This window comes from Methanobacteriaceae archaeon (assembly GCA_013403005.1).
Taxonomy (GTDB): Archaea; Methanobacteriota; Methanobacteria; order Methanobacteriales; family Methanobacteriaceae; genus Methanobacterium.
Genome location: JACBOA010000001.1, coordinates 346029 through 390000, shown reverse-complemented (window position 1 = coordinate 390000; position 43972 = coordinate 346029). Strand labels below are relative to the sequence as shown.

The 43972-nt window shown below is 37.9% G+C and carries 41 protein-coding genes (2 of these 41 only partly in view); 23 read left to right on the top strand and 18 right to left on the bottom strand.

Annotated elements, in window-relative coordinates:
* A protein-coding gene (gene alaS / locus HVN35_01850) for an alanine--tRNA ligase (GenBank protein ID NYB51298.1) crosses the window boundary here: on the top strand, nucleotides 1–2665 show its 3' portion. 62 nt of this gene lie to the left of the window's left edge; the window shows 2665 of its 2727 coding nt (coding positions 63–2727); the start codon falls outside the window, past its left edge; it ends in the stop codon at nucleotides 2663–2665.
* A gap of 161 nt (nucleotides 2666–2826) precedes the next feature.
* The gene (locus HVN35_01845; protein NYB51297.1) at nucleotides 2827–4080 is read left to right on the top strand and encodes a methanogenesis marker 16 metalloprotein; all 1254 of its coding nucleotides are present in this window, start codon (nucleotides 2827–2829) and stop codon (nucleotides 4078–4080) included.
* A gap of 155 nt (nucleotides 4081–4235) precedes the next feature.
* Here HVN35_01845 and HVN35_01840 read toward each other — a convergent pair whose 3' ends face one another.
* From HVN35_01840 to HVN35_01830, 3 genes are all read right to left on the bottom strand, one after another.
* Nucleotides 4236–4766, bottom strand: a complete 531-nt coding sequence (locus tag HVN35_01840) for an NTPase (GenBank protein NYB51296.1) — start codon at nucleotides 4764–4766, stop codon at nucleotides 4236–4238.
* A 104-nt stretch (nucleotides 4767–4870) separates the two neighbouring features.
* The gene (locus HVN35_01835) at nucleotides 4871–5452 is read right to left on the bottom strand and encodes a zinc ribbon domain-containing protein (GenBank protein ID NYB51295.1); all 582 of its coding nucleotides are present in this window, start codon (nucleotides 5450–5452) and stop codon (nucleotides 4871–4873) included.
* A gap of 167 nt (nucleotides 5453–5619) precedes the next feature.
* Complete coding sequence (locus tag HVN35_01830; GenBank protein ID NYB51294.1) at nucleotides 5620–6288, bottom strand: heme-binding protein; 669 nt, start codon at nucleotides 6286–6288, stop codon at nucleotides 5620–5622.
* Between the two features lie 293 nt (nucleotides 6289–6581).
* On the opposite strand from HVN35_01830, the gene heR reads away from it, so the two are divergent.
* Both heR and HVN35_01820 read left to right on the top strand, forming a co-directional pair.
* On the top strand, nucleotides 6582–7403 hold the full coding sequence (gene heR, locus HVN35_01825; GenBank protein NYB51293.1) for a heliorhodopsin HeR: 822 nt from the start codon (nucleotides 6582–6584) through the stop codon (nucleotides 7401–7403).
* Between the two features lie 263 nt (nucleotides 7404–7666).
* Nucleotides 7667–8401 (top strand): alpha/beta hydrolase, encoded by a 735-nt coding sequence (locus HVN35_01820; GenBank protein NYB51292.1) that lies wholly within the window; start codon nucleotides 7667–7669, stop codon nucleotides 8399–8401.
* 141 nt (nucleotides 8402–8542) lie between these two features.
* Here the strand turns inward: HVN35_01820 and HVN35_01815 are convergent, their stop codons facing one another.
* From HVN35_01815 to hypD, 5 genes are all read right to left on the bottom strand, one after another.
* On the bottom strand, nucleotides 8543–8770 hold the full coding sequence (locus HVN35_01815) for a hypothetical protein (protein ID NYB51291.1): 228 nt from the start codon (nucleotides 8768–8770) through the stop codon (nucleotides 8543–8545).
* A 133-nt stretch (nucleotides 8771–8903) separates the two neighbouring features.
* Nucleotides 8904–9857, bottom strand: a complete 954-nt coding sequence (locus tag HVN35_01810) for a radical SAM protein (protein ID NYB51290.1) — start codon at nucleotides 9855–9857, stop codon at nucleotides 8904–8906.
* Between the two features lie 246 nt (nucleotides 9858–10103).
* A complete protein-coding gene (locus HVN35_01805; GenBank protein ID NYB51289.1) occupies nucleotides 10104–11408 on the bottom strand; it encodes a TldD/PmbA family protein in 1305 nt (434 codons plus the stop codon).
* Nucleotides 11405–12070: a phosphoglycolate phosphatase gene (locus HVN35_01800; protein ID NYB51288.1), complete on the bottom strand. Its 666-nt coding sequence runs from the start codon at nucleotides 12068–12070 to the stop codon at nucleotides 11405–11407. The genes HVN35_01805 and HVN35_01800 overlap by 4 nt, the downstream gene beginning before the upstream one ends.
* Before the next feature lie 140 nt (nucleotides 12071–12210).
* Nucleotides 12211–13269, bottom strand: coding sequence for a hydrogenase formation protein HypD (gene hypD, locus HVN35_01795; GenBank protein NYB51287.1), 1059 nt, complete (start codon nucleotides 13267–13269; stop codon nucleotides 12211–12213).
* Between the two features lie 519 nt (nucleotides 13270–13788).
* Between hypD and HVN35_01790 the strand changes: the two genes are divergently transcribed.
* The 3 genes from HVN35_01790 to HVN35_01780 are packed head-to-tail and all read left to right on the top strand — an operon-like array spanning nucleotide 13789 to nucleotide 16947.
* The gene (locus tag HVN35_01790) at nucleotides 13789–15012 is read left to right on the top strand and encodes a UDP-N-acetylmuramoyl-L-alanine--D-glutamate ligase (GenBank protein ID NYB51286.1); all 1224 of its coding nucleotides are present in this window, start codon (nucleotides 13789–13791) and stop codon (nucleotides 15010–15012) included.
* A 39-nt stretch (nucleotides 15013–15051) separates the two neighbouring features.
* Nucleotides 15052–16236 (top strand): hypothetical protein, encoded by a 1185-nt coding sequence (locus HVN35_01785; GenBank protein NYB51285.1) that lies wholly within the window; start codon nucleotides 15052–15054, stop codon nucleotides 16234–16236.
* Between the two features lie 45 nt (nucleotides 16237–16281).
* Nucleotides 16282–16947 (top strand): NTP transferase domain-containing protein, encoded by a 666-nt coding sequence (locus tag HVN35_01780; GenBank protein ID NYB51284.1) that lies wholly within the window; start codon nucleotides 16282–16284, stop codon nucleotides 16945–16947.
* A gap of 174 nt (nucleotides 16948–17121) precedes the next feature.
* On the opposite strand, the gene HVN35_01775 is transcribed toward HVN35_01780, so the two are convergent.
* The 5 genes from HVN35_01775 to HVN35_01755 form a co-directional block, all read right to left on the bottom strand.
* Entirely contained in the window at nucleotides 17122–17799 is a 678-nt protein-coding gene (locus HVN35_01775) for a DUF169 domain-containing protein (protein ID NYB51283.1), read from the bottom strand.
* Nucleotides 17800–17971: 172 nt separating this feature from the next.
* Nucleotides 17972–18709, bottom strand: coding sequence for a geranylgeranylglyceryl/heptaprenylglyceryl phosphate synthase (locus HVN35_01770; GenBank protein NYB51282.1), 738 nt, complete (start codon nucleotides 18707–18709; stop codon nucleotides 17972–17974).
* Nucleotides 18710–18916: 207 nt separating this feature from the next.
* A complete protein-coding gene (locus HVN35_01765) occupies nucleotides 18917–19063 on the bottom strand; it encodes a 50S ribosomal protein L40e (protein ID NYB51281.1) in 147 nt (48 codons plus the stop codon).
* Between the two features lie 3 nt (nucleotides 19064–19066).
* Nucleotides 19067–19582, bottom strand: coding sequence for a DUF367 family protein (locus tag HVN35_01760; GenBank protein ID NYB51280.1), 516 nt, complete (start codon nucleotides 19580–19582; stop codon nucleotides 19067–19069).
* A 304-nt stretch (nucleotides 19583–19886) separates the two neighbouring features.
* Nucleotides 19887–23903 (bottom strand): PAS domain S-box protein, encoded by a 4017-nt coding sequence (locus tag HVN35_01755; GenBank protein NYB51279.1) that lies wholly within the window; start codon nucleotides 23901–23903, stop codon nucleotides 19887–19889.
* 200 nt (nucleotides 23904–24103) lie between these two features.
* Here HVN35_01755 and HVN35_01750 point away from each other — a divergent pair, with 200 nt between their 5' ends.
* Complete coding sequence (locus HVN35_01750; GenBank protein NYB51278.1) at nucleotides 24104–24622, top strand: hypothetical protein; 519 nt, start codon at nucleotides 24104–24106, stop codon at nucleotides 24620–24622.
* A 201-nt stretch (nucleotides 24623–24823) separates the two neighbouring features.
* On the opposite strand, the gene HVN35_01745 is transcribed toward HVN35_01750, so the two are convergent.
* Nucleotides 24824–25678, bottom strand: a complete 855-nt coding sequence (locus tag HVN35_01745) for a VWA domain-containing protein (GenBank protein NYB51277.1) — start codon at nucleotides 25676–25678, stop codon at nucleotides 24824–24826.
* A 23-nt stretch (nucleotides 25679–25701) separates the two neighbouring features.
* On the bottom strand, nucleotides 25702–26775 hold the full coding sequence (locus HVN35_01740) for an ATP-binding protein (GenBank protein NYB51276.1): 1074 nt from the start codon (nucleotides 26773–26775) through the stop codon (nucleotides 25702–25704).
* A gap of 208 nt (nucleotides 26776–26983) precedes the next feature.
* Between HVN35_01740 and HVN35_01735 the strand changes: the two genes are divergently transcribed.
* From HVN35_01735 to HVN35_01725, 3 genes are all read left to right on the top strand, one after another.
* Nucleotides 26984–27139 carry a hypothetical protein gene (locus HVN35_01735; protein ID NYB51275.1) on the top strand — a complete coding sequence of 52 codons (156 nt, stop codon included), beginning with the start codon at nucleotides 26984–26986 and terminating at the stop codon, nucleotides 27137–27139.
* Nucleotides 27140–27449: 310 nt separating this feature from the next.
* Nucleotides 27450–27929, top strand: coding sequence for a hypothetical protein (locus HVN35_01730; GenBank protein NYB51274.1), 480 nt, complete (start codon nucleotides 27450–27452; stop codon nucleotides 27927–27929).
* Nucleotides 27930–28135: 206 nt separating this feature from the next.
* Nucleotides 28136–28840, top strand: a complete 705-nt coding sequence (locus tag HVN35_01725) for a DUF116 domain-containing protein (protein ID NYB51273.1) — start codon at nucleotides 28136–28138, stop codon at nucleotides 28838–28840.
* Between the two features lie 133 nt (nucleotides 28841–28973).
* On the opposite strand, the gene HVN35_01720 is transcribed toward HVN35_01725, so the two are convergent.
* Nucleotides 28974–29447: a response regulator gene (locus HVN35_01720; GenBank protein NYB51272.1), complete on the bottom strand. Its 474-nt coding sequence runs from the start codon at nucleotides 29445–29447 to the stop codon at nucleotides 28974–28976.
* Nucleotides 29448–29858: 411 nt separating this feature from the next.
* On the opposite strand from HVN35_01720, the gene HVN35_01715 reads away from it, so the two are divergent.
* From HVN35_01715 to HVN35_01705, 3 genes are all read left to right on the top strand, one after another.
* Nucleotides 29859–31334, top strand: coding sequence for a cryptochrome/photolyase family protein (locus tag HVN35_01715; GenBank protein NYB51271.1), 1476 nt, complete (start codon nucleotides 29859–29861; stop codon nucleotides 31332–31334).
* A 183-nt stretch (nucleotides 31335–31517) separates the two neighbouring features.
* Nucleotides 31518–32417 (top strand): alpha/beta hydrolase, encoded by a 900-nt coding sequence (locus tag HVN35_01710; protein NYB51270.1) that lies wholly within the window; start codon nucleotides 31518–31520, stop codon nucleotides 32415–32417.
* Nucleotides 32418–32605: 188 nt separating this feature from the next.
* Entirely contained in the window at nucleotides 32606–33364 is a 759-nt protein-coding gene (locus HVN35_01705; GenBank protein NYB51269.1) for a SagB/ThcOx family dehydrogenase, read from the top strand.
* 114 nt (nucleotides 33365–33478) lie between these two features.
* Here HVN35_01705 and HVN35_01700 read toward each other — a convergent pair whose 3' ends face one another.
* On the bottom strand, nucleotides 33479–35182 hold the full coding sequence (locus tag HVN35_01700; protein ID NYB51268.1) for a PQQ-binding-like beta-propeller repeat protein: 1704 nt from the start codon (nucleotides 35180–35182) through the stop codon (nucleotides 33479–33481).
* A 621-nt stretch (nucleotides 35183–35803) separates the two neighbouring features.
* Between HVN35_01700 and HVN35_01695 the strand changes: the two genes are divergently transcribed.
* The 3 genes from HVN35_01695 to HVN35_01685 all read left to right on the top strand — a co-directional run bounded on the left by HVN35_01695 (nucleotide 35804) and on the right by HVN35_01685 (nucleotide 37662).
* Complete coding sequence (locus HVN35_01695) at nucleotides 35804–36370, top strand: flavodoxin family protein (GenBank protein ID NYB51267.1); 567 nt, start codon at nucleotides 35804–35806, stop codon at nucleotides 36368–36370.
* A 152-nt stretch (nucleotides 36371–36522) separates the two neighbouring features.
* Complete coding sequence (locus HVN35_01690; protein ID NYB51266.1) at nucleotides 36523–37260, top strand: methyltransferase domain-containing protein; 738 nt, start codon at nucleotides 36523–36525, stop codon at nucleotides 37258–37260.
* 69 nt (nucleotides 37261–37329) lie between these two features.
* A complete protein-coding gene (locus HVN35_01685; protein NYB51265.1) occupies nucleotides 37330–37662 on the top strand; it encodes a dinitrogenase iron-molybdenum cofactor biosynthesis protein in 333 nt (110 codons plus the stop codon).
* A 65-nt stretch (nucleotides 37663–37727) separates the two neighbouring features.
* Here the strand turns inward: HVN35_01685 and HVN35_01680 are convergent, their stop codons facing one another.
* Nucleotides 37728–38198, bottom strand: a complete 471-nt coding sequence (locus tag HVN35_01680; GenBank protein NYB51264.1) for a hypothetical protein — start codon at nucleotides 38196–38198, stop codon at nucleotides 37728–37730.
* Between the two features lie 217 nt (nucleotides 38199–38415).
* Here HVN35_01680 and HVN35_01675 point away from each other — a divergent pair, with 217 nt between their 5' ends.
* The 6 genes from HVN35_01675 to HVN35_01650 form a co-directional block, all read left to right on the top strand.
* Nucleotides 38416–38847 (top strand): hypothetical protein, encoded by a 432-nt coding sequence (locus HVN35_01675; protein ID NYB51263.1) that lies wholly within the window; start codon nucleotides 38416–38418, stop codon nucleotides 38845–38847.
* A 343-nt stretch (nucleotides 38848–39190) separates the two neighbouring features.
* Entirely contained in the window at nucleotides 39191–39781 is a 591-nt protein-coding gene (locus HVN35_01670) for a 30S ribosomal protein S3ae (GenBank protein NYB51262.1), read from the top strand.
* Nucleotides 39782–39793: 12 nt separating this feature from the next.
* Nucleotides 39794–40471, top strand: coding sequence for a TIGR00297 family protein (locus HVN35_01665; GenBank protein NYB51261.1), 678 nt, complete (start codon nucleotides 39794–39796; stop codon nucleotides 40469–40471).
* 4 nt (nucleotides 40472–40475) lie between these two features.
* Nucleotides 40476–41702, top strand: a complete 1227-nt coding sequence (locus tag HVN35_01660) for a 2,3-bisphosphoglycerate-independent phosphoglycerate mutase (GenBank protein ID NYB51260.1) — start codon at nucleotides 40476–40478, stop codon at nucleotides 41700–41702.
* 2 nt (nucleotides 41703–41704) lie between these two features.
* Nucleotides 41705–43177, top strand: coding sequence for a phosphoglucosamine mutase (glmM, locus tag HVN35_01655; GenBank protein NYB51259.1), 1473 nt, complete (start codon nucleotides 41705–41707; stop codon nucleotides 43175–43177).
* A gap of 258 nt (nucleotides 43178–43435) precedes the next feature.
* On the top strand, nucleotides 43436–43972 hold the 5' portion of the coding sequence (locus tag HVN35_01650; protein NYB51258.1) for an NTP transferase domain-containing protein. It continues 744 nt past the right edge of the window; only the first 537 of its 1281 coding nucleotides appear in the window; its start codon is at nucleotides 43436–43438; its stop codon lies beyond the right edge, outside the window.

Sequence of the window (43972 nt, the reverse complement as noted above, 5' to 3'; positions counted from 1 at the left end):
TTTCTGGTCCATAGGAGAACGTGAAACGTGTGGAGATGCACCCTGTGATGAATACCAGTTCATTGGAAACCCAGCCACACCACAAAAATATGATTTATTCTCAATCCATGATCTATTCACCCGCTTCTTCCAGGAAAGAGGCCACAAACCCATCAGAAGATATCCAGTACTTGCAAAAAGATGGAGGGATGATGTTTTCCTGGTGGGAGCATCCATATATAACTTTCAACCCTGGGTAACCTCTGGACAGGTCAAACCCCCAGCAAATCCCCTGGTAGTAGCCCAACCCTCAATACGTCTCAATGATGTGGATAATGTGGGACGAACTGGCAGGCACATGACCTGTTTCACCATGGGAGGACACCATGCCTTTAATTCTGAAGATGAACAGATTTACTGGGAAGATGAGACTGTTAAATACTGTCATGACTTTATAACTCATCTGGGTATAAATGAAGAAGAAATAACCTTTATCGAGTCCTGGTGGGAAGGTGGAGGAAACTCCGGACCATGCTATGAAGTGTGCGTGAGGGGAGTGGAACTGGCCACCCTGGTATTCATCCAGTACCGAACCTTACCCGGTGGAGATAAGGAAGAAATTCCTCTGAAAATTGTGGATACTGGTTATGGGCTGGAAAGGTTCGCCTGGATAAGTCAAGGCACACCAACTGCCTATGACGCTTCATTTGGACCAGTAATAGAAGAATTGCAGGAAATGGCTGGCGTTGAACTAAACCATCGCATCCTGGGAGAAAACGCTCAGGTCGCAGGGATGATGGACATTGAAGATATCGCAGATTTAAAGGTACTACGCAGCAAGGTGGCAGAGAGACTGGGAATCACCATGGAAGAGTTGAAAGAAGCCACCGAGCCCATGGAAGCCATCTACGTTATTGCTGATCATACCCGGTGTCTGGCATTCATGCTGGCCGATGGAGTCATACCTTCCAATGTAAAAGAAGGTTACCTGGCTCGCCTAATCCTCAGAAGAACCATCCGATTCATAAAAAAATTAGACTTAAAACAGTCCCTGGGAGATATAATGCATATTCAGCTTAACTTCCTCTCCCAGACTTATCCAGAGATCCGTAATCATCAGGAGCATATTTTAAGAGTAATTGAACTGGAAGAAAAACGTTACCAGAAAACCATCCGCAAAGGAAAACAAATGGTTAAAAAAACCGTTAAATACCTTAAAAAAGATAATAAAGATGAAATGCCCCTGGAAACCCTTGTTAAACTCTATGACTCACAGGGTCTGCCACCGGATACTGTAGAAGAGATTGCCAAAGAACTTCACTTCTCAGTGAATGTCCCAGATAATTTCTACACCCTGGTAGCAGCTCAACACTCTGAAGAAGAGATTGAAGAGGAGATCCCACTAGAACTGGATTTTGCAGAAACTAATCTATTATTCTATGATGAACCTCAGGAAACAGAGTTCAATGCCAAATTTCTGGGAACACATGAAAATAACATCATTCTTGACCGCACCCTATTCTATCCGGAAGGAGGAGGCCAACCGTCAGACATAGGTTTCATAGACACCGGCCAAGAGAAAATCAGGGTTTTACATGCTGAGAAGGTAGACGGGATTGTTCTGCACAAAGTGGAAGATGAAAAACTTGCGAAACTAAAACACCGGACTGGTTCAACCCTTAAAGGAATTATTGACTGGAATAGGCGCATTGCCCTGGCCCGTAATCATACTGCCACCCACCTTCTAGTTGCAGCAGCACGAAAGGTGCTTGGAGATCATATATGGCAGGCTGGAGCTCAGAAGGGTGTTAAAAAATCGAGAATAGACTTATCACATTACCAGCGCATTAGTCAAGAAGATTTGAACCAAATCGAAATCATTGCCAACCGATGGGTTATGGAAAATATCCCTGTAGAAACTCAATGGATGAACCGTGCTGAAGCCGAGAAAAAATATGGATTTATCCTCTACCAGGGAGGGGTGGTTCCCGGGACCAGTATCAGAGTAGTTCAGATTCCGGGTGTGGATGTACAGGCCTGTGCCGGGACACACTGCCAACATACTGGACAGATAGGTTTGATTAAAGTAAACCGGACAGAAAGGATTCAGGATGGAGTGGAACGCTTAGAATTTTCCGCTGGAGAAGCAGCAGTGGAGCACATGCAAAAGCAAGATGCCCTCTTACACAAAAGTGCTGCTGTGTTCAAAGTTGAAGCCAGCCAACTGCCTAAGACCAGTGAAAGGTTCTTCACAGAATGGAAATCTTTCAAAAATGATATTAAACGCCTGCAAGACCAGTTGGCCAAACTTAAAACTGAATCTCTCATACATCAGACTGAGAAAATCGATTCATTAAGCTTTCTATCTGATACTGTAGATGCAGATATAGGTGAACTGGTCCAAATGGTCACCCAACTCACCGATACTGGTGAAGTAGACCTGGTTGTCCTGGGAAACTCTGAAGGGAAGATTGCTGGCGCTGCATCAGCCCAAGCTATGAATAGGGGTGTTAAAATCAATGAAATCATCAAAGAAGCCGCAAAAGTTATGGGTGGTGGAGGTGGTGGAAAGCCAAACCTGGCCCAGGGAGCAGGAAAAGACCCTGATAAACTAGAAGAAGCACTGGAATTTGTTCGGGAAACTCTGAAGGATAAATTGGCTCAGAAAAGTCTTAACGGATTTTAACCATAAATCTAACAGAGTATAACTAAATAAAAAGGGGAAAGAACTGGGCATTTCATGTATTAATATTTCCTCATTGTAGTTTTGATTATTATTTCAGATTGTTTTAGGTTCGAATTATCTATGACCCATGCACATGGATTTATTTATGTAGGTGGATTTAGTTGAAAAAAAGCATCCAGCAAATTAATCAAAAAATCAAAGATGGTGAAGCAACAGTCCTTACTGCAGAAGAAGTTACTCGTCTGGTTATGGAAGGTGAAGAACCCACTGCAGAAGATATTGATGTGGTAACCACTGGAACCTGTGGCATAATGTCTGGAACAGCAGCCATCTTCCACATACCTGTTTCAGAACCAGGAACCTTTAAAAAAGCTAAAAATATCCTTTTAAATGGTGTTCCTGGCTTCCCAGGGCCCTGTCCCAATGAATGGTTGGGGTCGGTTGATTTAATGGTTTACGGCACTGCCCACAGTCTATATCAAACCCAGTACGGGGGAGGGTTCCTTTTCAAAGATATCCTGCGAGGTGAAGAAATAGAAATAGAAGTGGAAGATTATCAGGGGAATATTATCAAATCCACTGCGACTCTGGATGATTTTAAAACTGCACAGATGATTGGGACACGTTTTGCCTTTAAAAATTACACTGCTTTCATAAATCCATCTCCTGAACCTGTTTCTTCCATATTCAATGCAGTGGACATGGAAGGACCATTCAAGGGAATTTCATTTTCTGGTTGCGGAGAACTCAACCCACTCCAGAACGACCCTCAACTTAAAACAATCCTTAAAGGTAGTAAATTACTTATTAACAACTCTGAAGGACTATTCATCGATACAGGGACTAGAAGCACCCCTGAAAAGCCTAATATGATGATCACCGCTGATATGAAGAAGATGGATCCTCATTATCTGGGTGGTTTCCGTACAGGGGCAGGCCCTGAAGTTTACAATAGTGTGGCCACTGCCATACCGGTCCTGGATGATGAAATACTTCAAAAAACCTTCATAAAAAATGAGGATATAACACTGCCTATTGCAGACATCAGAGGACGGCACAGTGTCTTAAGTCACACCACCTATGAAGTGTGGCGGAATGTTGATGAAAGACCAACCTATGAAAAGGAATTCTGTCAAAACTGTGGAACCTGTGTGGTGGAGGAGAGATGCCCCACCAGAGCCTATGAGAACCACCAGCTAAACCAAGCTCGGTGTTTTGGATGTGGGATGTGTGCCTATTCCTGTCCCTTCGGCACCTTCCACATGGAAAGAGGGAAGGTGACAATTGATTGGGAAGGTGAGGAAAAATCTTTAGAAGTTAGCTGCCGTCAGTCTGATATTAAACGTGCACGCGAACTGGCCAGTGAACTAAAAAAAAGGATTGAAAACGGAGAATTTCTACTAAATATCTTTTAATTTCTTTAACTACTTCAACTACAATTTTATAATAATATTTCCTAGGAATATTAATTTTATATGAATATTTTTTATAGATATTTGTTCAAATCCATTGAATCTGTTTTGTAAAATTAAATAGTAATTTTTAGTTTTTTTAAGGTTATTATCTCAATTTAATCCAATAATCCGAGTATTTCTTCAAGGATGGAATCCCTGTTTTGCAATGTAATTTCAAAAATAATCACATCCTCCCTATTTTTAACCTTCAAAATAAAAGGATGCTGTGAGTGCTGGTGAATAACTGCAATAACTGGTTTCTGGCTTTCCATCACTTCCCACACTGCACTTGAAAATGAACTGCTTTTCAGTTCCATGGGTGCAATTTCATCTATGAATACAAAATCTGCAGTTTCAAGAGCATTTTTCAAGGCAGGTATTGCAATTTTCCTGATATCATTCAAATTAACTTTATATTTACCCACCATTGGACCACTGGGACGGTTATTGTTGTGTACACTGGACAGAATTCCTTTTTTCCCAGAACTTATGTCAATAATATTGAAACCTGTTCGCATACCTTTTTCCCGGATTTCTGGACAGTAAACTCCACCAACAGAATATCCTCTATTTTTAATATGTTTTTTAATTTCCTGTAAGATGGTGGTTTTACCCACACCAGGTGGACCGGTTATTAAAATATTCATAATATCACCAAAATCAAAAGGGCAAAAAGGGCAAAAAGGAATTAACTCAAAAGAAGATTCTTTTTAACACTCCATAGTTTATTTTCTGACTAAGAGAGGGTAAGTTAATGGAATATGTTCTGGATTCTGCCTGAAAAGAAAATGAATCCCATCACAAATCCCATGAGCAATGCCACTACTAAAAACAGGATTACTGTTGTCCAGATAGAACCCGATTTTGGTTCTGAGTCAAAATATTCATCATCAAGATCATAACCCCGAGTAAGATATTTTTTCTGTTTAGGGTAATTTTTCTTATACTTTCTTCTGGAACGATTTTTGTGATTGTATCTGTTATTATAATCCTTATCTTGGTGGTAATCTTGATCATAGCCTTGATCACTATATTTCCTAGTTTTACCCCTATTTCGACCTTCGTCTTCATCATATTCCTGTGTAAAATCAGGATCATAATCATCCCAATTTTGGTGTGGTTCAGCGTAGGGTTTCTTTTGATATTTATCCTCAAAATAGTCTTCATCTTCCAAGTTATATGGCTTAACTGTAACTTCTTCCACATCCCGATATTCACCTCGAAGGAACTTCTGTTGCAGGGGTTTATGTTCAGAACTGATCAGATCCATCCCACACTTAGGACAGTAAGTTTCCCATTTGGAGATTTTAGCCCCACAATTTTCACATATCATTCTCGAACCCCTTATATTCTACTTCTCGACCCATAATGTTTTACCATTCTGAACCATTTTACCATTCAAAAAATTTCAGTTTAAACTCTTTAATTTAGAAATGTAATATTTTAATCTGAATTTTGCAGGGAAATTGTTATGAAATTCAACAGGATATTAATTAGAGGTTATATTTCAACCATAATTTCATTTCTTCTGAGAAAACCTGGAACCGCAGGATGATTATATTGTGCAACTATAAAATTTGATTTTGGCTTAATATTATTTGTTTTCAGCCATCTTTTTAACTCATTCATTTCTTCTTCAGCTAATTTATGATTAACCCTTCCTTTAAATCTTAAAACAGCCATTCTTTGATTAACGACTTCTTTAAATTTAATACGATCATCTTCAGGAATGGGTAAAGTATCCAGAGTATATTCAGAAGGCATGGTAAAGGATATTCTGTAAATATGAGACTCTGAATTCTTTCGAGTTAGCGGATAGTTTTTGGGTTTTTCCCAGTCTTTAACTGATTCTTCAGTAACTGGAGCAGTCATATGGATCTTTTCTGATTCATTAAAATCTTTATCCACAGCTTCCTCAGTTACGGGGGTTGTCATGGGGATTTTTTCAGAAACAGATATGTTCTCTCCAGATACTGGCACCGTCATTGCGATTTTAGAACGTTTTGTATTAGCCCCAAAAATATAGTTGGCCAGTATGGAAAATCCCACACTAATAGCCTCATCATAATCTGCTTCCACATCGACCTGGGCTAGAATATAACCTGGGTAAAACCTGACTTCAATATTATTATCCTTACCTTCAACAGTATATGTTGGGCTTTCAGTAATTTTAACAGTCCCCCTCATTGATAAATATAGAATAATTTGTCTATTATTATCTTTAAACTTACATAAATCATTTTCCAGTAGAAATAAAGAAATTATCCTTTAAATTTATGGGTATAATGTTAATCAAAAATTAATGTGTAGAACTCTATAAATTTTGTACATATATCTGCATAAAATTCGCAGCCCATGTTAACCTAAGATTTTCATGAATTAGTATCCATTAATTAGTAATTTTAATCCAACAATTTAATAACATCTTCCAACATATATACACATATTAAGGGGGTATGATAATGGATAATGAAATGAGAAGGGAATTTATTGCCAAGTCACCCATTACTTTTGAGGGGTTGAGAAAACTTAACATTGCTGCGGGTTCACTGCACTTTATACAGGGAATCATAATGATCATCCTGGGTTTGTGGTTGACCTGGACCCAGGATATCTACACTTTTTATCTTAAATTTAATATAATATCTGTTAGGCCTTTTGAAGCTCAGATCGTGCCCGATCCAACGGTTGCATTTACTGTTGGTTATTTGGGAGTGATTCTATCTTCATTCCTGCTGATATCCGCCATTGCCCATTTCACCATTGCATTTGTGAAAAACAAAAACTACAATGAGAACCTGAAAAAGGGTATGAACCCCTACCGCTGGTATGAATATTTCTTCTCCAGCTCCATCATGCTGGTAATAATTGCCACTTTCGTGGGAGTATGGGATCTGTGGTCACTGGTGATGATCTTCGTACTCAATGCTGTGATGATCATGTGCGGATATTTAATGGAAAAGATCAATTATTACACCAAAGAAACTGACTGGTCTGCCTATCTAGTGGGATGCCTATCAGGATTCGTTCCCTGGATAGTCCTGGCAGCCTACTTCATTGCTGCACTGGGATCCACCGAGACCAACCCGCCCGCCTTCGTATACGCCATACTCGCCATTTACTTCATCATGTTCAACACATTCTCTATCAACATGATTCTACAGTACAAGGGTGTTGGTAAGTGGAAGGACTACCTCTATGGTGAACGGGTGTACATAATACTCAGCCTCATTGCAAAAACTGCCCTGGCCTGGCTAGCATTTTTGGGAGTTTTCGCACCTTGAAAGAAGTTCAAAATCGGGAAAAAAAGTGTTCTGCAGAGTAACTCAATCTGAGGGAATTTGATCTCTTAGTAAATCTGATGGTAATTTCAGGAATTAAATCTTCATAAGTAATTTCTGATACTAGTTTACATTCCCTTACATTCCCTCTCCCCTTTATTTTTCAAAATAATCGTTGCATGAACCTATAATGCATTATAAATTATCCTGTGTAACCAAAAAAGTTTTAGTTCTATATGAATAATAGATGCTAATTTGGTGAAATTATGCCATCTAAAAAGCGAATAATATTAATCGCTCTATTAGCTGTTTTTTTAATAGTAGCTGCTGGTTTTACATATTATGTTTCTGACTATTATCATGCCGATGCAAAGGCAATGGCAGCACTGAATTCAACCAATTCTTACATTGTAGAGAATACTGCTGATTTCATCACCTTCACACCCATTCTTAACCAGAGCAGCACAGGGATAATAATTTATCCCGGTGCAAAAGTAGAAGCAGAATCTTACTCAGTGATAGCCTCCCATCTGGCTGAGAATGGTTATACCACCATAATTGTGAAAATGCCCTTTAACTTAGCATTTTTTGGGACAAACAAAGCAGATGATGTTATTAAAAATCATCCAGAAATTGATTCATGGGTAATTGCCGGTCATTCACTGGGAGGTGTTTTCGCCTCTGAATATGCAGTTAAAAATCAGGAGAAAATCAAAGGAGTGATCTATTTAGCTGCTTATCCCTCCTCCAATGCATCAAATGCCTCTTTTAAAGCATTATCCATTAGGGGTTCACTGGATAATTTGACCTTGCCTGATGATATTTCTGCAAATTTTGATAAATTCCCGGTAAACACTACCTTCCTGACCATTGAAGGTGGTAATCATTACAACTTTGGTGATTACGGAATACAGGCTCAAGATAACAACAGCACCATCACCCGCGAAGAGCAACAACAACAAACTATAAACGCCATAATCCAGTTTATTAAAAAACTCTGATATTAAAAACAATGAAAATGAGATAAAAATCTGTAATGAAACCAAAAAAAAGTATTATGATCTTAATAAAGTTAAATTAACAGCAATTGAAAGCTTAAATCTCAATCTACAGCATATATTGTATAATTTGTATGGTAGTGATTAAGGTATCACCCTCAGGTAATGGGCTTCCTTAGCCCCTGCATTGAATTCAATACTGGTAACCTCTTCCATCCAGTCCTCGAATATTCTCCATAGTAGCTCATCAGAGGCATATATACGAAAAACTGTTTCTTCTTCATCTTCCATAACGACTTCCTCCACCTCCCCATAATCCCTTTTTATATCATTGTAAATTTCACTAGCCAGATCCTGATTAACATTTTCCATAAAAATCACATCCATTACTTATTTTTCTATAAATCATGCAAATTCATCGAAATAATTTAATCAGACCTATTTAAACCAAAAACATCCTAATACAACCAATTCAATCATAATTATTTAGATTAATCCCTTAGATTTAAACCAGATTATTAAACCCTAAATCATGAGCATAATGAATCACTTCGCTTATTTCACTGGAAGAAGGAAGTCCTGATATTTCTACATGATCCTGGGCCTTGTAAACTGGATGATACTGACCCATGATGTTCAAAACTGGTTTTAAGCCTAAATTTTTGGATATCCACTCCAATAACGGTTTTGAGCAACACTCCACATGATTTGGAAGAACTAGATGTCTGATTATGATATCCCCTGCATGAAATGCCATTCTATGGTTTCTACCCACCACTTCCATATAACTGGGGATGTTTGAAAGTCTCTGGGCACATTCATCATTACCATACTTAAAATCTGTCAGGTAAAGGTCAACAAACCCATCCAGTAGTTGCATGGCTTCTGTGGAGAGGTACAGGTTACTGTTCCAGACTAGGGGGATGTTATCCCTTACCAGTTGCATGGTGCCTAGGATGTAATGGAGGTTGGGTGTGGGATCACCACCGACAAAATTCACATTTCGAGAACCCTGCCTTCTGCGATTTTCTATGATTAATGCCAGGTCTTTCTCACTTAATCTTATTCCCCTATCTGGATTTTGACTAATATCCCAGTTCTGGCAGTAAACACAGTTGAAATTACATCCGGAGAAGAAAATCGTGTGGCTGGGAACCAGTGGTGGTTCTTCACCTACATGTAAAAACTCTGATGATATATGTGAACCATCAACTCCACATTCACCCTTTTCAAATCTCCTATCAACTCCACAAGCCTTTTCACAGAAATTACAGTGCTGGAACATTCTTGTTGCAATTTTAATCTTTAAATCCAAAAATGAAAATGGGGGTTTTTTTACAGTCCCCTGGGCTGGGTCCCTATTGAGTAGGCCCCTTTGGATCCGATTATTCTTTGATTTATCCAGATTATTCCCATCTAGATTATTATTACCTTCTAGATTATTCCCAAATTCCACCATATCCCTGATGATATTTTTATTTTCCCTGTAAATTCGTCTGAAATCATTTCTCAGTCGTTCGTGTTCAGTCCAAAGAAGATCATAATCACTGCCAGGGTCCTTTGCTTCTATCATAGATGTTATCTTACACCGGGATAACTGCTGGTTGGTCATAACCCTCAGATAATCTGATAGAAGATGTTCTATTGTTTGAATGGTCATTTTTTTAACTGCCATCAGCCGTTAAACTTTTATAAGCATTAATGATTATCCCACCACCCTTAAACTGGAAATAGTTAAGGGTGGTACAATAAAGGGTCCTAACTGGCGGGTTTTACGAGAAGCTGCTTTGACTTCTTTCAAGATGGAGAATATGTTACCTGAAAGCATGGCCTTTTTTACCGGTTCAATAATTTCCCCATTCTTGATTATAAAGGCATTCATGGCCTCTACTGAAAAATCTCCAGATATGGGATTGGCTGTATGGGCACCTAAAACATCAGTGACCAAAAGCCCCTCCCCTATTTCAGAAAGACTTTCAAATTCAGCAAATTCCAATATCAGGTTCGAAAGACCTACTCCGGGCATGTCATTGAATGATGAACGCATTCCATTCCCTGTACTTTGAACATTACCCTTGTTAGCAGTATGTATATCATACAAAAAGTTTCTTAGAACACCATTTTCAATTAAGGTTGTTCTTTGACTGGGTGTTCCTTCACCATCCCCTCGAGAAGAATTTAATCCTCCCTTGACAGTGCCATCATCATAGATGGTTAATGAGGAAGATGATACCTCCTGATCAATCTTATCAGCATATATGGATCTGCCTCTTTGAACATTATCCCCATTTATTGCCTGGGAAAACGTTGAAAGAAGGCTGGAGGATGCATGATAATCCAACAATATTTTCATGTCCTTGGTTTCTACCTGCACACCTCCCCTTGAATTTAAAGCAATCTCACATGCTTTATTAGCTATTTCTTCCGGATTTAAGTCCAGTCTTCGGGATGAATCAGATTCACTGGCAGTTGAAACTCCATCTCCATCAGGAACATTAACTGCAATGAAACCAGAAATATGGGTGGCCCTGTCTTCACACCATGCACCTTCTGAGTTGGCTATTAGGGTCCTAGAATAACTGGTTGAAACTCCACCAGATGTGGGTTGGCATTTGCTTTCCAGAACTGTACCAATCATGGTTTTTCCCAATTCTATGGTTTCTGTCAGGTCCATGTTCTCTATTTTCCCATCATAAATTCCTTTAACATGAGGATAATCTGATTTAGAGGCAAAAGCAAAGTTTTCATCTGCCTGGTTGGCTTGGGCATTGGTAATTGCCTTATCCACAGTTGCCTGTAACTGGTCGGCTTGGGTTGTGTAAGAAAAGCCCATTTTATTATTCTGGATCACTCTAATACCCATGCCCAGGGAGTGAGACTCCTTAGCAAAGTCCACCTGGTCATTCTGTATGGTGGCATCCACACTTTCAGTGCTTTCTATGTATATTTCAGCGTGATCAGCATGTTTCAGAGCATAATCCAGTGTTAATTTAGCTAAATCATTCATCATGGTAGAAACCTCTCTAATGCCTCTTTAACTCCATCTCCATAGGGTTTTTCAGTAACATAATCAGCTATCGCCTTAAGTTTCGGATCTGCATTGGCCACTGCCACCTTCAAACCAGCTACTTTAAGAAAATCAAGGTCATTTTCACTGTCACCCACTGCCAGAACCTCTTCAACATCAATACCCCTTTCTCTTAACAGCTTAATTAGGGATGAACCTTTATTCACTTGGGGATCTGTGAGGTGCACTGCAAAACCTGAATCATATATTTCCACGTCAAAGTTTTTCAAAGCTTCTTTTATTAGATCAGAAGGCAGGTTACGTTTGAGTGCTATTTCAGAAACCCTTTCAAAGGAGTATTCAACCTTTTCAACTGGATAATGGTTTTTTAAATACTCATATGCCTTTTGGCTCTTTTTAATATCTCCTAAAACTATTTCTTCATCATTGCACTGGATAACTCCACCATTTTCAGCAACTAAACCCCCGGTTGTTCCCAGTAGCATGGAAAGGAATCTGGTAAAGGCAAGAAGATTTCCAGTTACTATAATAACTGGAATCCCACAACTTTCCGCATAATTTATGGCTTCAAGAGAACTTGGACATAATTTCCTTTTTTTATCAGTAATTGTTCCATCAACATCCAATGCTACGGCCTTTATCAAGGGATCACCAGTCTATGTCAATAAAATATATATTAGGGGAGTTTTAGACCTTTCTAGAGATTAATTTTTATTAATTTCTATTTCTAACCCACCTTACCTATTCTGGCATATTATGAAATTATTATTTGATTGGGTGGTGACTAATCTTCATCCAGGAATGATCCATATCTATATGCAATATTGCAGGTTCCTTCTTTACTTACCATACAGGCACCCACAGGATTGGTGGGGTTACATTCCTTCCGGAATAGTTTACAATCTTCAGGACGGGCCACTCCCCTTAAAATTGCTCCGCAGATACAGCCAGTCACTACTTCTGGTGTTTCCCCTACATCAATATCAAACCTTTCACGGGCATTCACATCACCGAATTCAGCCTTTATTTCCATTACAGAGTCTGGTATAGGTGGGAATCCCCTCCATTCTTTAGTTGTGATGTAGAAAACTTCTTCTAGTAATTTTTGTGCTTTCAGATTCCCTTCTTCCCGAACTGCACGTTTATACTCATTTTGAACTTTTGCCTGGCCATCATTTAATTGTTTAAGTATCATGTAAACTGCTATGAGCACATCCATTGGATTGAATCCAGTTACCACTTGAGGAATGCCATATTTTTCTGAAAACAGTTCATAAGGCCTGGTACCTATTATGGTTGAAACATGCCCCGGTTCTATCAGAGCATTGAGATTTACTTCCCCTGATTCAATGAGGAATTTTAAAGCAGGAGGAATTAATCTGTGGCAGGATAACACTGAAAAGTTTTCAGGTGGGTTGGATACGATCTCGGCAGCGGTTGTTGGTGCGGTGGTTTCAAATCCTGCTGCCATGAACACCACTTCATTATCAATTTTTCGAGCTATTTCAACAGCGTTATTCACTCCGTAAACGATCCTAACATCAGCCCCATCTGCTTTAGCATCAGCCAGAGTTCCTGTCCCACCCGGCACCCTTAGCATGTCCCCGAAGGTTGCTATGGTTACCCCTTGCCTGGCTAAATCAAGGCATTCTTCTACTTCTCGTGCAGGAACGCAACATACCGGACATCCCGGGCCTGCAACCACTTCCACCTCTTTAGGTAACAGGGTTCTTATCCCGTGTTGCATTATGGTGTGTTCGTGTGACCCACAGACATGCATTATCTTTACAGGTTGGGAGATTTTTTCTATGCGTTTGACAACTTCTTGAGAGATATCTTTCATTGTAGTCATGATTGCCACCAGATTCTATTTTAGAATTCATAAATAAACCAATAATAAGAATTAGCTTTTCTGAAGTTCTAATTACTTAAATTGTTGCTTAAATCATCTTCATTAAATATTTTCAATAAATAAATTTTGATCTCTTTATTATGATTATTCATGTATCCTTTTTCATGTATCCTTTGAAGATATTGTTTTTGATGTTATATGATTATGGGATGTGTAACATTAAAAAAATTTTTAGTTAAAAAATCCAGGCAAAGGATTATGAGGTCTACCCTACAACCATAAAAAAATTATCATATTATATTTATTAATTTACTAAATTACAGATAAATAAAGATTTTATCCCGAATATAAAAACTTTTTAAATCTTAAATAAACGTATGGAGCGTTAAAATGTTTATTGGGCAATTAAGGAGAATTATTAGTTATAGTTATATAGTAAATTATCAAAGTTATATTTAAGGACCAGTAATAAGTGATTGATCTGGAAAGTAATATGAAATGGTTTTTAAAATGAAGATTGCTGTGATTGGGCTGGGTGTAGAGGGCGTTAATGCCGTTGAATCACTATTAAATCACGGTTATGAAGTTTATGCTTCTGATATTAATCATGAAATTGAATTATCCCCTGGTGAAAACTTAGAAGTTGATCTAGGCTTTCATGATTTCAACAAAATAGAGAATTCCGATGCTGTGGTTATAAGTCCTGGTTTATGGAATCACCGGGCTTTCCAAAAATTTATATCTGATAAAAAACTTTTATCAGACATTTTAAAACCCAAAAAACCTGCCTTCACCATAGGAGTCACTGGCACCAATGGCAAAACCACCACCACCATGATGCTAAGAGATATATTAGAAAAAGCCGGCTTTAAAGTTCTTACTGGTGGGAATGCAGGAGGTGGTTTTAGGGGTTACACTGAAGTCATGTTAGAAGCTGCTTCAGGTGAATATAACCTGGTCCTGGTTGAAGTCTGCGACATGACCCTTGATTTCTGTAAACATAATTTTGACTTTGACCTGATTCTATTAACCAATATTGGTAGAGATCATCTTGAAGTTCACCAATCAATGGAAAACTATCTTAAATCACTGAAAAATTTCATCAAAGGAAAAAGGGTTCTTTTAAACAAGGAAAGTGAGAAAATAGGACAATTTACTGATGTAGCTGAGGAAATTCATTTTTTCAGCAAAATCCCCTATGAATTGAATTTATTTGGAGATTTTAACCTTGAAAATGCAGCTGCAGCGGCTAAAGCTGCAGAAATAGTAGGGATATCTGATAACATCATTGAAGATTCTCTTAAACAATTCAATGCTTTACCAGGCAGATCCACTGTAATCAATCTCCCCCATTCCAGAATAGTGGTGGGGAAAACTGATAATGCTGATGCCACTGCTGCTGTGTTGGATGAAGCAGAATTTCCGGTTATAATCTTGGGAACTCCACGTAAAGGAGAACTTTGCCGTTTTGAAGTTTTTAGAGAGGTTTCAAAGACAAATTCTGAAATAGTGGCCCTTTTCCCTGGGCTTGATGACACCTGTGAAGATGCAAGATGTATTTTAAAAGAAGAAAATTTTAGGGGCGATGTTATTAAACTCACGGATGTGGGTGAAGTGGTTGAATTTGCACTTAAATGTTCAGAAAAGTATCCTAATGTATTTATTGGCGGTAATGGTCAGCTTAAAATTATAGAAATAACTGAAAGTTTAAAACAGGCCATCTCTGCAAAATAATAATTATAGCCATAATAATGTCAATTTGGAGGATGTAAAATGCGTAAATCATTGTTAAACCCGATACTGGCCTTTGGTGTTTTAATCATAATGATGGTTGGTTTTCTTTATTTTGGAAACACTGTGGAAGGTTATTATCCCCCTCAAAAGCCAGAAGAAATCACATCAATGCCCATTGGAGACACTGTGGTGTCAGGCATGAAAGTGGTTGATGACAGTAAGATCAGGAAAGTGCCTGTTTTATATCATGCAGATTATTTAAATAAATTATTACAGGAAGGCAAATATATTCAGATAATTAGTGGACTGTTAACTGGAGCAGTGGAAACACCCCTCTCTCAGATAGCCAATGGCAGCATATCATATCAGGGAGTAGCTCAGGGATTCGAAGGACCTGGCTTTTTAAGCGTGCACGGGCAGTATTTAGTGGTTAATCCTCCGCAAACATTTGTGTGGGGTTTTAAAACTGGATACACCGTGGGAGTGAAAACCAGTAAAGGTCTTGAAATCAGGGAAGGGGGTAAAAATGGTAAACTAGTAAAAACAGTATCATCATCGGATATTAACAATGAAACCATCCCCCATGACTATGTTAGCATTTCCACTACCAAAAAATGGTATGAAAATGCCAAGGTTGGAGATTACATAAATCTTGATTACTCCCTAGCAGGTTTCAATGATGGCCGCAACCAGGTCCCCCCGGACAAAATTAAAACCTTTTTCGGAGATTCGGTAGTTAGTTATATGAAAGATTATCCTTCGGGTTCTCCAGTTATGGCTTATATGGGCCCACATAGTGAAAATGTGACTGCGAGTTATGCTGAGTCTTTAGGTTCTCACCCCGAATATGGGGATGCGGCCCGGGCTTACAATGCCATGCAATTTGCCCGAGCATGGAACGGTACTATAATACCTCCTAAAACGGGTTCCAATGGGAAAGAAAATATAGGTTTTGATCCCTGTCCTGACCCTAATGCCACTGGTGGATCTGCAGTCCATGGAGTTTGCCCTGCTGCCAGGTCAATCAGAGGTGCTACCGCAGCTGCGGGATTACCAACACCCATAGGAATCAGATGGGAAGAATTGGCCATAGCCTATGATACCAGCCCCACCCAAGGAGTGAAAATATACAACAATCAGAATTACCCTATAAAAATTATTATGTACACCCAGGGAAGTGGATCCGGACTGGTAATCTACTCTAGAATAGTAAAGCTCAGTTAAAAACTAATTCTTCCATTTCCCTTACTTTTAGGGAGTGTTAAACTCATGAAAGGAGTATCAGGCATTATTACTGCAGCCGGTAAAAACAGGCGAATGAGGGAAGACCTTAAGAGTAAGGGGATGGAAATAAAACATAAACTCCTTTTAAAAGTTAATGAAAAACCCATAATAAATTGTACCATAGAAAAAGCACTTCAAACAGACGTTAAGGAGTGCATTGTTGTTCTTGGACATTTTATGGACGAGTTATACCCTGCACTGGAGGAAATAAATGACTCAAGACTCCGTATCATTGAAAACCAAGATGTGGATGTTGAATTATCGCAAACACTTCTAAACGGTGTTTTGAACACGGAATATAATTACTGTCTTTGCCTTGCCGGGGACCAGCCCACTGTTACCATTCAAACCATGCAGAATTTGATTAATCATCTTTTAAATAGTTCTGATCCAGATAAAACAGTTTCAGTTCTCTCCCGTGGAAAAACAGGATACTTGAATAGTGCCCGAGGCTTAGGAATGCCTTTCGCATGTAGTTCCTCACTTTTAAAACATTACCTCCATGGAGAAGAAGATAATCTTAATCCCATATTAAGAAGAATGGTTGCTGACGGTGTTTCATTGTATGGGATAGAAGCACAGAATGAATTGGAACTAGTAAATATCAATCGCTACAACGATTATCTCAAGGTTTTAAAGGATCTAGAATAAATAGAATGGAAATTAAATCTTTTAAATTGAATACTCCGGACTTTTTTTAGGATTATACTCAAGATTATCATGGCATTTTAAGAAAAAAACATAATTAAAAAAAAAAAAGTGATTTTAAAATATTAAATATTAAAATATTAAATATTTTTTTAAACAAAGGCTGGAGATATTTTTTTAACTCATATTCTCCAGTGCATTGATGAGGCATCCAATATTTTCACCAGTAAGGCCTATAATAACCTCATCATCTTTTATATCGGCGTATTGTCGGGACCCACTGCAACCCAAGGTTATATTAGGTTTGCGGCGTGTGAATGGCCCTGCAACAGCATCTGCACATATTGATTGAATACCAGCAAAATCTGCCTCCACCCTTCCACCCATGGTGTAAACAAGGGCTTGAGAAACTTTCATAGCCTGAGCAGGGTTAGCTATGATTAAAATAACATCTGGGTCAAAGTTAGCCTTCTCCAGAGGAGCGTAAATCAAGGCATACATAATATTATCTATTTTAGGTATGGATTCCATGGTTTTTTTGGCTGATCCTATACTGGAGAACCTTCCCAGACCATAGTAAAATTCTCCTGTTCTCACCTTTTCTGGTGCTTCTTCAAGACCAAGAGCTGCTGAGCCGCCTTTACACATCTGTTCTTCTGCTGTGGCATAAAAAACATCCCCATGACTGGCTTTCTGCACCAATTCACAATGGCGCATTTTTCCATCTGCCTTGGCTATGCCTTTAGGAATGTCTTCTTCTCTTAAAACAAATTTAATGGCAACTGGAGATTTTTCTAAATCAAGGTGTTCTTTTAACTTATCACTTATGAAATCATATCCATCTGACTCGCACATACTTTTTCACCTCTATATTTGTTTAGGTTTTATAGAAAAATAATTTTTTCTATTTATGGGTATGGGAGCTATAGGTGCTGAAGGAAAAAGATGATGAACATAATTATACATCAAATAAATTGAAAATAAATATGAATCTACTAAAAAGGAAAAAATTTTAAAAAAGAGCTATCTAAACTGATTTAATACCTTCTACAATCTCAGAAATCTTTTCTTTTATATTTGAGGTGTTCTCAACCACAGTACCGGTAACAATGATATCGGCACCAGCCTGAGCCACCTTTTTTGCAGATTCTCCAGTTCTGATACCTCCGCCCACCACCACTATGTGATTGGTGAACATTTTAACCTTCTGGATCATCTCACTGGGAATGATCTCTCCAGCTCCAGAGCCTGCTTCCAAATAGAATAGCCGCATTCCCATGAATTCAGCAGCCATAGCATAGGCCACCGCAATATCTGGCTTCCTGCGAGGGATTAACTTAGCATCACCCACCCATCCTGCAGTTTCTCCTGGTTCCACTATTAGATATCCCATGGGGATGGTTTCTATGCCAATTTTTTTAATTTTCGGAGCTCCCAAAGCCTGGGCACCGATAATCCAGTAGGGATTATTGGAGTTTAAAAGGCTCATGAAAAAAATGGCATCAGCATAGGCACTCACCCCAGTAGTGTTACCTGGGAAGAGAATTATGGGAACATCAAGGTTTTCTTGAAGAATTTTTGCGGTTTCATTAAGTTCCTGGGAGTCTGTGGTGGATCCTCCCAACATGATTCCATCAGAACCTCCTGCAACGGCTTCGGTGGCTATTTCCAGTGCTTTTTCTGGATCTTGATCCTCAGGGTCTAAGAGGGTGAGGTGAACTTTTCCATGCTTAAGAGATTCTTTTAGATATTCTTCCACTTTCATCCGAAACACCTATTATTATAAACTAAAATTTTAACCTAGAATCAGTTTGATTGTTTACAAATAAGATTTTGATAGTTAGATAACATAATATTTAATTAGAGAAAATTAATCCCTAATTACCACTTAATACTGTGAAACAATAAAAGAAATAATAAAAGATGTGTTTCCTCTATCCCCTGCAAATTCCAGGGGATTAGAAGAAGTTATTTATCCTCGCGGCTCTTTGGCCTTGTATCTCAAGCCCTTGTATCCGCACTTACGGCATGTTTTGGCAGTTGGTGGGTTTCGAGCGTTACATTTGAGACAAATCTTGATCTTGAATATTCTGTTCTCTGCTTCTTCAAATCTAGCCATTATCTAGCCTCCTATAAATTCATTCTGAATATCTACAACTTCCCGACTGCTGCGAGCCCGGGAGTATGCCTCTAAGAGCTCATGGTTGAGCTCCAGAAAATGAGGTCCCCACTTGAAGTGGGACATAATCTGAATAGCATTATCTTTAAGTCCCACTATATATAAGGTTGCTGCCACAGCCTCAGCAGTGGACAGTATACATGGTTTCCCATAGTTGGTGGGATTGGCAGCCACCAGAAAGGGAAGGGATCTGTGGGTTTTAGTTCCCCTAAACATGGCAGAAGACTTGTCGATCCGTTTCCATGAACAATCCAAACCTACGATACCCTTTTCAACCACCAAATCATGGTCTTCGGGTGATACTGCCTTTGGAGAGAAGGGGTCTAATACTAGACCACCTCTTGGGACTTGATTAAGACGATTGACCATCTTTATCTCTTTCTGCTTGGCCAGTTTACGGGTGGTGCATTTTTTAGGATCGCACTGTTCAGCGTGGTAAACAATAATTTTATGGGGCATAGAATCAGACATGGGATTAAATTGAAAAATTTTCTAATTCAATTGATCTTTATTTAATTTATAAACTTGAATATTAATAAATTTCAGTATATTGCAGTTTATTTATTATTTTCTCTCTGGATACTATACAACTTTAATTTTTTTACTTATAAAAAATTAATTAGTCTTTACATATGGAAAAATAACCAATATCAAGTCTATAACTAATTCATTAAATTTAATTGTAAACTCAGTTCCTTGGTTAAAATTAGAAGTAATCATTGCCTCTAAGGTACAATAAGCAAAAAAAAATTCAATGTTAAATTTATATTCTTTCTTTATATTTCAGTTCATGGAACTTGACTGTGAAAGATGTTCCCTGACTTTTATCGAGTTCAATAGTCCCATCTAACTGTTTGACAAGGCTAGTTACTAATTGTAGTCCCAGAGACTGGGTATGTCTAAAATCAATTTCATCGGGAAGACCCACACCATCATCACTAACTCTAAGCATTAAGTCTTCCCCTACTCTCTTAAACTCAGCACTTATTTTACCTTTACCTCCCTCGGGATATGCATGTTTTATACAGTTTGAGAGTAATTCACTGTAAATTAGTCCGCATGGAATGGATGTTTCAATATTTAAGAAAATATTAGGCTCAAAATCTAAATCCATTTCAAAACCTTCTGCTGTAATAGAATAGGTGTAATAGATATCCGCAGTTAAGCTTCTAAGATAATCACCGAAGTCTATCTTTACTAGATTATGGGATTGATAAAGTTTTTCATGGATCATGGCCATGGATTTAATACGGTTCTGATTCTGTTTTAGTATATCCAGAAGCTGGGGGTCGCTTACTGCAAAGGATTGTAGATTAAGAATACTGGAGATAATTTGCATGTTATTTTTTACACGGTGATGTATTTCTCTAATTAACAGGTCTTTTTCGTCTAGAGATTTGTTTATTTGCTCTTCGTATCTCTTACGCTGAATTGCCAGGGCAAAAAACTCTGCTATTCTTTTTAATGCTCTCAAATCATGACGAGAATAATCTTTTTCAGGTGGATTGGCCAGGGCAATTTCCCCCACCAGTTCATCATTAATCAAAACAGGAACTGCAAGGAATTTCTCTATTTTAACATGCCCCTTAGGGACTCCTTTGGCTGAAGTGTGATGAGAAGCATCGTTGGTGTAGAATCCTTCTTTGGTATTTAAACAGTGCCCCCAGAGACCAGAGTATAGGCCATCCGGACCAATGGGAAATCTTATCTCCTCAGGTATTTTACCATCCTTGTATACTTCACACTGGGGCATCATCCGGGTTAAGGTTTGATTTACCAGATCCTGATTTTTGGGATCAATGGTGGCTACAAAACCATGCTCACTTCCTGAAATGGATAAAGCCTGCTTTAAGATAACAATGGATATATCTTGAATATTTGTAAGGGGTGAGATTAGAGGTGCGTAAATTTCAGCAAGAGCCTGGTTAATTTTAAGTTCACGCTTAAGTTTCCGATTTGACTGTTTCTTTTCAGTGATATCCAGAACAGAAACCAGACTTTTCCTGGTTCCAGGTAACATGGCCACGCTCATATAAACATCCTTTGTGTTACCCCACCTATCCTTTAAAACGCTCTCATAATTTCTGGGAACTGAACCCGGGTCTGTTCTGCGAATTTTATGGTATTCTTTCATTCGGGAAAGTTCTTCTTCCACAAAAAAGTCAGTCCACTGCATTTTGTTTTGAATTTCATCCTTTGAAAATCCAGTGAGTTTGGCGAATTCTTCATTGACCAGGGATAAAATCATGTTTTCTTCACTTATAGCAGTAGCAGTGCCAGTGTTTTCAAAAATAGCCCTGTATCTGGCTTCAGACTCTTTAAGAGCTTCTTCAGCCTTTTGACTATCCAGAACTTTCCATATAGATTCCATTAAAAGTTCCAGCTGTAATACATCTGTTTCTGTGTAATCTGTTTTTTTATTGGCCACTCCCACCACTGCAACAATTTTATCACCACTGAATACTGGAATGGTCATGAACTTGTGGAGCGGAGCATGACCTTCAGGATAACCCTTTTTAAGAGGATGGGGTGCTTCAAAATCGTTTAATATAATTGGTTTTCTTTGACGGACTGCCTCACCCCATACACCAGTTTGACTCAGTTTGTAAACTGAAGGAGCTTCTTTGATACTGCATTCATCCATAACTCCCTCAGACCAGGTGTTAAGGATGAACTCTTCCCTATCCTCGTAATAATGGTAAATATATCCTATTTTACTTTCTGTTAATTTAATTGCCTCTTCCAGAGCATAATCCAGGAAATCCTGTACAGATTCTGCCTCGTACTGAAGTATTCTCACCAGACTTCTCAATCGAAGTTGATTCTTTTCAAGTTCCTCTTCATACTGTTTGATTTCAGTTAAATCATCGTAAACTGCAACTAAATCTCCAGAAGGGAGTTTGTAAACATAATTTTCCCTCCAGCCTTCTATCCGCTCATCCTTATACATTGAAACCGGGTGTTTTTCCGGAATTCCAGTTTTCCAAACCCTTTGAAACACTTCAAAAAGCCCATATTCCTTAATACCAGGGAATACTTCAGTAACTCTCTTACCCAATACTGATTCCTTTTTTATTTGTTCAATTTCCTCTGCAGCTTGATTGAAGTCTTTAAAAATAAAATCAGAACCATTATTAACTGATTCATAAACTGCCACCGCACTTTTTATATTCTCAAAAATAGCCTTATACTCTGCTTCAGAATTTTCAAGTGCTTTTTCTGCTAATTTACGTTCGCTTATATCTCGGGCTATTGCAAAAAGTGTTTTTTCACCCTTAATGTCAAAGAGTCGTCCGTTAATCTCAACAGGTATCTCTTTCCCATTTTTAGTTTTGTGAACAGTTTCGAAAATCGCAGTGCCCTTATTGAGAAGTTTTTGCCAGTTATCAAACATACGACTAGAATCTGAAGCATCTATATCATTAGGTGACATTTTCAGAAGTTCATCTACTAAATAACCCAACATTTGGCTGGCAACCTCATTTACTTCGGCAAATTTTTCATTTGCACCTTTATCAGTGACTTTAAGCAGGTAGAATGCATCATTAGCGTTGTTAAAAATTTCCCTGAACTTTTCTTCACTTTCTAAGAGTTGTTTTTCTGCTTTTTTTTGTTCAGTGATGTCAACCATTAATCCAATTAAACCTGCAATTTGTCCCTGATCATCATTAAAGGTAGATTTATTGAAAAGCACAATGTGTTTGGAACCGTCAGCATATTGAACTGGGGCCTCATAGGATTGCGAACTTGGGTTATCAAATAGTTCCTTATCTTTTTTGTGATATTTATCAGCTAATTCTTTAGGTGCAACCTCATAGACCGTCTTTCCAATTATTTCTTCTTTTCGGAACCCTATAAAGTCTTCAAATGCCTTGTTACAGCCTATATATTTGTAATTTGTGTCCTTGTAAAATACGGGGTAAGGTATAGTGTCTATTAAATTTTGAAGGAAATTATATTGATCTTTGACTGTTTTTTCCGCATTTTTGCGTTCAGTAATGTCTTCAAGTGTTTCTAATGCTCCAATCACCTCTCCACTATCATCTTTAATTGTAGCAGCGGTGAAATGCAACCATTTCCCATTTTTCCCCAATGAAGGGAAAAAATCTTCAACTTCAAAAGCATTTTTTAAATGTTCAGATTCCTGGTATTTTCCCCCATACCACTTATCTATAGAGATAAAATCCTCTTCAACCATTAGATCAGCCAAGCATGGTCTTTTTTCACTGTAAAATGCCCTCCAGTGCTCATCAGTGCCTACAATCTCTTCTGCAGAAATACCACTGTAGGATGCAAGGGCCTCATTCCAGTAGAGAACATGATGATTTTTATCAATTACAAATTGTAAAATTGGTGAATCATTGATTATTGAGTTTAAAAGCCTTTCACGAACTTTGAGATTTTTCTCCATCTTATTTTTATAAAGAGCCAGTTCTATGGAATATCTAAGTTCAGAAGAATCGAAGGGTTTGATTATATATCCATAAGGCTCTGTTAGTTTTGCCTTCTGGACCGTGGCATCTTCAGAATGAGCTGTTAAAAAAATTAATGGTATATTGAGATTTTTAATTTTAAATGCCGCTTCAATACCATTTATCTCTCCTTTTAAAACTATGTCCATTAAAATAAGATCCGGCATGACCTCTGCAGCCTTTTCTACAGCATCATCACCACGAGAAGCTACATAAGGAACTTCATATCCAAAAGATTCCAGAGTACGTTTAAGATCCATGGCTTCTATGGCATCATCCTCTACCACGAGGATTTTTCCTCTATGCAAACCATCACCCATTCATTAAGATCCTCTAAAATAAAGGCAAAGCAACTTTTTTTAACTAAGCTTTCTGGATATATTATGTTTATTCTCTTATTTGAGTTTATGTAAAAAACCGATAATGAAGTTTTTTTATACTCATACAAAATGTATTCCCATACTAAATGTATTTCCGTAGAGGAAACCAATAAAAAAGATGTGATAACATGGAAAAAAAAGACCTGATCTTGGGAGTTATAGTGGTATTAGTAATAATAATGATATCAGTTATAATTACTGCCTTTTCAGGGAATAATACATTTCAAAATGGCCAAATATCATTTGAATATCCTAAAGACTGGTCACAAGACCATATTGTGGGAAATTTCTCCAACAACAGTTTGTATTCAGAAGTCACCTTTAAGAAAAATTTCCCTTCAGGCAACGGAACTGATGAAACCGCTTATATTATTCTACAAAAGGAACAGAAGGCAATTGGTACATTCAATTTACCTACTAAATCAAACATTGCTATGAACACCAGCAGTCCCTCAACAGTTTCTGTGGGAGTAGCTAATCTTACCCATATTCAAATAGCAAGTTATGGGAAAAATGTTGCACATAAAACAACCATCATGGAAAATAACGAGTTTTACATTTATTTAGAATACATCAGCCCACCCTGGGCAGTTAATGCTACAGAAGAAGCATACAATACCATCCTAAAAACCTTGAAAATTAGTTAATAGCTAATATAATAATAAAATCTGATAATTGCTTTTAAAAAAATAATGCTATTTTTAAGGTTTTAAAATACATCATCGAAGTTAAAAACAGCAAATCAGATCATTGAAGGAAATATTAAAGTATAAGGTGTTAGAGTACTAATTTGGTAAAATTAGCATGAAATAATTAAAAAAATAGGAAAAAATAGCGATATTTATATATTATATCTTTTCTCTTTCCAAATCCATTATCCTGGAAACTGCCATTGTCGGATCTTTCAATTCTTCTATATCGTAATATCGTGCCCCTGCAGCCAGGGCTAATTCCATATTTACTTCATGACCATAACGCACCGATCTTTCGAAGTTAATGACCACCGTGTGAATCTCTTTATCTTTAATTTTACCTGCAACCTCAAGGGCATCCTTTATTGGTCCTTGATCTAATGCTACATTGGGCATTCCATCAGATAAGACCAGCATTAAAGGAACAAATTCATCCTTTAATTTCTCTTTCTTAAGGATTTCATAACCCTTTTTTAACCCTGCAGCCAGAGGGGTGGTTCCTCCAACCTGAATATCATCGATCTGCTTTCTGAAGGACGTTGCCCGGCGAGTGCTGGGGATGATTACTTCAGCTTTTTCCCCCTTGAATCCAACCAGGCTAATGCGATCCTGGTGGCGATGGGCATCCTCTATAACCGTGTTCAGTATTCCTTTCAAGCGGTTGGCTTTTCTATCAGAAAACATTGACCCACTAATATCCACCACCAGGACAATTGATGCTTTAGCTCCATGCTTCCTTATTTTATGACGTAAATCTTCACTTTTAACCTTAATTTTACCATCAGAACTCAAAGCAGCAGCTCTGAGAGTTGCATCAATGGCAATGTCTCCAGATGAATCTTTGGGGAGTTCACTCTTTATGTAACGTCCTTTTTGAGTTTTTGAATCAACACGCTGCCCGTAAAGACGTTTCTTCTTTTTCCCCTTTAATTTAAGGAGTTTTTTAACATCAACTTCTTCTTCCTGAGCATCAACTTCTTCTTCATGCTTCTTGAGGGTTTTAAGTTGCATAGCCCTCTTTTTCTGGGGGCCTTCTACCCTATTTGGGGCTTTTTTTTATCATCCCCAGTTTTGTCCTGTGAAATCTCATTAACAGCATTTTTTACTTCTTTTTTGATTTTTTCCTTATTAAATGATTTCTTATGAAATCTTTCACCCAAAACCAGAGCAGCGGCCTCTTCCACATCAATAAGTTCAACCTCTTCATGCTTATAATATGCTGCAAGAGTTTTAGCCGTCTTTAAAATGGCAATGTCAGACCGGTGCCCATCCACCCCCAAATCAACACATACTTGAGCTATTATTTTCATTATATCCTCTGAAACTTTTACTTTAGGGAGGAGTTGCCTGGCCAGAGTGATGTTTTCCAGGATTTGATCCTGATATTCCTGGAATTCTTCCCGGAAAGCGTGGGGATCCTTTTCGAATGCTTCCCTCCTTTCCATGATCTTAACCCTATCCTCTATGTCCATTATACTCTGAACTGATATCTGCAGGCCTATTCTATCTGATAACTGCGGTCTGAGCTCTCCTTCAGCTGGATTCATGGTTCCCACCAGTATAAAGTTAGAGGGGTGAGCCAAGGAAATACCTTCACGTTCCACAGTATTTATTCCATAAGCCGCAGCATCCAAAAGAACATCCACCAGATTATCATCCAGGAGGTTGATCTCGTCAACATAAAGGATGTTACGATTAGCATCAGCAAGTATACCTGGTTCTAATGCTTTGGTACCTTCCTTAAGAGCTTTTTCAATATTTATGGAACCCACTACACGATCCTCAGTTGCTCCCAGAGGTAACTCCACCACCCTCATTTTCCTTTCTTCTATCAGGATCTCCCCGGATTCATCTAATCTGCAGGATTCACATAATGAGTCCGGGTCATCTGGATCACAGTTGAAAGAACACCCCTTAACCACCCTTAACGGAGGTAAAAGATCAGCCAATGCACGTACTGCAGTGGTCTTACCAGTTCCTTTATCACCTTTTATCAGCACCCCACCAATGGAGGGGTTAATTGCATTTAACACCAGGGCTTTTTTAACTTTTTCTTGACCTACAATAGCAGAAAATGGGAAAATCAGGTTTTTCAATAGTCTCACCATCTCAAGACAGACTGGTTTTTAAATTACCTTTATAGATTAACTAAATGTTGTTATATTGAATTTTATAGGATAAATAATCTGTCATGTTTAAATTTCTAAGTAATTAGCCTCATAATACTATTTATGTGACCTTTAGGATTTCTGGCCAATCTTGGACATCCCAAAAACTAAATAATACCAAATACAATATAATGATTGGTGATAAAAAATGTGTACTGTGGGTGGCCCTATGGCCGATATTAAAATGAAAAAGCTTAAAACCAAAAAATACCGATGTTTAGACTGTGGAAATGAGTTTAAAGGTATTGGAAGGAGAGTTGTTTGTCCAACCTGTCAGTCGGACAATGTTGAGGAACTTGAATAAACACCATGTTGAATGAATTATTGAAATTCTACAAAGAAGTGAATATATCCAATAAATGGATGCAACACATTGAAAATTTGAATATGGAAAATAATGGTAATTTATCATTCTATAATAAAATAATTAATAATGCAATTTTAATAATAAAAGGTATTTAAATTATATTATAAAGAAACTACCCTTGGAAAGGCTTTAATCATAGCGAATTATATCTAAAAGAGCATGTATAGAAAGATGAGTTAAAAATATTTAGTCGACAACTATAATTTCTCATTATATAACTCTAAACAATTAAGTAAAACCAAATTACATGAAACATAGAATTAACCTACAAGATGATGAAATAATTTTTTTAAAAGGTGAATCCGGAACTGTTGGTGTGGTTAAATTTGCAAAAAAAGGCCAAATATTCATTGGCACACCAGATAAAGAAGAAATAGTAATGTTTCTAGAACCTGAAGATATCATTGCCGTTTCATCACTTAATTCAGGCTCCAATGTCGAAGAAGGTATAAAATCATTGATTTTCTTGCTGAGAGATTTAGGTGCCCCCTTGGTTGTTCTACCTCCAGATCATCCCACATCAAAAAGACTCCCCCTGGTGGCTAGTTGTGGGGAGAAAGTTCGTCTTGACTGTAATATAACACCCGGGACCCATCCAGAACAGGACATATTATGTGCCTGTGAAGATCTTTCTGGAATAGAAATAAAGGGATTTGATGGCGGGATAGAAATCAGCAGCAAACAAACAGAATTTAAACTAAACGACTTAAAAATTGATAAATTTTAAAAATAAGTCATCTAACCCCACTCTCTTTCTTATGTAAAATAAATTTTAAATTAATAACCAGTTTAATATAGCATGATAAATAGAAAATACTTACACTTCTAAGTAAACTGATTTGACAAACAATCTTGCGCACCTTAATTTATATATGTTATTTATATGATGTTTCAACCAAGAACTCTTAAAACTTAACATTCTACCTGATAATTATGACTATCTCCGAATTTTACCAGATATTTGGTCAAGTGGTTTTCGCGGCCGGAATCCTTCTACTGGTTCTTTTATCTGTCACCCTCATCCTAGGCCGCATGCTTATTGAAAAAGACCGTCTGGTTTTCCCAAAACTGCTTCTTTTTACTATGGACGTTTTTTATGGGCTTTTCAAAAAGTTTTCAGAAAGCGTTGGTGTGGATGCTAAAATTGTGGATCATATAGGTGTAGAAGTACGAAACAAGGTCAATGAAAAGGTTTTCAGGAAAACTGACCCCAAAGATACCATTCTGGTCTTACCTCACTGTCTGCGGCACATAGATTGTGAAGCAAAACTGGAAGCATCAGGCCTGGTTTGCGAAAACTGTAACCGATGCGTTATTGGAGTTTTGAAAAACAAAGGAGAAGAAATGGGTTACAGAGTGTTCATAATCCCCGGTTCCACATTCCTCAAAAAGATAGTGGAACAGAACAAATTCAAAGCTGTTTTAGGAGTTGCATGTTTCCAGGATCTTAACCTAGCCATGATGAAGGTTTCAAAATACTCTCCTCAGGGAGTACCTCTCCTCAGAGATGGATGTATAAACACCAAAGTTGACAGCCGAGCAGTTCTCGAGAAAATGGGAGTTAAACTTAAAGAAGCCAAAAAACTCGCACCACAGAGTTCATGCAGCAAAGAACACGACAAAAGAGGATCTTTCTAGTTTTCTAGTTCTTTTTTCTTATGTTCCTACTCGGCAACACACCAAAATAACAATTATACCTTAAAAAAAATTTTAATATTTAAAAAATCCCCACCAAACTAAAAAAAAACCAAACTAAAAAAAAAAAGAAGGATTACGGTTTACTGAGCTCATTTAAAATCTCTGTTGAAACCTTCAAGAACTTTTCGAGCAACTTACGATATTTTTCTTCACTTTCTTTTAATTTCTGCTCCATTTGGTGCTTGTAAAGTGCCATTTCAATGGCGCTTTGGATTTCCCTATCCTCAAAGGGTTTCAGGACATAACCAAATGGTTCTGTTACCTTGGCTCTTTCTAAGGTTTTTTCATCGGAATAAGCTGTAAGATAAATAATGGGAATTTGATACTTTTCGCGTATGCTTTGAGCAGCCTCTATCCCATCCATCTCACCCTTCAGCACGATATCCATCAGAACCAGTTGAGGTTGCAGTTCACCAGCTTTCGCAATAGCCTCTTCTCCCGTATCAAAAATACCTAAAACATCATATCCCATGTTTTCCAGGCGATGTTTGACATCAGCAGCCACAATGATTTCGTCTTCCACCAGCATTATACTCGCATTGGACATGTGCTCCCCCATGATATGAACTTCAATTAAGGAATAACTTGACTCTTAACTAAGTTAGAACTTAAAAACTTAACCCATTACACCCCTTTTAGTTGAATCAGCCCGGTATGTGTAAAAAAACATTTCATTACATCATTTTCTACTAACTAAATATGGATATATTATAGTATGTCATACAATAATATTTTATAATTTCTATATTATTTCTATCTTAAATTCTATTTAAAAAAATACCCATTCGAGGGTTGATCTAAATAGAAAGTTATTTAATAGAATATCTTCCAATTATAATTAATTTAAACCGTCTTAACAGTTTATTTCATTAAATAAGAACTCTCTAATCACTAAAATAAATGGGGAAATATTAAAAATTAGAAAGAATCATACTAATAATAGGATAACATGGCCAAGATAGATGCTGCCTTAGTAATATTTCCCCATCAGCTATTCAAAAAAATTCCTAGTTTTCATGAGATCAATCAACCTATTTACCTAGTTGAAGAACAGCTCTTTTTCCATGACTCCACATATAAAATCCCCTTCCATAAAAAAAAGATTCTTCTACATCGCGCATCAATGAAAGCTTATCAATACTATTTAGATGAGAAGGGTTACCAGGTCAACTATCTTGACTATCAATCTGACCCTGAAATGAATTATCTTTTTAAAAGATTGGAAAAGGATGGAATTGAAAATATTTATTATGCAGATCCTGTTGATTTTGCACTGGATGAACGCTTGCAAAGATATTCTGCTGAATTTAATATAGTGAATCATGAGTTAAACTCTCCTTCATTTTTGAATTCTAAGAAATCACTGAAATACTATTTCCAGGATAATAAAGGTTATAGGTTAACTTCTTTTTATATTAATGAACGTAAACGTCTGGGAATCCTTATAAAGGATGGTAAGCCTGTGGGTGGAAGGTGGACCTTTGATAAGTACAATCGGAGGAAGATTCCCAGGAGATTGGACATTCCCACCGTTAAAAGTGCCCCTGAAAATCCTTTCATAAAGGAAGCTACCCTTTATGTGGAGAAAAAATTTCCCCATCACCCTGGAAGTACTGATGGTTTTTTTTATCCAGTAACTCATGATGATGCTGAATTGTGGTTGGATGAATTCTTAGAAAAACGTTTTTTCTATTTTGGTGATTATCAGGATGCCATAAAAAAAGGCGAACCATTTCTTTTCCATTCCCTATTATCCAGTTCCCTGAACATTGGACTTTTAACCCCAGAAGAAGTCCTCCTTAAAGTGCTTTCAACAAAGGGAGTCCCTTTAAATTCACGGGAAGGTTTCATCAGACAGATAATTGGTTGGAGGGAGTTTTTAAGAGCAGTGTATCTGTTTGAGGGTGATAATCTTAGAACCAGGAACTACCTGGAATTCCATCAAAAGATGCCTGGAAGTGTGTGGAAGGGTGAAACCGGGCTAATCCCCTTCGATAATACTGTGAAGAGGGTGATGGAGAATGCTTACGCCCATCACATAGAAAGACTGATGATCCTGGGGAATCTGATGCTATTATTGGAGGTAAACCCTGACGAAGTATACTACTGGTTCATGACCCTCTTTATTGATGCTTATGACTGGGTGATGGTGCCTAATGTTTATGGAATGAGCCAATATGCAGATGGAGGCCTGATCACCACCAAACCATATATCAGCTCCTGTAATTATCTTTTAAAGATGAGTGATTATCCTCCAGGCCAATGGTGCGAGAAATGGACTTCACTTTTCTGGAGATTCATATGGACTCATCAGCAACTTCTGGAAGAAAATCCTCGCTTGGCACTTTTAAAAAATTATTTGAGGGATGAAAAGAAAATTAAAAAACATCTAAATGAAGCTGATAATTTTCTTAGGTCCATAAAAATGCTATGAACCGCAAAAATGGAAAAAATTGCTGGGAAAAAAGTATGATTTATAATAATTTCTATTTCAACATAGAATGAACTCTGCAACACAAAAATTAAAGAAAATAAATAAAAATCTAGATTAAGACTAGATTAAGACCAAAAATTTACTAAAAAAAAAATAATATTTAAGATTATAAACTAATAAAAAATGCATGTTGGGACTAAATTGAGTTTAAATACCATTGAATTGCTTAAACTTATTAAGAAGCAGTTTGATTTAGATGAAAGGGATTTAATAAAAATCCGTGAGAATTTTGATGAATTCTATCTTTCATTTAGTTCCAATGGACCTTTGAAAATTTTAAAAGAACATAAATCACCGGTACCTTCATATTGGATTGTTACTCCCCAATGCAGTTATGAGAAGGTTGTTTTATTCTTCCATGGAGGTGGATTCAACTTGGGATCCACCAGAGGACATCTGGATATCTGCCAGAGATTATCTAAATACACTGGTTTTTCAGTATTTAGTGTTGATTATCGCCTGGCACCGGAAAACCCCTTTCCACTGGCAGTAGAAGATGCTATTGAATCTTATCTGTGGTTGCTGGATGAAGGTTTCCAGGCTGAGGATGTTGTGATATCCGGAATATCCGCTGGTGGGAACTTGGCACTGGCCTCCCTGCTGGCCCTTAAAAAAATGGAGGTTGAACTGCCATATTGTGCAGTATGCATGTCTCCTGCGGTGGATCTTAACTTTCCAGTTGTTTACAAGCACCTGAAGGATGTGAATGATTGGATTGATCACCAGAGACTGGAAAAGGTTAGAGAATTATATTTACAGGGACAAAATCCCAAGAACCCCCTGGCTTCACCAATATATGGAGATTTAGAAGGGCTTCCACCCCTTCTACTTCAAGCTGGGAGTCGGGAGCTTCTTCTTTGCGATATTAATCGTTTCAGAGATTTAGCCATTTCAAATGAGGTAAAGGTTAGTCTGGAAGTATGGCAGAACATGTTCCACTGCTGGCAGATTTTTTATACTCAACTTCCTGGAGCCGATGGATCAATGCAGAGTATTGGAAGGTTTGTTAAAGGATTACGATAAAATTAATTTATCAAGGGAAATAAGGAAATTATTTAGAATATGGAAACTAACCATTTCAACAAAAAAGGTCCAAATTATTCAGGATGGTGCTATAATGAACGCATTTTCCAATCTTTGTTTTAGAGCAAATAGGATAGAGTTTTAGGATATGGGAAATAATATAAAAGAAAATGATAAGGGGTGTATAAATGAATTTAAACCAATATCGCTATTTTTTAAAGGATTCCATCAGGAAAACCATTGATTTTTCTAAAACTGACCAGAGTTTGGGTATAAAAGCTCCGCCTATAGAAAAGCCCTATTCTCCAGAATCTGAGAGGATAGAACTTATCAGCACTGATTGGGATGAGATATTTGACTTAAGCCTTTCTGAAGCGATTAAAAATCGTCAGAGTCGGCGAAGTTATACCCAGGAACCTCTTACCCTAATGGAATTGTCCTATCTTTTATGGGCAACCCAGGGAATTCGCATGTACGCCGGTGATTACGCATTTCGTAATGTGCCATCTGCAGGTTGCAGGCATGCTCTGGAAACGTATTTAGCAGTTTTTAATGTGGAATTAGATAAAAATGGAGAGAAACTTAAACAGGGAATTTACCGTTATCTTCCTTTAACCCACGAACTTCTCCTAGAATTTGAAGAGAGTAACTTACAACAGGAAATGATTAAAGCAACTTTTGGCCAGAATTTTGCAGGATCATCAGCAGTGACCTTCATATGGAGTGCTATACCCTACCGTATGGAATGGCGCTACGCACTGGACTCCCATAAAGTGATAGCCATGGATGCCGGACATGTGGGTCAAAACATGTATCTGGCCTGTGAGGCTATTGGAGCTGGGACCTGTACCATCGGTGCCTATGATCAGGAATACATTGATGATTTATTGCGTCTGGATGGTGAAGATGAATTTGTTATCTATTTAGCACCAGTAGGGAAAGTTTAGATTTCAGTAAAAAATCATTAAAATGCTTTGAATGAATTACTAAACCACTTCAAAACCATTGTTGTAAAAGAAATTTTTGATCAAAGGAAAAAAATAAAAAAATAGTGTTTCTGGTTAATCCAAGCGTGAAGAAAGTCCAGTCATAACCAGAAGCACTGCCAAGACCAATGGAAGAAGTGATAAACCAGTACCCTGCATTCCCACAGTCTTTCCAGATGAATAACCTTTAACTGTTGTTTGTGAAGCTGATTGTGCATAAATTGTAATACTCTGGGTGTTGGTGTTGATGTATGGATCATAACTGGATGTTGAAAGAATTGGTGAAATTATAATTTCTCCTGCACTAGCTACCAGCAGATCAACGACGAGAGTGGGGTCAGTCTTTGCAGGAATATCACCTAAGTTCCATTTTATGGTTTTTGTAGCAGAATTGTACTGATAAAGATTGTATCCGTCCGGTGAGTATAAGTTCCTGTATTTAAGGTTTGTTGGTATTTGCCAGTTGAAAGTAGTCTGTAAAGCAACGGATGGTCCGTTATTTCCCACTTTAAAGGTAACTTGAATGTTTTCACCTACTCTTGGGGAAGTTTTGTCAACACTTGTTTTCACATATAAACTGGACTGTGGGGTTTGCTGATCTCCAATGGCATAGAGTTTTCCATTATAGCTTGATGAGTAGATAAAACCTCCAGGTCCGATGACAGGTGGTGTTTCTAGACTTCCTCCAGTAGTATGAGCCCATTTTAATTTACCACTTTGAGGGTCAAGAGCATATAGACTCCCATCCTGACTACCAAAGTAAATAGTTCCGTCCTTAGCTATTGCGGGTGGAGAATTAACTCCTCCACTTGTAAATGTCCATTTTAAAGTTCCATCTAAAGGGTTTAATGCAAAATACTTGGAACCGATGCTCCCCTCTCCAAATAAAATGGAACCATCAATTCCAATGGCCGGAGCTGTAACTCCACGACTTCCAGTGTAGTGAGTCCACCTCATTGTTCCATCTGCAGGGTTCAGAGCAAAATATCTGGCAGCAATACTAGTATCAATTGGCCATTTTTCTCCAACATAAATGGAACCATCGGGCCCAATGGCTGGAGGAGTCAGAACAGATCTACCCGTGGTGAAACTCCATTTTTCGGTTCCGTCTTGGTTCAAAGCATATAAATTTTTGTCTGAACTTGCAAAGTAAATAGATCCCCCTTTGTCAATTGCAGGTGAAGAAGTCACTGTACCTCCAGTTGTATATTTCCAGTTTAAAGTTCCATCAGGATTTAAAGCATAAAAATTTCCATCAACACTCCCAAAGTAAATGGAACCATCATTACCTATTGCAGGGGAAGACATAATAGACCCGCTAGTGGTATATTTCCATTTTAAAGTTCCATCAGGATTTAAAGCATAAAAATTTCCATTAGCAGTCCCAAAGTAAATAGTTCCATCTTCTGCTATTGCAGGGGAAGACAGAATAGATGCATCAGTGGTATAACTCCATATGTTAACACCCTGAGAGCTTAAAGCATAAAAATTACGATCATTACTCCCAAAGTAAATGGAACCATCCTTACCTATTGCTGGCGAAGTAAGTATTGGACCACCAGTAGTATAACTCCATTTTTCGATGGGTGTTTCAGGCCCAAGGTAGGGCGACTGGCCAGTATTCTGGTTGTCATGTTGATATTTGGGTTGGGGAGAATCTGCCAGAGCAGAATCCGTATCTGCTGTTACAGGTGAAAGGAATAGCATAACTCCAAAAATAGTTAGAACCACTACTGTGATTTTTATTGTTTTTCTCTGAAAATCTATTGTAAAATCCATTATTTCTCACCTCCTTTTAATTTTTCTTCATTTTTCAATGAAATTTATGCACTTTTTATCACCATTAGAGAAGTTTATGGTCATGACTGCATTGATTGAGAATTTGCAAATTCTTTTATTTTAATGATATTTATGACGATTTCTAATATTAATATATGACTATAACCTACATATAATTTTTTTCACACGAATTTAAGATGTGTTTTAACGATCTAATCCAAAAAAGGCTAAAATAATTTAGAATCATGAAATAAACGACATTATATTTATTAAAAACAAATTAAAAACAATTATAGGTCAATTGGTAAATGAAAAATGTTAAAAATACCCCATTTTTGGTAACTTTAAACCAAAAAAAAAATTATCGACCTTACTTAGAATAAAGTTGAAGAAGTGTCGATCTAAAGAGCGAAAACCAATAGAAATAAATTTAGAGTCCTAAGCAGACATTCAGATAATAATAACAATAAATATTGGATTTGATAATGATGCAGGGATTTAAAAAAGCCAAAATAATAAAATAATTGTTCAAATAATATTTATAGATTTAAAATAGTTGTAGACTAATATGAATATGAAGATAAAAAAATAAAATAAAAAAGATATTTAGGGAGGTTTTTTATGAGTAAAGTTTTAATTTTATGCGCCAGCCCCCGTAAAGAAAGTAATACCATGCAAGTACTGGAAGAATGTGCCAAGACCATAGAAGAAAAGGGACTTGAAACTGAAATAATATCTTTAAGGCAGATGAAAATCCGTTCCTGTATTGCCTGTGGAAAATGCTCTGAATTACACCAATGCGCCCTTAAAGATGGTCTCAACGAAATCATTGAAAAAATAAAATTAGCAGACGGTTTCATTGTTGGTTCACCCGTATACTTTGGAACAGCAAGGGGTGAGATGATGTCAGCCCTGCAGAGAATTGGAATGGTCAGCAGGGTTTCAGGAAATTTCTTATCATGGAAAGTGGGCGGTCCCATTGCTGTGGCCCGGAGAGGTGGTCACACTGCCACCATACAGGAAATGCTCATGTTCTTCTTCATAAATGACATGATCGTCCCGGGAAGCACCTACTGGAACATGGTCTTCGGGTGGAAGCCAGGAGAAGTTGAAGAGGATACTGAAGGAATCGAAACCATTCAAAGATTTGCAGATAACGTTGCCCAACTCATAAAAAAGATTAAATGATAATCTTTCGCCATACCCATATAACTGAACAGAAGTACTATTAAGATTAGATTAAGAAAAAAAGACTATCCAAAGTAACATCAGAATTAAAACATCACCATTAATAAGATATTAATAAGATATTAATCCTTTACAAACCTTTTAATGATACTATGCCCGAACAGCAACTTTACCGGAAATTCGCACCTTACTATGACCTTATCTACCAATGGATGGATTATTCTGGAGAAGCAGAATTTGTGAAAATGGTTGTAGACCAGTTTAAAACATCTGATGGTAATCATCTTCTTGATGTGGCCTGTGGAACTGGTAATCATGCCCAGTACCTTCAAGATTCATTCCAGATAGTGGGATTGGATTTAAATGAGGATATGTTACATATTGCCCATGAAAAGGTTCCGGAAATGGAGTTAATCCAGGGTGACATGAGAGAACTGGACTTGCAACATGAATTCGATGTTATAATCTGCCTTTTTTCATCTATAAACTACCACACCAACCTTATTGACCTTGAAAAAACATTTAAAAATTTTTATAGTCATTTAAAAGTTGGTGGAGTTTTAATATTCGATTTGGGATTCTGTACTGAAAATTGGGAAGAAGGAAGGATGCTGGTTGATGCGGTAGTTGAAGGAGATCTTCAGCTGGCCAGGATATCCCAGAGCCGGCTCTATGATGGAGTTTTCAATGCCAACTTTGTCTTCCTGATTAAAGAAGATGGAGTGATGGATTTTGAAATTGACCAGCACCAGATTGGTGTTTTTTCCACACGGGATGTAATGAGGATTCTGGAAGAAACCGGGTTCCAATGTCACATCTACAGTAACTATGAGGATCTTGCATGGGATGATAAATCCGGTGAAAGACCGGTTTTTGTATGCATAAAATAATAATAAAAATAATGGCATAAAATTATAGAAAAATAATATTATTTGCCAATTAAAGGAAAGGGACCCTATATGAGAATTGCAGTGGCAACTTCAGACCAGATTAATGCAGATCATTTTGGCAGGGCCAAGGGATTTGCCATATACCAGTGGGATGGTGGGGATGATGCGGAATTTATTGAATATATTAAGACCCATATTAACCCTGAAGAAAAACACCAGTGGCACAAGGGCCTCCAGATCCTGGGAGACTGCCAAGTCATTATTGCAGCTCAAGCTGGTATGAAAGCAAAATATGGTATTAAAAAAGCAAATTTAAAACTAGTTGAAGATGAAGGGAGTGTTGAAGAAGTTTTAAAGCGTTTCATAGACCATGAAATATTTATGAATAAAATTTATGAATAAAACTTCCTAAGTAGATCTATCCAGGTAAAAACTAAAAAAATCTCCCTATCAGTAAAAAAATATCTTTATAAAACCAGGAGAATGTCTTTAGGATTATCCGGATGAATCATTACTGTAACTTTCCTACCAACCGGAATGGAACCCATATCCAGTAGGTTTACTATTTCTTTATGTTCCAACTCGTATGTTTCTGCAGGTGTGGTAATTCTGAGTTTGAATTTGACTTGTGGTTGCTCATTGATATAAGTTCCAGTCTGTTCCCGGCTCAGAATCTCTGCTTCACCCCTTATACCCTCATTCAAGAGGTATGTTTCCCGATCATTGATCCTTTTGTAATAATAATAAACTCCTAAAGCTCCTAAAAGTGGAAAAACTATGAATGCGCCACCCATTATAAATAGAAAATTGTTAAGTGGATATCCATCATCATTCAGAGCTTCTGGGGATACCATTAAACCATAAACAATCATTCCCACTCCCACCAACACTAAAGGAGCTGTAGTTATTACCCAGAGCTTGTTTGATACTTGCCACATTGAATTACACCCCCCCTTTTTAAATTACACCGAAATAAAGGTTATTTTTTTATTTTAATTCGTTTAAAATATTATAAATCCAAAATTCTAAGCTTTAAGCCCAATTAGTAAATCATTGATTAATAAGATTATATACATCATGAGATAAAAAGTTTATGAAAGGTTTTACCTACACTGAGTACCAAGTACCCTACACATATTTTAGGGGGAGGTGAGGTTGATTGAATTATTTCCCTATGCCCATATCCTATCCGGAATTTTGGTTCTAATAATTGGTTTTGTTTTCCATTTCATTGGCCAACTCATAAGTATTGTTGATTGGAACCGGGCTGTCGAGTTAGGTATAGCTGAGAAGGGAATCTTGGAAGAGTATAAAGATTATGAGAAAGGCCTGGCTATGGCGGATATTGTTATTGGTTGGATTTATGGTTTCATTGGAGTGGGACTCATCTTCAGTGCTCAGTGGAGTTATAAACTGGCCTGGATTCCAGGAGTGATATTTATATACCATAGCATCAGTTTCTGGTTCTGGAGTAGGAACCAGGAAAGTAGGGGTTGCAAATACCGAAGCAGTTCAGGAAAGGTGGGTTGGTTCCTGGCTAACTTATTAAGTGGTATTTTTATTGTTCTTGTTGCCTGGTATGCCTGAACCTATTGGGAACCTATTAGAATTCAGCTATATTCATTTCAGTCTTTTTGATAGTCAAATCAGCGAACCAAACAAAAAGTAAATCAAATCAATATTTAATCCAAATCAGGGGCAATATTTCAATTCGGGTTAAAAATAATACAGGGGAATACTGACTCTATGAAATGATTTTCCCCTAGTTTTACTATTTTGACAATATTTATAAACCATGAATGAGATTTATAATAAATGATTCTAAACTTTTAGATTAGTTGTGATTTTTAGAGATTTATCTATTGAATCGCGAATTCTGTATAAAATACTTACAAAATGATACGAAATACGAATATAATAAGTGATTAGTATGGCTAAAGCAAGACGTAGAAGAGTAAGAGATACATGGAAAGATAAACAATGGTACACTATTACTACTCCTAAAGAATTCGGAGATGCTGAGATAGGCACCACCCCGGCCCGGGATCCGGATATGCTCCTTAAAAGAAGAGTTGAATCCACCATGAGGGAACTTACAGGGGACTTCAGCAAGCAGTATGTGAAACTAAAATTCCAGATCAGTGAAGTTGCCGGAGACACTGCCACCACCCGTTTCATAGGCCACCAGGTTACCACTGACTATGTTAGAAGCATGATCCGGAGAGGAACCAGCCGGATTGATGCCATAGTCAAGGCTGAAACCAAAGACGGGCAGAAAATGAAGATTCATGTTCTGGCCATAACCATTAAAAGAGCTAAATCATCCCAGCAGCGCTACATCAGGGAAACCATAGAAAAACTGGTTGTGGATGCTGCATCACAGAAAAACTTCGTGGAACTGGTGGAAGAAATAATAGGTGGGAAACTGGCATCCTATGTATACCACGAAACTAAGAAAATATACCCCCTGAAAAGGGTGGAAGTAATAAAAACTAAAGTAGTTGACGAAAAAAAGTCATGATCTGGGAGATAGATGATTAGCTGGGAATATGTGGTCCTCCTGGTGATGATAGGGCTCATTACCTACGCAAGAAAAGCCCTAGATCTCCTGGGATCCATTTTCATGATCATAATGGGCGTGATCATCATCTTCGCCGCCGGTGTGAACTGGCTTTTTTTAATATTTTTATTTCTCATTCTGGGTGTGGCATTCACCCGATACAAACATGATTATAAGAAAGAAATTGGAGTCTACGAAGGCACCAGAACCATTAAAAATGTGGTTTCCAATGGTATTGTTGCCTTTGTAATGGCTGCATTTGGTAACTATGCAGGATTCATTGGTTCAATAGCCACAGCAACCTCTGATACCATGGCCAGCGAGGTGGGAGTAGTAAGCACCCCCCGCCTTATAACTAACTTTAAAAAAGTCCCTCCAGGTACAGATGGAGGAATATCAGTATTAGGGACTGCTGCAGGAATTTTAGGAGCTGCTCTGATTGGATTAGCCGCTTATATTCTGGGAGTGTATCCTGATCTGACCAGAACAATGTTAATAGCCGTGGTTGCCGGGACTTTTGGCTGCTTTGTGGATAGTATCCTGGGAGCAGTTCTGGAAATCAAAGGTTACCTCACCAATGAACATGTTAATCTCCTGGCTACATTAGCCGGAGCTTTATTGGGTAATATCATGGTATGGTTGATATGGTGATAATATGAAGGGAATCATAATGATAATTGATGGAATGGCAGACCGTCCCCTTAAGGAATTAGGCAACAAAACCCCATTAGAAGCAGCAAAAACCCCTAATATGGATCGAATGGCCAAGTTAGGAGTAAATGGGATTATGGACTCCATAAAACCAGGTATAAGACCTGGTAGTGACACGGCCCACCTCTCCATACTGGGTTATGATCCTTACCAAGTTTACACGGGCAGAGGGCCCTTTGAAGCAGCCGGAGTGGGTGTGAATGTACTACCAGGAGATATAGCATTTCGCTGTAATTTCTCCACTCTTAATGACCAGGGAATAATTACTGACCGCAGAGCTGGTAGAATTAGGGAAGGGACCAAAGATTTAGTAGAAACACTCAATTCTATGGATATTGAAGAAGATGTGGAGATCATCTTCAAAGAATCCACCGGCCACCGAGCAGTTTTAGTTTTAAGAGGAGAAGGATTATCTGACCAGATCTCTGATGCGGATCCCAAATATGATGGGAAAAAAGTTAAAAAAGTAAAGGGGCTGGATGGTTCCCCAGAAGCGGATAAAACTGCTGAAATTTTAAACAAAGTTATTAAGGAGTCCTACCATCTTTTGAAGGACCATCCAGTTAATATTGAACGGATAAGAAATGGTGAAAATCCAGCCAACGTCACTGTTCCTCGAGGTGCAGGGGCGGTTCCAGATGTAGAGGCATTTAATGACAAGTACGGTCTAAAATCCGCGTGTATCGCTGAAACTGGGCTTATTCATGGAATTGCAAATATTACTGGGATGGATGTTATTGAAGTTGAAGGAGCTACTGGCGGAGTGGACACGAACATTGATAACATCACCAACAAAATCCTGGAAACCGCAACAGCGGATTATGATTTCATCCTGATTAATATAGATGGTGCAGATGAAGCCGGACACGATGGCAACCTGGATGAAAAAGTTGAATTCATAGAAAAGGTTGATGGTGTGGTGGGTAAAGTGATGGAAGTTGAAGATGTTTATTTCATTTTAACTGCTGATCATTCCACACCTATCTCGGTAATGGACCATACTGGAGACCCGGTTCCCCTGGTTATTAAGGGACCCGATGTCCGGGTGGATCAGGTTGATAAATTCAATGAAAGATCTGCAACCCGTGGCGGCCTGTGCCGCATCAGAGGCAGTGACATTATGAACATACTTATGGACCTTATGAACCGATCCAGTAAATTTGGGGCTTGAATATGGATCCTGATATTTCTAAAGATGATATTCCTAAATCTAAAAATATTACTTCTGAAACAAAAAATGATATTGATAAGTCTAAAAGAGGTATTTCTGAATCTGAAACTAATATTCCCAAACTTTTCGGCACCTCTGGAATAAGGGGAAAAATAGAAGACGAAATAACCCCCGAATTAGCACTAAAGGTAGGTAAAGCTGTTTCAACTTACCTTGGGAAAGGAAGTAGAGTAGTTGTGGGTTATGACACTCGAACCTCCAATTTAATGCTGGAAAGAGCAGTGACCTCCGGTATCCTAGAAGGAGGTTGCCATGTTTTAAGTCTGGGAATGGTTCCCACACCAGTAGTCGGCTATGCAACCATGAAACTAGGGGCAGATGCAGGAGTTATGATTACTGCATCACATAATCCCTCTCCAGATAATGGGATTAAACTCTGGAATCCAGATGGCATGGCCTACCTTCAAAAACAGGAACGGGCCATTGAAAAAATAATCCATGAAAAAGATTTCTTTAAGGCACCCTGGCAGGATATAGGGAAAATTGAAGACAAAAGCCCCATTGTTAATGATTATATTGAAGACTTACTGAATTTAATGGACATCAAACCCGGTCTTAAAGTGGTTGTGGATTGTGCCAATGGTGCTGCATCTTATCTTTCACCCCTAATTTTAAGAAAAGCAGGATGCAAGGTGGTAAGTTTAAATGCTCAACCAGATGGTTTCTTCCCTGGCAGAAAACCAGAACCATCCGCTGCTAACTTAAAGGAACTTATGAAAGTGGTGAAGGCAACTGGTGCCGACTTGGGGATAGCCCATGACGGTGATGCTGATCGAATGGTGGCTGTGGATGATAAGGGGAGAATGGCTGATTTCGATAAACTACTGGCTCTGGTTTCAGCAGAGATGGGAGGTTGTGTAGTTACCACTGTAGATGCATCCGCCTGCATTGACCGTGCACTGGAAGAAGTAGGTGGTACAGTAGAGCGAACAAAGGTGGGGGATGTGCATGTGGCAGAGATGATCCACCAACTAAACCAAAATCATGATGAACCCCTTGCCAGGTTCGGAGGAGAACCCTCAGGCACATGGCTGCATCCCCAGTTCTGCATGTGTCCTGATGGAATATTATCCGCTCTGAGGGTTATAGAACTGGTTCAAAAGAGAGGACCTCTCTCCAAGCTCCTGGATGATGTTCCCAGTTTCCCCACCATAAGGGATAAAATTGACTGCAGGGATGATCAAAAAGAGATGATAATGGGAAAAGTCAATTCAGATCTTTCCCAGATTTTTGAGGATGTGGAAGATATTAACCGTAAAGATGGGGTGAGAATATCGTTTAGAGATGGTAGCTGGGTTCTGGTAAGACCCTCAGGAACTGAGTCCTTCGTAAGAATAACCCTTGAAGGCAAAACCCAGGATAAAGCCCAGGAGATACATGAAAAGTCCGCAGAATTCATTCGCAGTTTACTTTAAAACTATTATTTGAAGAATTTATTATAAACTTATATTAATTACAAACTAATAAAAAAAGTTCAATTAAAAAGGTTAGTTAATAGTTTTAAAAATTTTTATGAATTGAAAACAAGGTTACCCCTAACCTTCTGGGCAAACAACAGGTCAAAGTCAATCCTAATAGGAAAAAACATTATGTGCCGTCAATAAGGGTTAAGAACGACCAATCAGAAGGTTAATAATTCCTTAAACTGATCAGATATTAAAGAGGAGTTTTATATGAGGGCAGTTATACTTACCGCAGGTGAAGGAACCAGAATGAGACCTCTAACACTCACCAGACCTAAAACCATGCTTCCAGTAGGTGGAAAACCTCTCCTGGAGTATAATGTTAAGGCATTGCGTGATGCGGGGATAACCGACATCACTATGGTCGTGGGTTACCATAAAGAAGCAGTGGAAGAACATTTCAAAGATGGGAAAAGTTTAGGGGTTAATATTAACTACGTGACCCAGAAAGAACGTTTGGGAACTGCTCATGCCATTGGCCAAGTAGCAAATACAATAAAAAAAGATGATGACGCCTTCATAGTAACCAACGGAGATATAATTCTGGGTAATTCCCTCATAAAAAGTTTAATAAATAAATATAATGAATCTCAGGCGCATTCTATTCTGGTTCTCACTGAAGTTGATGATCCTTCCTCTTTTGGAGTGGTGGAGCTTGAAGATGACTGTATTAAAGACATTGTGGAAAAACCATCCCCTGGTGAAGCTCCCAGTAACCTTATAAATGCCGGGATCTATCTTTTTGAT

What these genes read in the sequence shown, in the direction of transcription:
- HVN35_01770 (NYB51282.1), bottom strand. Translation starts at nt 18,709, where the DNA reads ATGAAAGTGGAAGAATATCTAAAAGAATCTCTTAAGCATGGAAAAGTT.
- HVN35_01705 (NYB51269.1), top strand. Translation starts at nt 32,606, where the DNA reads ATGAATTTAAACCAATATCGCTATTTTTTAAAGGATTCCATCAGGAAA.
- HVN35_01805 (NYB51289.1), bottom strand. Translation starts at nt 11,408, where the DNA reads ATGATGAATGATTTAGCTAAATTAACACTGGATTATGCTCTGAAACAT.
- HVN35_01660 (NYB51260.1), top strand. Translation starts at nt 40,476, where the DNA reads ATGAAGGGAATCATAATGATAATTGATGGAATGGCAGACCGTCCCCTT.
- HVN35_01700 (NYB51268.1), bottom strand. Translation starts at nt 35,182, where the DNA reads ATGGATTTTACAATAGATTTTCAGAGAAAAACAATAAAAATCACAGTA.
- HVN35_01790 (NYB51286.1), top strand. Translation starts at nt 13,789, where the DNA reads ATGAAGATTGCTGTGATTGGGCTGGGTGTAGAGGGCGTTAATGCCGTT.
- HVN35_01720 (NYB51272.1), bottom strand. Translation starts at nt 29,447, where the DNA reads ATGTCCAATGCGAGTATAATGCTGGTGGAAGACGAAATCATTGTGGCT.
- heR (NYB51293.1), top strand. Translation starts at nt 6,582, where the DNA reads ATGGATAATGAAATGAGAAGGGAATTTATTGCCAAGTCACCCATTACT.
- hypD (NYB51287.1), bottom strand. Translation starts at nt 13,269, where the DNA reads ATGAAAGATATCTCTCAAGAAGTTGTCAAACGCATAGAAAAAATCTCC.
- HVN35_01835 (NYB51295.1), bottom strand. Translation starts at nt 5,452, where the DNA reads ATGATATGTGAAAATTGTGGGGCTAAAATCTCCAAATGGGAAACTTAC.
- HVN35_01665 (NYB51261.1), top strand. Translation starts at nt 39,794, where the DNA reads ATGATTAGCTGGGAATATGTGGTCCTCCTGGTGATGATAGGGCTCATT.
- HVN35_01815 (NYB51291.1), bottom strand. Translation starts at nt 8,770, where the DNA reads ATGGAAAATGTTAATCAGGATCTGGCTAGTGAAATTTACAATGATATA.
- HVN35_01730 (NYB51274.1), top strand. Translation starts at nt 27,450, where the DNA reads ATGAAACATAGAATTAACCTACAAGATGATGAAATAATTTTTTTAAAA.
- HVN35_01810 (NYB51290.1), bottom strand. Translation starts at nt 9,857, where the DNA reads ATGGTGGAATTTGGGAATAATCTAGAAGGTAATAATAATCTAGATGGG.
- HVN35_01710 (NYB51270.1), top strand. Translation starts at nt 31,518, where the DNA reads ATGCATGTTGGGACTAAATTGAGTTTAAATACCATTGAATTGCTTAAA.
- HVN35_01820 (NYB51292.1), top strand. Translation starts at nt 7,667, where the DNA reads ATGCCATCTAAAAAGCGAATAATATTAATCGCTCTATTAGCTGTTTTT.
- HVN35_01745 (NYB51277.1), bottom strand. Translation starts at nt 25,678, where the DNA reads ATGCAACTTAAAACCCTCAAGAAGCATGAAGAAGAAGTTGATGCTCAG.
- HVN35_01785 (NYB51285.1), top strand. Translation starts at nt 15,052, where the DNA reads ATGCGTAAATCATTGTTAAACCCGATACTGGCCTTTGGTGTTTTAATC.
- HVN35_01735 (NYB51275.1), top strand. Translation starts at nt 26,984, where the DNA reads ATGTGTACTGTGGGTGGCCCTATGGCCGATATTAAAATGAAAAAGCTT.
- HVN35_01690 (NYB51266.1), top strand. Translation starts at nt 36,523, where the DNA reads ATGCCCGAACAGCAACTTTACCGGAAATTCGCACCTTACTATGACCTT.
- HVN35_01725 (NYB51273.1), top strand. Translation starts at nt 28,136, where the DNA reads ATGACTATCTCCGAATTTTACCAGATATTTGGTCAAGTGGTTTTCGCG.
- HVN35_01750 (NYB51278.1), top strand. Translation starts at nt 24,104, where the DNA reads ATGGAAAAAAAAGACCTGATCTTGGGAGTTATAGTGGTATTAGTAATA.
- HVN35_01695 (NYB51267.1), top strand. Translation starts at nt 35,804, where the DNA reads ATGAGTAAAGTTTTAATTTTATGCGCCAGCCCCCGTAAAGAAAGTAAT.
- HVN35_01740 (NYB51276.1), bottom strand. Translation starts at nt 26,775, where the DNA reads ATGGTGAGACTATTGAAAAACCTGATTTTCCCATTTTCTGCTATTGTA.
- HVN35_01780 (NYB51284.1), top strand. Translation starts at nt 16,282, where the DNA reads ATGAAAGGAGTATCAGGCATTATTACTGCAGCCGGTAAAAACAGGCGA.
- glmM (NYB51259.1), top strand. Translation starts at nt 41,705, where the DNA reads ATGGATCCTGATATTTCTAAAGATGATATTCCTAAATCTAAAAATATT.
- HVN35_01760 (NYB51280.1), bottom strand. Translation starts at nt 19,582, where the DNA reads ATGCCCCATAAAATTATTGTTTACCACGCTGAACAGTGCGATCCTAAA.
- HVN35_01775 (NYB51283.1), bottom strand. Translation starts at nt 17,799, where the DNA reads ATGTGCGAGTCAGATGGATATGATTTCATAAGTGATAAGTTAAAAGAA.
- HVN35_01670 (NYB51262.1), top strand. Translation starts at nt 39,191, where the DNA reads ATGGCTAAAGCAAGACGTAGAAGAGTAAGAGATACATGGAAAGATAAA.
- HVN35_01840 (NYB51296.1), bottom strand. Translation starts at nt 4,766, where the DNA reads ATGAATATTTTAATAACCGGTCCACCTGGTGTGGGTAAAACCACCATC.
- HVN35_01680 (NYB51264.1), bottom strand. Translation starts at nt 38,198, where the DNA reads ATGTGGCAAGTATCAAACAAGCTCTGGGTAATAACTACAGCTCCTTTA.
- HVN35_01765 (NYB51281.1), bottom strand. Translation starts at nt 19,063, where the DNA reads ATGGCTAGATTTGAAGAAGCAGAGAACAGAATATTCAAGATCAAGATT.
- HVN35_01685 (NYB51265.1), top strand. Translation starts at nt 37,330, where the DNA reads ATGAGAATTGCAGTGGCAACTTCAGACCAGATTAATGCAGATCATTTT.